Origin of the sequence: Escherichia sp. MOD1-EC6819 (assembly GCF_002965765.1) — a bacterium.
Lineage (GTDB): Bacteria > Pseudomonadota > Gammaproteobacteria > Enterobacterales > Enterobacteriaceae > Escherichia > Escherichia ruysiae.
Map to the genome: position 1 here is coordinate 1 of NZ_PTRG01000003.1, position 57,671 is coordinate 57,671.

55 protein-coding genes (1 of these 55 running past the window's edge) are annotated in these 57,671 nt (G+C 51.6%); 17 read left to right on the top strand and 38 right to left on the bottom strand.

What is annotated here, in order from left to right; all coding sequences use genetic code 11:
• Positions 1-414: 414 nt before the first annotated feature.
• Entirely contained in the window at positions 415-987 is a 573-nt protein-coding gene (gmhB, locus tag A7Z06_RS03890) for a D-glycero-beta-D-manno-heptose 1,7-bisphosphate 7-phosphatase (RefSeq protein ID WP_001140174.1), read from the bottom strand.
• A 187-nt stretch (positions 988-1,174) separates the two neighbouring features.
• Here gmhB and metN point away from each other — a divergent pair, with 187 nt between their 5' ends.
• From metN to A7Z06_RS03925, 7 genes are all read left to right on the top strand, one after another.
• The gene (gene metN / locus A7Z06_RS03895; protein ID WP_000593990.1) at positions 1,175-2,206 is read left to right on the top strand and encodes a methionine ABC transporter ATP-binding protein MetN; all 1,032 of its coding nucleotides are present in this window, start codon (positions 1,175-1,177) and stop codon (positions 2,204-2,206) included.
• Entirely contained in the window at positions 2,199-2,852 is a 654-nt protein-coding gene (locus tag A7Z06_RS03900; protein ID WP_001294600.1) for a methionine ABC transporter permease MetI, read from the top strand. Before metN ends, A7Z06_RS03900 begins: the two co-directional genes overlap by 8 nt.
• Positions 2,853-2,891: 39 nt before the next feature.
• A complete protein-coding gene (metQ, locus tag A7Z06_RS03905; protein WP_000874226.1) occupies positions 2,892-3,707 on the top strand; it encodes a methionine ABC transporter substrate-binding lipoprotein MetQ in 816 nt (271 codons plus the stop codon).
• A gap of 117 nt (positions 3,708-3,824) precedes the next feature.
• Positions 3,825-4,229: an Rcs stress response system protein RcsF gene (rcsF, locus tag A7Z06_RS03910; RefSeq protein ID WP_001202329.1), complete on the top strand. Its 405-nt coding sequence runs from the start codon at positions 3,825-3,827 to the stop codon at positions 4,227-4,229.
• Positions 4,226-4,933 (top strand): tRNA (N6-threonylcarbamoyladenosine(37)-N6)-methyltransferase TrmO, encoded by a 708-nt coding sequence (tsaA, locus tag A7Z06_RS03915; RefSeq protein ID WP_000094034.1) that lies wholly within the window; start codon positions 4,226-4,228, stop codon positions 4,931-4,933. Before rcsF ends, tsaA begins: the two co-directional genes overlap by 4 nt.
• 111 nt (positions 4,934-5,044) lie before the next feature.
• Positions 5,045-6,763 (top strand): proline--tRNA ligase, encoded by a 1,719-nt coding sequence (gene proS / locus A7Z06_RS03920; protein WP_001260712.1) that lies wholly within the window; start codon positions 5,045-5,047, stop codon positions 6,761-6,763.
• 52 nt (positions 6,764-6,815) lie between these two features.
• Positions 6,816-7,640: a YaeF family permuted papain-like enzyme gene (locus A7Z06_RS03925; RefSeq protein WP_000360454.1), complete on the top strand. Its 825-nt coding sequence runs from the start codon at positions 6,816-6,818 to the stop codon at positions 7,638-7,640.
• A 29-nt stretch (positions 7,641-7,669) separates the two neighbouring features.
• On the opposite strand, the gene nlpE is transcribed toward A7Z06_RS03925, so the two are convergent.
• The 3 genes from nlpE to A7Z06_RS03940 are packed head-to-tail and all read right to left on the bottom strand — an operon-like array spanning position 7,670 to position 9,358.
• Positions 7,670-8,380 carry an envelope stress response activation lipoprotein NlpE gene (gene nlpE / locus A7Z06_RS03930; RefSeq protein WP_000239165.1) on the bottom strand — a complete coding sequence of 237 codons (711 nt, stop codon included), beginning with the start codon at positions 8,378-8,380 and terminating at the stop codon, positions 7,670-7,672.
• Positions 8,381-8,393: 13 nt separating this feature from the next.
• Positions 8,394-8,816: an alternative ribosome rescue aminoacyl-tRNA hydrolase ArfB gene (gene arfB / locus A7Z06_RS03935; protein WP_000635553.1), complete on the bottom strand. Its 423-nt coding sequence runs from the start codon at positions 8,814-8,816 to the stop codon at positions 8,394-8,396.
• The gene (locus A7Z06_RS03940) at positions 8,813-9,358 is read right to left on the bottom strand and encodes a YaeQ family protein (RefSeq protein ID WP_001185297.1); all 546 of its coding nucleotides are present in this window, start codon (positions 9,356-9,358) and stop codon (positions 8,813-8,815) included. Before A7Z06_RS03940 ends, arfB begins: the two co-directional genes overlap by 4 nt.
• Before the next feature lie 165 nt (positions 9,359-9,523).
• Here A7Z06_RS03940 and A7Z06_RS03945 point away from each other — a divergent pair, with 165 nt between their 5' ends.
• Both A7Z06_RS03945 and rof read left to right on the top strand, forming a co-directional pair.
• Positions 9,524-9,724: a YaeP family protein gene (locus tag A7Z06_RS03945; protein ID WP_000417058.1), complete on the top strand. Its 201-nt coding sequence runs from the start codon at positions 9,524-9,526 to the stop codon at positions 9,722-9,724.
• Positions 9,711-9,971 carry a Rho-binding antiterminator gene (gene rof / locus A7Z06_RS03950; protein WP_000062320.1) on the top strand — a complete coding sequence of 87 codons (261 nt, stop codon included), beginning with the start codon at positions 9,711-9,713 and terminating at the stop codon, positions 9,969-9,971. Before A7Z06_RS03945 ends, rof begins: the two co-directional genes overlap by 14 nt.
• A 52-nt stretch (positions 9,972-10,023) precedes the next feature.
• Here rof and tilS read toward each other — a convergent pair whose 3' ends face one another.
• The 20 genes from tilS to rpsB form a co-directional block, all read right to left on the bottom strand.
• Positions 10,024-11,319 (bottom strand): tRNA lysidine(34) synthetase TilS, encoded by a 1,296-nt coding sequence (gene tilS, locus A7Z06_RS03955; protein ID WP_000176530.1) that lies wholly within the window; start codon positions 11,317-11,319, stop codon positions 10,024-10,026.
• Positions 11,320-11,383: 64 nt separating this feature from the next.
• Positions 11,384-11,773, bottom strand: a complete 390-nt coding sequence (locus A7Z06_RS03960; protein WP_000901103.1) for a VOC family protein — start codon at positions 11,771-11,773, stop codon at positions 11,384-11,386.
• Positions 11,774-11,937: 164 nt separating this feature from the next.
• On the bottom strand, positions 11,938-12,192 hold the full coding sequence (locus A7Z06_RS03965; protein ID WP_000644313.1) for a DUF4282 domain-containing protein: 255 nt from the start codon (positions 12,190-12,192) through the stop codon (positions 11,938-11,940).
• A gap of 221 nt (positions 12,193-12,413) precedes the next feature.
• Complete coding sequence (accA, locus tag A7Z06_RS03970) at positions 12,414-13,373, bottom strand: acetyl-CoA carboxylase carboxyl transferase subunit alpha (RefSeq protein WP_000055746.1); 960 nt, start codon at positions 13,371-13,373, stop codon at positions 12,414-12,416.
• A 12-nt stretch (positions 13,374-13,385) separates the two neighbouring features.
• On the bottom strand, positions 13,386-16,868 hold the full coding sequence (gene dnaE / locus A7Z06_RS03975) for a DNA polymerase III subunit alpha (RefSeq protein WP_001294794.1): 3,483 nt from the start codon (positions 16,866-16,868) through the stop codon (positions 13,386-13,388).
• A gap of 36 nt (positions 16,869-16,904) precedes the next feature.
• Complete coding sequence (gene rnhB, locus A7Z06_RS03980) at positions 16,905-17,501, bottom strand: ribonuclease HII (RefSeq protein WP_000569438.1); 597 nt, start codon at positions 17,499-17,501, stop codon at positions 16,905-16,907.
• Positions 17,498-18,646, bottom strand: a complete 1,149-nt coding sequence (gene lpxB, locus A7Z06_RS03985) for a lipid-A-disaccharide synthase (RefSeq protein ID WP_000840598.1) — start codon at positions 18,644-18,646, stop codon at positions 17,498-17,500. Before lpxB ends, rnhB begins: the two co-directional genes overlap by 4 nt.
• Positions 18,646-19,434, bottom strand: coding sequence for an acyl-ACP--UDP-N-acetylglucosamine O-acyltransferase (gene lpxA / locus A7Z06_RS03990; protein WP_000565979.1), 789 nt, complete (start codon positions 19,432-19,434; stop codon positions 18,646-18,648). Before lpxA ends, lpxB begins: the two co-directional genes overlap by 1 nt.
• A 3-nt stretch (positions 19,435-19,437) precedes the next feature.
• Positions 19,438-19,893, bottom strand: coding sequence for a 3-hydroxyacyl-ACP dehydratase FabZ (gene fabZ / locus A7Z06_RS03995; protein ID WP_000210739.1), 456 nt, complete (start codon positions 19,891-19,893; stop codon positions 19,438-19,440).
• A gap of 104 nt (positions 19,894-19,997) precedes the next feature.
• Entirely contained in the window at positions 19,998-21,023 is a 1,026-nt protein-coding gene (lpxD, locus tag A7Z06_RS04000; protein WP_001139279.1) for a UDP-3-O-(3-hydroxymyristoyl)glucosamine N-acyltransferase, read from the bottom strand.
• A gap of 3 nt (positions 21,024-21,026) precedes the next feature.
• Complete coding sequence (gene skp / locus A7Z06_RS04005) at positions 21,027-21,512, bottom strand: molecular chaperone Skp (protein WP_000758956.1); 486 nt, start codon at positions 21,510-21,512, stop codon at positions 21,027-21,029.
• A gap of 121 nt (positions 21,513-21,633) precedes the next feature.
• Complete coding sequence (gene bamA / locus A7Z06_RS04010) at positions 21,634-24,066, bottom strand: outer membrane protein assembly factor BamA (protein WP_001240898.1); 2,433 nt, start codon at positions 24,064-24,066, stop codon at positions 21,634-21,636.
• 29 nt (positions 24,067-24,095) lie between these two features.
• Positions 24,096-25,448, bottom strand: a complete 1,353-nt coding sequence (gene rseP / locus A7Z06_RS04015) for a sigma E protease regulator RseP (protein ID WP_000948224.1) — start codon at positions 25,446-25,448, stop codon at positions 24,096-24,098.
• Between the two features lie 11 nt (positions 25,449-25,459).
• A complete protein-coding gene (gene cdsA / locus A7Z06_RS04020) occupies positions 25,460-26,317 on the bottom strand; it encodes a phosphatidate cytidylyltransferase (protein WP_000922432.1) in 858 nt (285 codons plus the stop codon).
• Positions 26,318-26,329: 12 nt separating this feature from the next.
• A complete protein-coding gene (gene ispU, locus A7Z06_RS04025; RefSeq protein WP_001517776.1) occupies positions 26,330-27,088 on the bottom strand; it encodes a (2E,6E)-farnesyl-diphosphate-specific ditrans,polycis-undecaprenyl-diphosphate synthase in 759 nt (252 codons plus the stop codon).
• A 188-nt stretch (positions 27,089-27,276) separates the two neighbouring features.
• On the bottom strand, positions 27,277-28,473 hold the full coding sequence (gene ispC, locus A7Z06_RS04030; protein ID WP_000811945.1) for a 1-deoxy-D-xylulose-5-phosphate reductoisomerase: 1,197 nt from the start codon (positions 28,471-28,473) through the stop codon (positions 27,277-27,279).
• Between the two features lie 92 nt (positions 28,474-28,565).
• Positions 28,566-29,123 carry a ribosome recycling factor gene (gene frr / locus A7Z06_RS04035; protein WP_000622418.1) on the bottom strand — a complete coding sequence of 186 codons (558 nt, stop codon included), beginning with the start codon at positions 29,121-29,123 and terminating at the stop codon, positions 28,566-28,568.
• Positions 29,124-29,414: 291 nt separating this feature from the next.
• Positions 29,415-30,140, bottom strand: coding sequence for a UMP kinase (pyrH, locus tag A7Z06_RS04040; protein WP_000224573.1), 726 nt, complete (start codon positions 30,138-30,140; stop codon positions 29,415-29,417).
• 146 nt (positions 30,141-30,286) lie between these two features.
• Positions 30,287-31,138: a translation elongation factor Ts gene (gene tsf, locus A7Z06_RS04045; protein WP_000818112.1), complete on the bottom strand. Its 852-nt coding sequence runs from the start codon at positions 31,136-31,138 to the stop codon at positions 30,287-30,289.
• Between the two features lie 258 nt (positions 31,139-31,396).
• On the bottom strand, positions 31,397-32,122 hold the full coding sequence (rpsB, locus tag A7Z06_RS04055) for a 30S ribosomal protein S2 (RefSeq protein ID WP_000246882.1): 726 nt from the start codon (positions 32,120-32,122) through the stop codon (positions 31,397-31,399).
• A 367-nt stretch (positions 32,123-32,489) separates the two neighbouring features.
• On the opposite strand from rpsB, the gene map reads away from it, so the two are divergent.
• The 4 genes from map to A7Z06_RS04080 all read left to right on the top strand — a co-directional run bounded on the left by map (position 32,490) and on the right by A7Z06_RS04080 (position 37,713).
• A complete protein-coding gene (gene map, locus A7Z06_RS04065) occupies positions 32,490-33,284 on the top strand; it encodes a type I methionyl aminopeptidase (protein ID WP_001018194.1) in 795 nt (264 codons plus the stop codon).
• A 204-nt stretch (positions 33,285-33,488) separates the two neighbouring features.
• A complete protein-coding gene (gene glnD, locus A7Z06_RS04070) occupies positions 33,489-36,161 on the top strand; it encodes a bifunctional uridylyltransferase/uridylyl-removing protein GlnD (protein ID WP_001094592.1) in 2,673 nt (890 codons plus the stop codon).
• A 30-nt stretch (positions 36,162-36,191) separates the two neighbouring features.
• Positions 36,192-37,016: a 2,3,4,5-tetrahydropyridine-2,6-dicarboxylate N-succinyltransferase gene (dapD, locus tag A7Z06_RS04075; protein WP_001186663.1), complete on the top strand. Its 825-nt coding sequence runs from the start codon at positions 36,192-36,194 to the stop codon at positions 37,014-37,016.
• Positions 37,017-37,326: 310 nt separating this feature from the next.
• Positions 37,327-37,713, top strand: coding sequence for a DUF3461 family protein (locus tag A7Z06_RS04080; RefSeq protein ID WP_000272188.1), 387 nt, complete (start codon positions 37,327-37,329; stop codon positions 37,711-37,713).
• A 63-nt stretch (positions 37,714-37,776) separates the two neighbouring features.
• Here the strand turns inward: A7Z06_RS04080 and cdaR are convergent, their stop codons facing one another.
• The 3 genes from cdaR to dgt all read right to left on the bottom strand — a co-directional run bounded on the left by cdaR (position 37,777) and on the right by dgt (position 42,159).
• The gene (cdaR, locus tag A7Z06_RS04085; protein ID WP_000929427.1) at positions 37,777-38,934 is read right to left on the bottom strand and encodes a DNA-binding transcriptional regulator CdaR; all 1,158 of its coding nucleotides are present in this window, start codon (positions 38,932-38,934) and stop codon (positions 37,777-37,779) included.
• A 153-nt stretch (positions 38,935-39,087) separates the two neighbouring features.
• Entirely contained in the window at positions 39,088-40,512 is a 1,425-nt protein-coding gene (gene degP / locus A7Z06_RS04090) for a serine endoprotease DegP (protein WP_000753934.1), read from the bottom strand.
• 129 nt (positions 40,513-40,641) lie between these two features.
• Positions 40,642-42,159 carry a dGTPase gene (dgt, locus tag A7Z06_RS04100; RefSeq protein WP_000057114.1) on the bottom strand — a complete coding sequence of 506 codons (1,518 nt, stop codon included), beginning with the start codon at positions 42,157-42,159 and terminating at the stop codon, positions 40,642-40,644.
• 83 nt (positions 42,160-42,242) lie between these two features.
• Between dgt and mtnN the strand changes: the two genes are divergently transcribed.
• The 3 genes from mtnN to A7Z06_RS04115 are packed head-to-tail and all read left to right on the top strand — an operon-like array spanning position 42,243 to position 44,394.
• Entirely contained in the window at positions 42,243-42,941 is a 699-nt protein-coding gene (gene mtnN / locus A7Z06_RS04105) for a 5'-methylthioadenosine/S-adenosylhomocysteine nucleosidase (RefSeq protein WP_000689855.1), read from the top strand.
• Positions 42,934-43,734, top strand: coding sequence for a vitamin B12 ABC transporter substrate-binding protein BtuF (btuF, locus tag A7Z06_RS04110; protein WP_010345996.1), 801 nt, complete (start codon positions 42,934-42,936; stop codon positions 43,732-43,734). Before mtnN ends, btuF begins: the two co-directional genes overlap by 8 nt.
• 36 nt (positions 43,735-43,770) lie before the next feature.
• The gene (locus A7Z06_RS04115) at positions 43,771-44,394 is read left to right on the top strand and encodes a TRIC cation channel family protein (protein ID WP_000964226.1); all 624 of its coding nucleotides are present in this window, start codon (positions 43,771-43,773) and stop codon (positions 44,392-44,394) included.
• A gap of 46 nt (positions 44,395-44,440) precedes the next feature.
• On the opposite strand, the gene erpA is transcribed toward A7Z06_RS04115, so the two are convergent.
• Genes erpA through A7Z06_RS21955 form a run of 4 tightly spaced genes read right to left on the bottom strand, consistent with a single transcriptional unit; the run spans position 44,441 to position 46,347 of the window.
• Complete coding sequence (erpA, locus tag A7Z06_RS04120; RefSeq protein WP_001295564.1) at positions 44,441-44,785, bottom strand: iron-sulfur cluster insertion protein ErpA; 345 nt, start codon at positions 44,783-44,785, stop codon at positions 44,441-44,443.
• The gene (gene yadW / locus A7Z06_RS21620) at positions 44,778-44,843 is read right to left on the bottom strand and encodes a small protein YadW (RefSeq protein WP_122998795.1); all 66 of its coding nucleotides are present in this window, start codon (positions 44,841-44,843) and stop codon (positions 44,778-44,780) included. The genes erpA and yadW overlap by 8 nt, the downstream gene beginning before the upstream one ends.
• A gap of 23 nt (positions 44,844-44,866) precedes the next feature.
• Positions 44,867-46,288 (bottom strand): H(+)/Cl(-) exchange transporter ClcA, encoded by a 1,422-nt coding sequence (gene clcA, locus A7Z06_RS04125; protein WP_000846361.1) that lies wholly within the window; start codon positions 46,286-46,288, stop codon positions 44,867-44,869.
• Positions 46,285-46,347 (bottom strand): hypothetical protein, encoded by a 63-nt coding sequence (locus A7Z06_RS21955; protein WP_212741837.1) that lies wholly within the window; start codon positions 46,345-46,347, stop codon positions 46,285-46,287. The genes clcA and A7Z06_RS21955 overlap by 4 nt, the downstream gene beginning before the upstream one ends.
• 165 nt (positions 46,348-46,512) lie before the next feature.
• On the opposite strand from A7Z06_RS21955, the gene hemL reads away from it, so the two are divergent.
• Positions 46,513-47,793, top strand: coding sequence for a glutamate-1-semialdehyde 2,1-aminomutase (gene hemL, locus A7Z06_RS04130; RefSeq protein WP_000045244.1), 1,281 nt, complete (start codon positions 46,513-46,515; stop codon positions 47,791-47,793).
• A gap of 34 nt (positions 47,794-47,827) precedes the next feature.
• Here the strand turns inward: hemL and fhuB are convergent, their stop codons facing one another.
• The 7 genes from fhuB to mrcB all read right to left on the bottom strand — a co-directional run.
• Entirely contained in the window at positions 47,828-49,810 is a 1,983-nt protein-coding gene (gene fhuB, locus A7Z06_RS04135) for a Fe(3+)-hydroxamate ABC transporter permease FhuB (protein ID WP_000044016.1), read from the bottom strand.
• A complete protein-coding gene (gene fhuD / locus A7Z06_RS04140; RefSeq protein WP_000016200.1) occupies positions 49,807-50,697 on the bottom strand; it encodes a Fe(3+)-hydroxamate ABC transporter substrate-binding protein FhuD in 891 nt (296 codons plus the stop codon). The genes fhuB and fhuD overlap by 4 nt, the downstream gene beginning before the upstream one ends.
• Complete coding sequence (gene fhuC, locus A7Z06_RS04145) at positions 50,697-51,494, bottom strand: Fe3+-hydroxamate ABC transporter ATP-binding protein FhuC (protein ID WP_010346004.1); 798 nt, start codon at positions 51,492-51,494, stop codon at positions 50,697-50,699. The genes fhuD and fhuC overlap by 1 nt, the downstream gene beginning before the upstream one ends.
• A 50-nt stretch (positions 51,495-51,544) precedes the next feature.
• Positions 51,545-53,788 (bottom strand): ferrichrome porin FhuA, encoded by a 2,244-nt coding sequence (gene fhuA, locus A7Z06_RS04150; RefSeq protein ID WP_000135208.1) that lies wholly within the window; start codon positions 53,786-53,788, stop codon positions 51,545-51,547.
• A 254-nt stretch (positions 53,789-54,042) separates the two neighbouring features.
• Entirely contained in the window at positions 54,043-55,008 is a 966-nt protein-coding gene (locus tag A7Z06_RS04155; RefSeq protein WP_000323819.1) for a hypothetical protein, read from the bottom strand.
• On the bottom strand, positions 55,008-57,164 hold the full coding sequence (locus A7Z06_RS04160; protein WP_000986363.1) for a DNA methyltransferase: 2,157 nt from the start codon (positions 57,162-57,164) through the stop codon (positions 55,008-55,010). Before A7Z06_RS04160 ends, A7Z06_RS04155 begins: the two co-directional genes overlap by 1 nt.
• Positions 57,165-57,490: 326 nt before the next feature.
• Positions 57,491-57,671: the final stretch of a bifunctional glycosyl transferase/transpeptidase gene (gene mrcB, locus A7Z06_RS04165; RefSeq protein WP_000918200.1), read on the bottom strand. Its footprint extends 2,324 nt past the window's final position; the window shows 181 of its 2,505 coding nt (coding positions 2,325-2,505); the start codon falls outside the window, past its right edge; the stop codon is at positions 57,491-57,493.

Consider the following 57,671-nt stretch of genomic DNA (forward strand, 5'->3'; position numbering starts at 1 on the left):
AGGCCTGCCGCCAGCGTTCAATCTGAGCCATGATCAAACTCTTCAATTTAAAAGTTTGATGCTCAAAGAATTAAACTTCGTAATGAATTACGTGTTCACTCTTGAGACTTGGTATTCATTTATCGTCCGAGGACGTTAAGAATCCGTATCTTCGAGTGCCCACACAGATTGTCTGATAAATTGTTAAAGAGCAGTTGCGACGCGGCTTTCAGCTCACTGTCGCGAGGTGGCGTATATTACGCTTTCCTCTTTCAGAGTCAACCCTGAATTTCAGAATTTTTCTCTTCAACCGAACCGGCTGTTTGTGTGAAGTGATTCACATCCGCCGTGTCGATGGAGGCGCATTATAGGGAGTCGTTTCAGGAAGACAAGCGGAAAAATGCATTTTTATTTCAACCGCTCATCTTTTAATCATTACGCCGGTTTTTGCTGCTTTTTTATCGCTTGCGGCAGGTCTGCCAGGCTATTTAACACCCAATCCGCCGCGTTTTCTGCTTCAGGCGTAATAGGTTTACCCGTACGCACCAGCACTTTTGTTCCGACGTTCGCCGCAGCCGCTGCCTGCATATCTTCTAATTTATCGCCCACCATATAAGAAGCGGCCATATCAATATGCAAATAATCGCGTGCCGACAACAGCATCCCTGGATGCGGTTTACGGCAATCGCAGACCTGGCGAAACTCTTCAACACTACCCTGCGGATGATGCGGGCAATAATAGATGCCATCCAGATCGACATCGCGGTCTGCCAGCGACCAGTCCATCCACTCGGTCAGCGTTTCAAACTGTGCTTCAGTAAATTTACCGCGAGCAATGCCAGACTGGTTGGTTACTACCACCAGCGCAAAGCCCATTTTTTTTAGCTCGCGCATGGCGTCAATAACACCATCGATAAATTCAAAGTTGTCGATCTCATGGACATAGCCGTGATCGACATTAATGGTGCCATCACGGTCAAGAAAAATTGCGGGTACGCTCTTCGCCACCTTTTATAGCTCCTTAATAAGGCATGTGACGCTAGTATCGCATGTTTCGACCAGCAAGAAAGTGCTCTTCGCATAAACCTGATTGATTTAGACGTCTGGATGCCTTAACATCCATTTCATTGACGGCGTTGCCCGTTCCAGGCATTCGAAATGCCACGACTAACTTAATGACGATAATAAATAATCAATGATAAAACTTTCGAATATCACCAAAGTGTTCCACCAGGGCACCCGCACCATCCAGGCGTTGAACAACGTCAGCCTGCATGTGCCAGCTGGACAAATTTATGGCGTTATCGGTGCCTCAGGCGCGGGTAAGAGTACGCTTATACGTTGTGTAAACCTGCTGGAGCGCCCAACCGAGGGTAGCGTGCTGGTCGATGGCCAGGAACTGACTACGTTGTCAGAATCCGAGCTGACTAAAGCTCGCCGCCAGATTGGTATGATTTTCCAGCATTTTAACCTGCTCTCTTCGCGTACTGTTTTTGGCAACGTGGCTCTGCCGCTGGAGCTGGACAATACACCGAAAGACGAGATCAAACGTCGCGTGACGGAATTGCTGTCATTGGTTGGTCTTGGCGATAAGCATGATAGCTACCCGTCGAATCTTTCCGGTGGGCAGAAACAGCGTGTGGCGATTGCCCGTGCGTTAGCCAGCAATCCCAAAGTATTGCTGTGTGATGAAGCCACCAGCGCGCTGGATCCGGCAACCACACGTTCTATTCTCGAACTGCTGAAAGACATCAACCGCCGTCTGGGTTTGACGATTCTGTTGATAACCCACGAAATGGACGTTGTGAAGCGAATTTGTGATTGCGTGGCGGTCATCAGCAATGGCGAACTGATCGAGCAGGACAAGGTAAGTGAAGTGTTCTCGCATCCGAAAACGCCGCTGGCGCAAAAATTTATTCAGTCGACTCTGCATCTGGATATCCCAGAAGATTATCAGGAACGTCTGCAAGCGGAGCCATTCACTGACTGCGTACCGATGCTGCGCCTGGAGTTTACCGGTCAGTCGGTAGATGCCCCACTGCTTTCTGAAACTGCGCGTCGTTTCAACGTTAATAACAACATTATTAGCGCGCAGATGGATTACGCCGGTGGCGTTAAGTTCGGCATCATGTTGACTGAAATGCACGGCACACAACAAGATACGCAAGCCGCCATTGCCTGGCTGCAGGAACACCATGTAAAAGTAGAGGTACTGGGTTATGTCTGAGCCGATGATGTGGCTGCTGGTTCGTGGCGTATGGGAAACGCTGGCAATGACCTTCGTATCCGGTTTTTTTGGGTTTGTGATTGGTCTGCCGGTTGGCGTCCTGCTTTATGTTACTCGTCCGGGGCAAATTATTGCTAACGCGAAGCTGTACCGTACCGTTTCAGCGATTGTGAACATTTTCCGTTCCATCCCGTTCATTATCTTGCTGGTATGGATGATTCCGTTTACTCGCGTTATTGTCGGTACATCGATTGGTTTGCAGGCAGCGATTGTTCCGTTAACTGTTGGTGCAGCACCGTTTATTGCCCGTATGGTCGAGAACGCCCTGCTGGAAATCCCAACCGGGTTAATTGAAGCCTCTCGCGCAATGGGTGCCACACCAATGCAGATCGTGCGCAAAGTGCTGTTACCGGAAGCGTTACCAGGTCTGGTTAACGCCGCAACTATCACCCTGATTACCCTGGTCGGTTATTCCGCTATGGGCGGCGCAGTCGGTGCCGGTGGTTTGGGTCAGATTGGCTATCAGTATGGCTACATCGGCTATAACGCGACGGTGATGAATACGGTACTGGTATTGCTGGTCATTCTGGTTTATTTAATTCAGTTCGCAGGCGACCGCATCGTCCGGGCTGTCACTCGCAAGTAACGTTCAACACAACATAAATAATTGAAGAAGGAATAAGGTATGGCGTTCAAATTCAAAACCTTTGCGGCAGTGGGAGCCCTGATTGGATCACTGGCACTGGTAGGGTGCGGCCAGGATGAAAAAGATCCAAACCACATCAAAGTCGGCGTGATTGTCGGTGCCGAACAGCAGGTTGCAGAAGTCGCGCAGAAAGTTGCGAAAGACAAATATGGCCTGGACGTTGAGCTGGTAACCTTCAACGACTATGTTCTGCCAAACGAAGCATTGAGCAAAGGCGATATCGACGCCAACGCCTTCCAGCATAAACCGTACCTTGATCAGCAACTGAAAGATCGTGGCTACAAACTGGTCGCAGTAGGCAACACTTTTGTTTATCCGATTGCTGGTTACTCCAAGAAAATAAAATCACTGGATGAACTGCAGGATGGTTCGCAGGTTGCCGTGCCAAACGATCCAACTAACCTTGGTCGTTCACTGCTGCTGCTGCAAAAAGTGGGCTTGATCAAACTGAAAGATGGCGTTGGCCTGCTGCCGACTGTTCTTGATGTTGTTGAGAACCCAAAAAACCTGAAAATTGTTGAACTGGAAGCACCGCAACTGCCGCGTTCTCTGGACGACGCGCAAATCGCTCTGGCAGTTATCAACACCACCTATGCCAGCCAGATTGGCCTGACTCCGGCGAAAGACGGCATCTTTGTAGAAGACAAAGAGTCCCCGTATGTTAACCTGATCGTAACTCGTGAAGACAACAAAGACGCAGAGAACGTGAAGAAATTCGTGCAGGCTTATCAATCTGATGAAGTGTACGAAGCGGCAAACAAAGTGTTTAACGGCGGCGCTGTTAAAGGCTGGTAATATTTAGGCTGTTTCCACAATTTGTAATATCATTCAGGACGGGCGCTTGCCCGTCTTGTCATTTTTACAAGCGCCTGATTCAATATTGACGTTTTGATCATACATTGAGGAAATACTATGCGTGCTTTACCGATCTGTTTAGTAGCACTCATGCTAAGCGGTTGTTCCATGTTAAGCAGATCCCCTGTCGAACCCGTTCAAAGCACTGCACCCCAGCCGAAAGCGGAGCCTGCAAAACCGAAAGCACCGCGCGCCACGCCGGTCCGAATTTATACCAATGCAGAAGAATTAGTCGGCAAACCGTTCCGCGATCTCGGTGAAGTCAGTGGCGACTCTTGCCAGGCCTCTAATCAGGACTCTCCACCGAGCATTCCAACCGCGCGTAAGCGGATGCAAATCAACGCCTCTAAAATGAAAGCCAATGCTGTTTTACTGCATAGCTGTGAAGTCACCAGCGGTACGCCAGGCTGCTACCGTCAGGCTGTATGTATCGGTTCTGCGCTTAACATTACGGCGAAATGAGCAGTTTCCAGTTCGAGCAAATAGGCGTTATTCGCTCGCCCTATAAAGAAAAATTCGCCGTTCCGCGCCAGCCTGGTCTGGTAAAAAGCGCCAACGGTGAACTGCATCTCACTGCTCCCTACAACCAGGCCGATGCCGTGCGCGGCCTGGAAGCGTTCAGCCATTTATGGATCCTTTTCGTCTTTCATCAAACGATGGAAGGCGGCTGGCGTCCGACTGTGCGCCCACCGCGCCTCGGCGGTAACGCCAGAATGGGCGTTTTCGCCACACGCTCTACTTTCCGCCCTAACCCGATTGGTATGTCGCTGGTAGAACTGAAAGAGGTTGTTTGCCATAAAGACAGCGTGATTCTGAAGCTCGGTAGCCTGGATCTGGTTGATGGTACGCCAGTGGTGGATATCAAACCGTATCTCCCCTTTGCCGAATCGCTTCCCGATGCCAGTGCCAGCTATGCGCAAAGTGCGCCAGTGGCAGAGATGGCAGTGAGCTTTACCGCAGATGTTGAAAAGCAACTATTGATGCTGGAGAAGCGTTATCCGCAGTTAACGCTGTTTATCCGCGAAGTACTGGCGCAGGATCCGCGTCCGGCCTATCGTAAAGGTGAGGAAACGGGCAAAACCTATGCCGTCTGGCTGCATGATTTTAATGTTCGCTGGCGCGTCACCGACGCAGGTTTTGAAGTCTTTGCGCTGGAACCGCGTTAAATTCACGCCCTTCTCTTTTGACATTTCTCCTGCACTGGTAAACTAAATCACTTTTTTTTGTCCCAGGCTCACCTTGAGCCTGTTCTACCTTCCAACTGGAACCGTAACAACATGCGTACTAGCCAATACCTGCTCTCCACTCTCAAGGAGACACCTGCCGACGCCGAGGTGATCAGCCATCAGCTGATGCTACGCGCCGGGATGATCCGCAAGCTGGCCTCCGGGTTATATACCTGGCTGCCGACCGGCGTGCGCGTTCTGAAAAAAGTCGAAAACATCGTGCGTGAAGAGATGAACAACGCCGGTGCGATCGAGGTGTCGATGCCGGTGGTTCAGCCAGCCGATTTGTGGCAAGAGAGTGGTCGTTGGGAACAGTACGGTCCGGAACTGCTGCGTTTTGTTGACCGTGGCGAGCGTCCGTTCGTACTCGGCCCAACTCATGAAGAAGTTATCACTGACCTGATTCGTAACGAGCTTAGCTCTTACAAACAGCTGCCGCTGAACTTCTATCAGATCCAGACCAAGTTCCGCGACGAAGTGCGTCCGCGTTTCGGCGTCATGCGCTCCCGCGAATTCCTGATGAAAGATGCTTACTCTTTCCATACTTCTCAGGAATCCCTGCAGGAAACCTACGATGCAATGTATGCGGCCTACAGCAAAATCTTCAGCCGCATGGGGCTGGATTTCCGCGCCGTACAGGCCGACACTGGTTCTATCGGCGGCAGCGCCTCTCACGAATTCCAGGTGCTGGCGCAGAGCGGTGAAGACGATGTGGTCTTCTCCGATACCTCTGACTATGCAGCGAACATTGAACTGGCAGAAGCTATCGCGCCGAAAGAACCGCGCGCTGCTGCTACCCAGGAAATGACGCTGGTTGATACGCCTAACGCGAAAACCATCGCTGAACTGGTTGAACAGTTCAATCTGCCGATTGAGAAAACGGTTAAGACTCTGTTGGTTAAAGCGGTTGAAGGCAGTAGCTTCCCGCTGGTTGCGCTGCTGGTGCGTGGTGACCACGAGCTGAACGAAGTTAAAGCAGAAAAACTGCCACAGGTTGCCAGCCCGCTGACTTTCGCGACCGAAGAAGAAATTCGTGCCGTGGTTAAAGCCGGTCCGGGTTCACTGGGTCCGGTAAACATGCCGATTCCGGTGGTGATTGACCGTACCGTTGCGGCGATGAGTGATTTTGCTGCCGGTGCTAACATTGATGGCAAACACTACTTCGGTATCAACTGGGATCGCGATGTTGCTACCCCGGAAGTTGCTGATATTCGTAATGTAGTGGCTGGCGATCCAAGCCCGGATGGTCAGGGTACGCTGCTGATCAAACGTGGTATCGAAGTCGGTCACATCTTCCAGCTGGGTACCAAGTACTCCGAAGCACTGAAAGCCTCCGTACAGGGCGAAGATGGGCGTAACCAAATTCTAACTATGGGTTGCTACGGTATCGGGGTAACACGCGTAGTCGCTGCGGCAATTGAGCAGAACTACGACGAACGCGGCATCGTATGGCCTGACGCTATCGCGCCGTTCCAGGTCGCAATTCTGCCGATGAACATGCACAAATCCTTCCGCGTACAGGAGCTTGCTGAGAAACTGTACAGCGAACTGCGCGCGCAGGGCATCGAAGTGCTGCTGGATGACCGTAAAGAGCGTCCGGGCGTGATGTTTGCTGATATGGAACTGATCGGTATTCCGCACACTATTGTGCTTGGCGACCGTAACCTCGACAACGACGATATCGAATACAAATATCGTCGTAACGGCGAGAAACAGTTAATTAAGACTGGTGACATCGTCGAATATCTGGTGAAACAGATTAAAGGCTGATGCCAGAAAGGGTCCTGAATTTCAGGGCCCTTTTTTACATGGATTGTATAAAATGGATAAACCAAAGGCGTACTGCCGCCTGCTTCTCCCCTGCTTTCTTTTACTTTCGGCCTGTACCGTTGATATCAGCCAGCCAGACTCATCAGCCACAGCGGTAGATGTCGAGGCAAAAACATGGGCAGTCAAATTCCAGCATCAAAGCTCTTTCACCGAACGATCAATAAAAGAAATAACCGAACCTGATCTCAAACCCGGCGATTTGCTGTTCTCCTCAAGCCTTGGGGTAACCTCATTTGGTATCCGCGTCTTCAGCACTTCCTCTGTAAGTCACGTTGCAATCTATTTGGGTGAAAATAACGTTGCAGAAGCGACTGGAGATGGCGTCCAGATTGTTCCCCTTAAAAAAGCCATGAAGCACAGTGATAAGCTTTTCGTCTTACGAGTCCCGGATCTTACCCCGCAACAAGCCACAGAAATCACCGCTTTCGCCAATAAAATCAAAGACAGCGGTTACAACTATCGTGGCATTGTCGAGTTCATTCCGTTTATGGTGACCCGCCAGATGTGCTCACTGAATCCGTTCTCCGAGGATTTTCGCCAACAGTGCGTCAGCGGGCTGGCGAAAGCGCAGTTAAGCAGTGTGGGCGAAGGAGACAAAAAGTCGTGGTTTTGTTCGGAATTTGTCACTGATGCATTTGCCAAAGCTGGGCATCCGCTTACGCTGGCGCAATCGGGCTGGATTAGCCCTGCCGATCTGATGCATATGCGTACTGGCGATGTCTCTGCGTTTAAGCCAGAAACGCAGTTACAGTATGTTGGGCACCTGAAGCCAGGGATTTATATCAAGGCGGGTCGCTTTGTTGGGCTGACTCAGTGATGAAAGCCGGAGAATGCTCCGGCTTTCAATTACTGCCCCAAACTACTGCAATCCTGGTTTGGGTAAAATTTCCCTGCCGTATCGGGCGCTAATACTTTGGTCGGCGCACCGGTATCCGGGTTAGCCTCAAGCGTAAAGTGACCTTCTACAGACAGTAACACGGGTTTTTCACTGTTACCGCGAGCAGCCAGGTAGCCACGTTCCAGCTCTGCGTTATTCGCCACCATGAAACGTTTTCCAGTCGCGCAATCAGTAAAGGTCGCCGCATCAGCCATATAAAAATACATGCCACGCAGAGTCATCGGTGTCATGGGGAGGCTGGACTTTGCAGGTTCCAGCGTGTAGTTGAACTGCGACTCAATTGGATTACCTTCACGATCGAGCATCTCCAGCGCATCCCCTTTCGCCCGATAATATGACTTTTCACCTTTGCTGTCGGTTAATACCAGCTTGTCAGCGGTTCGCGCCCATGTACCGTAGGAAGCGAAGGAGGAAGGTTCTTCACGAGCACCGAGATAACGCTCATTCATCACCCAGGTTCCATCTTTTTCGAGGAACAGAGAGGTTTCGATTCCTTCGCAATCGGCACACGGCAGCACGCCGCGCCAACTTTGCGGCATCGGTTTCAGTTCGGCAGCCTGCGCCGGGGAAAGCGTATCGACTTCGGCCCGATTATTACATCCCATCAGTGTAAAGAGGCTGATTACAGCCATCGCTGTCACAATCGCTTTTTTCACCATCCATTCCTTCTTTTTATTCCCGACCGCTGCGCACTTTGCCACGCATCGCCTTCACGCTTGATTTTTGTGCTTTCGATGCCAGCCTGCGCTCTTTCGATGCGCGGGTAGGTCGTGTCGGTCGCCGGGCTTTTTGTTCTGTTGTTAATTCTTTAATCACTGTCACCAGCCGGGCCAGCGCCGCTTCGCGGTTCAGCTCCTGGCTGCGGTATTCCTGTGCCTTAATGACTATCACCCCATCGCTGCTAATCAGATGATGGCTGGCGGCGAGCAGGCGCTCTTTGTAATACTCTGGCAGGCTGGACGCCCGAATGTCAAAACGCAGATGAATAGCCGTTGAGGTCTTATTAACATGCTGCCCGCCCGCGCCCTGCGCACGAATGGCGGTGATCTCAAGCTCACCATCGGGAATAGCAACATGTCGGGAAATCACAATCATGAAGGTTGTTGCCAGGCGGTTAAGTTCACTTCCAGATTATTCTTATCATCCGATAACCAGATCACGCCATCCTGAATTGTTGCCTGCAGCGTCATGGTACGATCGGCAAAGGCGCTTACTTTCGCCAGTTGCTCGTCATCCAGATACCAGACGGAAAGATTGGCAAACTGCGCGCATTTGCTCTGATTTTGCTGCCACCAGATTTGCGCCGCCCGACTATTATAGGCAAACAGCGCCACTTCTGCGGCCTGGGTGCAGGCTTTCTTAACCCGCCGCTCATCCGGCAGCCCCAGCTCAATCCACAAATCAATGCCCAGGTGATCGTTACGCAGCCACGCTTCCGGCTCATCATCGGCACACAAGCCACGGGTAAATTGCAGACGTTCATCGGCATATTTCAGCCACGCCAGCAGGCGCAGCATCATACGCTCCTGGGTTTCTGAAGGATGGCGCGCCAGCGTCAGAGAGGCATCGAGAAACTGGTTGCGGTCGAGATCGGCCACATTAACCGTCGCTTTATAAATTGTCGCTTTAAGCGCCATAAGAAAACTCCTTTCGAATCAGGAGGCCATTGTAACGGAATACGTGCAGTTGCGGCGCTGATATTGCAGAAATGAGTGTGGTATAGTCACCTTGCGAAACAGAGTTTATCTTCGTAGGCTTAGACTTGCATCCACGGTTAAGTCAGAGTGCTGACAGGAGGGCATGTGGAAAAATATTGTGAGTTAATACGCAAGCGGTACGCGGAAATCGCCAGCGGAGACTTAGGATACGTTCCGGACGCGCTGGGCTGCGTTTTGAAAGTGCTGAATGAAATGGCTGCCGACGACGCCCTTTCTGAGGCTGTCAGGGAAAAAGCAGCATACGCTGCGGCAAACTTACTGGTGAGCGATTATGTCAATGAATGATACGTATCAACCAATCAATTGTGATGATTACGATAATCTTGAGCTCGCCTGCCAGCATCATTTAATGCTGACACTTGAGATGAAAGATGGCGAAAAATTGCAGGGGAAGGCCAGCGATTTAGTCTCCCGCAAAAATGTGGAGTATCTGGTCGTCGAAGCCGCTGGCGAAACCCGCGAGCTGCGTCTGGATAAAATTACCAGCTTTAGCCATCCGGAAATCGGTACGGTGGTGGTGAGCGAGTCCTGATTCACTTTTGCCGGATGCGACGTTTGATACGTCTTATCCGGCTTTCACTTAACTAAGCGTTTCTCTGCCAGACAAAACTTACGCCATTCTCATCTTCAGCCACACCGTCTTGCGTCACAAAAATCCCCGCCGCCGCAATCAGCGTTTCGCCATAAAACAGTAGTGGCGTGGTGTCACGTAGCCACGGCGGCACGCCCAGCTCCTGCCAGATTTTCTTTAGCTTGCGCCCACCGTTGCGCCCGACAATATGCAGCAATCCTGGCGCTTTAAAACGCACGCTGACCGCTTCGTCTGCACGCGGAGGGCGAATATCTCCACCCGCAATAAGTTGCACACTTCCCAGACTTGCCGGTAATTCCAGCGGCTGTTGCCACGCCTGCCACGACACAACCGTTTCGCTTTGTCCGGCAACGGATTTAATCCACCACAATTGCGACTGATAGCGACGTATTTCAAACGCACCAAATCGCAAGCAAGGAGAAGCATCTTCCCGCGCCAGCGCCACTTCTTGCCAGATGCGCACCATCGCATCTCGGGAAGGCATCGGAGCATTCTGCCCTGCCAGCCAGCGGCGGATAATCGCCGCGCGACGGGCGTCGCTCATCGTCATCATTGGCGCAATCTGCAACGTCCCCTGCGGCGTTTGACAGTGCGCTAAATCATCCGCCAGCAGTTCATCTAACAGGCTCTCTTGTTCAGCGCAAAGCGCGGCGCTGCGAGCCGTTGCTTCGGTAAAATGCGGCCAACGCTGCTGCAATAACGGCACCACGCGCAGACGCAGGAAGTTACGATCGTATGAGTCGTCCTGATTACTTTCGTCTTCAATCCAGCGTAAATCATGCTCACGCGCCCACAGCTCCAGTTCTCCCCGCGTGCGAGCGAGCAACGGGCGGATAAGCCGCGTTCCGGCAAAATCGGAGACTTCCGCCATAGCCGAAAGCCCGGCAGGGCCGCTACCGCGTTTTAGCGCCAGCAGAAAGGTTTCACATTGATCGTCAAGATGCTGCGCGGTAACCAGCACTTCGCCAGGCAGAAGTGTACGGGCAAATGCCTGATAACGCGCCTGCCGCGCCTGGGCCTCAATGCCTAGCCCCTCTTGCGCAAGTTGTACGCGCTCGACCACCAGCGGCACCTGCCAATGCTGGCAGATGTTCTCGCAATGCGTAACCCAGGCATCGGCATTGGCACTTAAACCGTGATGCACATGGATAGCGCGTAGAGTGACGCCTGGATTTTCCGCCCGCCACTGCACCAACTGATGCAGCAGAACGGTGGAGTCAAGCCCGCCGCTAAAGGCCACCAAAATCTGGCGGGAGGTGAGAAGTTGTCTATTGAGCGTGAGTGTCATGATGGTGGAAATCTACAAGGTCGTTGCCCGGCACGTTACCGGGCAAATGCGGCAATGACAAGCCTTACTGCTCATACAGTTCCAGCGGCAGCCCGTCAGGATCGTTAAAGAAGGTGAACCGTTTTTGCGTGTATGGATCGACACGTATGGCTTCACACTTCACGTTATGGCTTTCAAGGTGCGCCACTGCCGCATCGATATCATCAACGCTAAACGCCAGATGCCGCAGGCCGCAGGCTTCCGGTCGGCTGGGGCGCTCCGGCGGGAACGGAAATGAGAAAAGTTCAATCACATATTGCCCATTAAGCGCCAAATCCCCTTTCCACGAATCGCGCTCTTCACGATAGACTTCGCTTTGCAGCGTGAAGCCGAGAATATCGCAGTAGAAAGCTTTGCTCACCGCATAATCCGTCGCAATAATCGCAATATGGTGAACCTGTTTTAAACCCAACATAGAATCTCCTGCATTGATATGATACGCACGTGCATCGCGATATATTGATAATACGCATAAATTGCAGGAAAGATGAATCAGACATTTACACTGACTTTAAAACAACATCTCAAACGCCTGTAATAGCGGTTGAGATGCGGTTTGGTGAAGCGTTTTACGGGAGATTACTCTGCGCTATTCTTGCTAACACTCTCAGCAATGCGGCGCAAATATTCGTTATTCTTAAACGCTATCATAATTAATTCGAAAGTCATACGACAGCTTATAAGACCAATGACGGTATAAGCTAACCCTAAGAGAAAGTTTCCGCTAAATATGGAGAAGACACCGCCTATCAGTGTCAGCACCATAGCCAGCCAGTAAAAAAACACCAGTACACGCGGCATAAGAAGACGATCAAATCCTAAAATTGCTTTCATATTTTATCCTTAAAAATTCTATGAGCCTGATAAATTTATATTATTTTTAACCACTGTGTATATTGGTATATGCCTCCGAAATCGGAGTTATCAACATGAGTTCAAGAATTTTTGGGATGGGGAAAATGAAAGTGAGATTATCTAAATGTATTTATAATATGACTAAATAAACTACATACAAAAAAGGTCACCGAAGTGACCCTTTTCAGAACATTTGCTGATTACGCGTAGCCGTAGCTCATCAGGCGCTGATAACGACGATTTTTTAAATCTTCAGTGCTTAACACGTCGAGATCGGCCAGATCCGCCAGCAGTTGCGCTTTCAAAGACGCCGCCATCGCTTCCGGGTTACGGTGAGCGCCGCCCAGCGGTTCCGGGATGATGGAGTCGATCAATTTCAGTTCTTTCAGACGCGGAGCGATGATGCCCATCGCTTCAGCCGCCAGCGGCGCTTTATCGGCGCTCTTCCACAGAATGGACGCACAACCTTCCGGCGAGATAACAGAATAGGTGCTGTATTGCAGCATATTCACTTTATCGCCCACGCCAATCGCCAGCGCGCCACCAGAACCACCTTCACCAATAACGGTACAAATAGTCGGTACGCTAAGGCGAGACATCTCACGCAGGTTGCGTGCGATGGCTTCTGACTGACCACGCTCTTCTGCGCCCACGCCCGGATATGCCCCCGGTGTGTCGATAAAGGTGATGATTGGCATCTTAAAGCGTTCAGCCATTTGCATCAGACGCAGTGCTTTGCGGTAACCTTCTGGCGCTGGCATACCAAAATTACGGCGAATTTTCTCTTTGGTTTCACGACCTTTCTGGTGACCAATAATCATCACCGGACGACCATCAAGACGTGCGATGCCACCGACGATAGCTTTGTCATCTGCATACGCGCGGTCACCTGCCAGTTCGTCAAATTCATCAAATGCCAGGCGAACGTAATCCAGGGTATAAGGACGCTGTGGATGGCGAGCCAGTTGCGCAATTTGCCATGCACCGAGATCGGCGAAGATTTTACGCGTCAGTTCTACGCTTTTTTCACGCAGACGATGCACTTCTTCATCGATGTTAATATCCAGTTTCTCATCCTGGCGGCTAACCGCAGTCAGAGAATCGATTTTCGCTTCCAGCTCTGCAATCGGCTGTTCAAAATCAAGGAAATTCAGACTCATAGTATTCCTGTATTAGTCAAACTCCAGTTCCACCTGCTCCGAACCAATGAGGCCACGGAGATCGTTTAATAAACGATCGCTCGGAGAGACACGCCACGTCGCGCCAAAACGCAACCGCGCACGTGCATCCGCCCTCTGATAGTAGAGATGTACTGGAATTGTCCCAGAGCGGTGGGGTTCCAGAGACTGACGGAGTCGGTTTAAAAGCTGGTCATCAATTTGCCTGTCCGTCAGCGAGATAGCAAGCCCGCGAGCATATTTTTCCCGGGCTTCGTCAATATCCATCACTTCGCGAGCGGTCATTTTAAGCCCACCGCTGAAGTCATCAAAGCTGACCTGTCCGCTGACGATAAGTATGCGGTCTTTTTCCAGCAATTGCTGGTATTTATCCAGGGCGTCAGTAAACAACATGACTTCCAGGCGCCCGGAACGGTCATCCAGCGTGCAGATACCGATACGATTGCCGCGCTTGGTGACCATAACCCGCGCGGCAATAACGAGCCCCGCAGCCGTGGTGACTTTACCACGTTCTGTCGGGTGCATGTCTTTCAGCCTTACGCCTCCGACATAACGCTCAATCTCTTTTAAATACTGGTTGATAGGGTGTCCCGTCAGGTACAGACCTAACGTTTCACGTTCCCCATCTAATACCACCTGCTCCGGCCACGGTTGGCAGCTGGCGTAGGATTGTTCAATTTGCTCAGGCTCTTCCGCCAGTACGCCAAACATATCGGCCTGGCCGATGGCTTCTGCTTTCGCGTGTTGATCTGCCGCTTTTAACGCATCGCCCAGCGAGTTCATCAGCGCCGCACGGTGTGGCCCCAGACGGTCAAACGCCCCGGACATGATCAGTTTTTCCAGCACTCGCCGGTTCAACTTTTTCGTGTCGGTACGGGCGCAGAGATCAAAAAGCTCGCGGAAGTAACCACCTTTATTTCGGGCTTCGATGATTGCCTCAATTGGCCCCTCACCTACCCCTTTGATGGCGCCAATACCATACACGATTTCGCCGTCGTCGTTGACGTGGAAATGGTAAAGACCGGAGTTTATATCCGGCGGCAGGATTTTCAGCCCCATCCGCCAGCACTCATCCACCAGGCCAACCACCTTCTCGGTGTTGTCCATATCGGCGGTCATTACCGCCGCCATAAACTCCGCCGGATAGTGCGCCTTCAGCCATAACGTTTGATATGACACCAAAGCATAGGCTGCGGAGTGCGATTTGTTAAATCCGTAACCGGCGAATTTCTCCACCAGGTCGAAGATTTTCATCGCCAGTTCGGCGTTGATCCCGTTCTTTTCTGCACCTTCAGCAAATACAGAACGCTGCTTGGCCATCTCTTCCGGCTTTTTCTTACCCATTGCACGACGCAGCATATCCGCGCCGCCGAGAGTATAACCAGAAAGTACCTGGGCAATCTGCATGACCTGTTCCTGATACAGGATAATGCCGTAGGTTGGCTCAAGTACCGGTTTCAGGCTTTCATGCTGCCACTGCACGTCCGGATAGGAGATCTCTTCGCGACCATGTTTACGGTCGATAAAGTTATCCACCATCCCTGATTGCAACGGCCCCGGACGGAACAGTGCCACCAGTGCAATCATATCTTCGAAGCAGTCAGGTTGCAGACGCTTGATCAGGTCTTTCATGCCGCGCGATTCAAGCTGGAATACCGCCGTGGTTTCCGAGCGTTGCAGCATGTCAAAACTTTTCTTGTCATCCAGCGGGATCGCAGCGATATCCAGCGGCGGCTCGCCATTCTTCGCTCGCCGCTTGTTGATCATCTCCAGCGCCCAGTTGATGATGGTGAGCGTACGCAAACCAAGGAAGTCGAACTTCACCAGCCCGGCGTATTCAACGTCGCTTTTATCAAATTGAGTGACTGGATGTTTGCCCTCTTCATCGCAATAAAGCGGCGCAAAATCGGTAATTTTGGTCGGCGCGATAACCACCCCACCGGCGTGTTTACCAGCGTTACGGGTGACCCCTTCCAGCTTGCGCGCCATGTCGATGAGCGCCTTAACTTCTTCATCCGCTTCGTAGATTTCTGGCAGTTGCGGTTCAGCTTCAAACGCTTTCGCCAGCGTCATCCCCGGATCGGGCGGGATCAGTTTCGAGATACGATCGACAAAGCCATATGGATGCCCTAGCACGCGACCTACGTCGCGGATCACCGCTTTTGCCGCCATCGTACCGAAGGTGATGATCTGCGATACCGCATCACGACCATACATGTCCGCCACGTGTTCGATAACCTGGTCGCGTTTCTCCATACAGAAGTCAACGTCAAAGTCAGGCATGGAGACACGTTCCGGGTTAAGGAAACGTTCGAACAGCAGGTCAAATTCCAGTGGATCGAGGTCGGTGATTTTCAGCGCATAAGCCACCAGTGAACCCGCACCGGAGCCACGGCCTGGCCCTACCGGTACGCCGTTATCTTTCGACCACTGGATAAATTCCATAACGATGAGGAAGTAGCCGGGGAAGCCCATCTGGTTGATAACCTGAAGTTCAGTATCCAGACGTTCGTCATATTCCGGGCGACGCTTAAGACGCTCTTCCTCGTCAGGGAATAAAAATGCCAGGCGCTCTTCCAGCCCTTCTTTTGCGCGCTTGACCAGATAATCTTCGGTGCTCATGTCCCCGGTCGGGAACTGTGGCAGGAAGTATTCACCAAGACGCACAGTTACGTTACAGCGTTTGGCGATCTCAACGGTGTTAGCAAGGGCTTCGGGGATGTCGGCAAACAGCTCGCACATCTCCTCTTCGCTACGCATATATTGCTGCGGCGAATAGTTACGCGGGCGTTTAGGATCATCCAGGGTAAAGCCGTCGTGGATAGCGACGCGGATTTCATGCGCGTCAAAGTCGCTGCTGTCGATAAAGCGCACGTCGTTGGTCGCCACGACGGGCAAACCGCGCGCTTCCGCCAGTTCTACCGCCGCGTGCAGATAGCTTTCTTCGTCCGGCCTGCCGGTGCGGATCAGTTCGAGAAAATAGCGATCCGGGAAGTGTTCTTCATAAAACGCAACGCACTCATCTACCAGCGTGCTGTTACCACGCAAAAGGCTGCGTCCGACATCGCCCATGCGCCCACCGGAAAGGAGGATCAGCCCTTCGTTTAATTCGATTAGCCAGTCGCGATCGATGATCGGCCCGGCAGCACCGTACCCGCGCTGATACGCTTTTGAGATCAGCAACGTCAGATTCTGATAGCCGGTATTGTTCGCCGCCAGTACCGTCAGGTGGGTTAACTCATCACCCAGCAGGTCGCACTGGACATTAAAATCTGCCCCGACGATAGGCTTAATCCCCGCGCCATGTCCCGCTCCGTAGAACTTCACCAGACCGCAAAGGTTGGTGAAATCGGTGATCGCCAGTGCTGGCATACCCAACGCCGCCGCCTTTTTTACCAGCGGCGCGGTTTTTGCCAGGCCATCGATCATCGAGTAGTCGCTGTGCACCCGCAGGTGAACGAAACGTGGTTCAGACATCTTCAGATTCCGGTTTACTTAATCTCGACACAAGAATCAGGACGCAAGTCCCAGTGCGCGTTTGACAGGGCCAAAGCTGCGCCGATGGTGTTCGGTCGCGCCGTGTTCAGCCAGTTTTTCAAGATGAAAAGCTGTTGGATACCCTTTGTGTTGGGCAAAGCCATATTGTGGATAAACGATGTCCAGCGCCGCCATTTCAGCGTCACGCGTGACTTTCGCCAGAATAGACGCCGCACTGATTTCCGGCACGCGGCTGTCGCCTTTCACCACTGCCATCGAAGGCATCGGTAATTTCGGACAGCGGTTACCATCAATCAACACATATTCCGGGACGATATGCAGCCCCGCAACCGCACGCTGCATCGCCAGCATGGTCGCGTGTAGAATATTCAGTTCGTCGATTTCATGAGGTTCAGCGCGACCCAGACTCCAGCTTAACGCTTTCTCTTTAATCTCTTCATACAACGCCAGACGGCGTTTTTCGCTCAGCTTTTTGGAATCATTCAGCCCGACAATCGGGCGCGCCGGGTCGAGGATTACGGCAGCGGTGACAACCGCGCCAACCAACGGCCCACGTCCGACTTCATCCACACCCGCAACGAGCTGCGTGTGCGGATAAACAAATTCGATCATTGTGCTAACTCCAGAACGGCTTGTGCCGCCTGCTCATCGGCATTGCAGCGGATCTGCTGATGCAGTTCGCGGAAAGTGTCGTGCATCGCGTGGCTGGTTTTCCCGTTCGCCAACAGCGGTAACAACGCCTCTGCCAGTTTTTGCGGCTCACACTCTTCCTGCAATAACTCTTTGACTAACTCTCTGCCCGCCAGCAAATTGGGTAGAGAGACATAATCAGTTTTCACCAGTCGCTTCGCCAGCCAGAAGGTGAAAGGCTTCATGCGATATCCCACCACCATCGGGCATTTCGCCAGCATACACTCCAGTGCTGCCGTACCCGACGCCAGTAGCGCCGCATCGCTTGCCACCATCGCCTCACGCCCCAATCCATCTAAGAGATGAACAGCAAGGTCTGGCGCAACTTCAGCTTTGATGCGTTCAAACTGCTCGCGGCGTTTGGCATTCACCAGCGGCACCACAATCTCAAGATCGGGATATGTCTGGCGCAAAAGCTGAGCCGTTTTCAGGAAATCGGCACTAAGCATCTCAACTTCCGCACCACGACTGCCAGGCAGCAACGCCAGGCAGTGGGCATCATGGGGGATCCCCAACACATCACGGGCGGCGTTTTTATCTGGATCTAACGGCATGGCATCAGCCATGGTGTGACCGATAAAACGACACGGCACGTTGTATTTGTCATAAAACGCTTTTTCGAAAGGCAGAAATGCGAGCACCAGATCGGTGGCTCTGCCTATTTTGAAAACGCGTTTCTGTCGCCACGCCCAGACGGACGGACTGACGTAATGAATGGTTTTGATACCCTGCTTTTTGAGGTTACCTTCGAGGGTAATGTTGAAATCAGGCGCATCAATGCCGACAAAAACATCTGGCTTCAGTTCACCAAAACGCTTTGTCAAATCGGCACGAATATACAGTAAGCGACGCAAACGGCCGAGCACTTCCACAATGCCCATCACCGCCAGCTCTTCCATTTCGTACCAGGCTTCGCAGCCTTCAGCCTGCATCCGTGGCCCGGCAACACCAACAAAGCGGGCGTTGGGCACACGTTCTTTCAGAGCGCGGATTAAACCGGCTCCCAGGATATCGCCGGAGGTTTCTCCGGCGACCAGGGCAATCGTTAATGGACGCTGTTCAGCCATTAACGAATCAGACCGCGCGTTGAGCGTGCAAAGAAATCGGTAAACGCTTTCACTTCCGGATAAGTTTCCGCCAGTTCAGCAATTTCCGGTTTCACTTCATCGAGCGTTTTACCGCTGCGATAAATCAGCTTATACGCATTGCGGATAGCAGTAATCGCCTCACGGCTAAAACCGCGACGCTTCAGTCCTTCGATGTTGACACCGAACGGCGTTGCGTGGTTACCCTGCGCAATGACATAAGGAGGGACGTCCTGCGCCACACCGGAGCAACCGCCAACCATCACGTGCGCACCAATGATGCAGAACTGATGGACTGCGGTCATGCCGCCGATGATCGCGAAGTCATCTACCGATACGTGCCCCGCCAGCGTTGCGTTGTTGGCGAGAATACAGCGGTTACCTACCGTACAATCGTGCGCAATGTGCGCATTGATCATCAGTAAGTTGTCGCTGCCCACCTTCGTCAATCCACCGCCCTGGACTGTGCCACGATGAATGGTGACGCTTTCGCGAATGCGGTTACGATCGCCGATTTCCACACGGGTCGGTTCACCAGCATATTTCAGATCCTGGTTAACTTCGCCGATGGAGGCGAACTGATAAATCTCATTGTCGCGACCAATTTTAGTATGGCCATTCACGACAACGTGAGATTTCAGTACGGTCCCCTCACCAATTTCAACATGGGGTCCAACGATACAAAAAGGACCAATGTGAACGTTGGCACCAATCGACGCGCCCTCTTCCACAATGGCGGTTGGATGCACAAAGGCGGATTTATCAATCACGTATCAGGCCTCCCGGCTACGAGCACACATCATCGTTGCTTCGCAAACTACTTTACCGTCGACCAGAGCAACCCCTTTAAAGCGGGTCAGGCCACGGCGCGTTTTTTCGAAAGTGACTTCCATGATCATTTGATCGCCTGGCACGACCGGGCGCTTAAAGCGCGCTTCGTCAATACCAGCGAAGTAGTACAGCTCACCCGGTTCCAGTTTTCCTACGCTTTTAAACGCCAGAATACCTGTTGCCTGTGCCATTGCTTCCAGAATCAGCACACCCGGGAAAATCGGTTTTCCAGGGAAATGGCCCTGGAAGAATGGCTCATTGACAGAGACATTTTTTACTGCGCGCAGAAAACGACCTTCTTCAAAATCCAGCACGCGATCCACCAATAAGAACGGGAAACGGTGCGGCAGAAGTTCTAAAATCTCTTCAATCTGCAGAGTATGAGTGTTAGTAGTCAAGATACTCTTCCTGTCAAAATATAAGAAACGACAATAATAACACGGCCTGCCGCAATCGTAAGAATGAGACAGGCCGTAAAGTTTGGCGAACAAAAGATGGAACGTTAGTCTTGTTGATTAACCTTGCGCTCAAGCGATTTCAGACGCTTGCTCATATCATCAATGTTCATCACCAGTGCAGCGGTTTTGCGCCAGACTTTGTTGGGTTGCAGCGGAATGCCTGAGGAATAGACGCCAGGTTCAGTGATGGGACGCATCACCATCCCCATGCCCGTAACCGTCACTTTATCGCATATTTCCATATGCCCGTTGATTACGCTGGCACCGCCGATCATGCAGTAACGACCAATTTTCAGGCTGCCCGCCATAATGACGCCACCGGCAACCGCCGTATTGTCGCCAATCACGACGTTATGTGCAATCTGGCACTGGTTATCAATGATCACGCCATTGCCGATAATGGTGTCATCCAGCGCACCGCGATCGATGGTAGTACAGGCGCCGATCTCCACGCGATCGCCAATAATCACGCGACCAATCTGAGGGATCTTCACCCAGTTACCACGATCGTTGGCATAGCCAAAGCCGTCCGCACCTACCACCGTTCCGGATTGAATCAGGCAATTCTGACCGATCTGGATCTCGTGGTAAATGGTTACGTTCGCCCAAAGGCGCGAACCTGCGCCGATTTTGCTATTTTTACCAACGAAGCAACCGGCACCGATAATCACGTTATCGCCCAGCTCAACGCCGGACTCAATCACCGCGTTAGCACCAATTGAGACGTTGTTACCCAGCTTCGCCGTTGCATCGATCACTGCACTGGGTGCAATGTTCTGCGCGGGCTGTGGCGTGGTATCTAAAATTTGCGCCATGCGCGCGTAAGTCAGGTAGGGATTCTTCACTACCAGCGCGGCACTTTTCGCGAAAGGAAGATCGTCCTGGGTCATGACAACCGCAGACGCCTGGCACAAGCCTAAATGCTCACGGTATTTTGGGTTAACCATGAACGTGATGTGACCTGTTTGTGCAGATTGCATGGACGCAACGCCGGTGATGACGATATCGCCATCACCGTGTAGTTCTGCATCCAACTGCTGCGCTAAATCAGCCAGTCGAATTGAAGGCATTACTTATTTAACCTGTTTCAGTACGTCGGCAGTGATGTCTTTTACATCGCTGCTGTTGTAAGCAACGGCGTTTGCATCAACAACCAGGTCGATATCCTGGCTGTTGGCAACGGATTTCACAGCAGTCTGGATACGAGTAACCAGTTTGCCGCGTTCTTCGTTGGAACGACGTGCGCGATCCTGCTCAAAAGCCTGCGCTTTCTGAGCAAAAGTCTGGCGCTGAGCCATCACGTCTTTTTCCAGCTTAGTACGATCACTACCGGCTTTCATAGACTGCAGCTTTTTCATTTTAGCTTGCAGATCGGTTTCCATACGCTGCAGTTCGCTGGCACGGCCTTTGAACTCATTTTCCAGCGTGTTAGAAACACCGGTTTTCTGTGCTACCTGCTGGAACAGGCTGCCCATATTGACGATTGCAATTTTGTCAGCCGCCTGAGCAGAAGTTGCCAGTGCTAAACCGAGACCTGCAGCTAATAACCACTTTTTCACAATAAACTCCTTACCATCCCATTTGCACCGGAGGGTGCAGTTCTTTGCGTGGCCCGGCGATCTTATATTGATCGCCTAAAGTCATCGCTACACTACCACTACATTCCTTTGTGGAGAACACTTACCAGGTTTTACCAATGTTAAACTGGAACTGTTCTGCCTTGTCTCCATCGTACTTTTTGAACGGCTGGGCGTAGGAGAACACCAACGGCCCCAATGGGGACATCCATTGTAATGCGATACCCGCAGACATACGGATATTGCTTGGATCACTATAGTCCGGATATCCAGAATATTGGCTGGAATCCCAGTTTGTATCCCAAACGGTGCCCATATCCCAGAAGAAGGAAGTACGAACAGAGTTAGCATACTTGTCGCTAATGAACGGCGTCGGGGTGATGAGTTCGAGGCTGGCAACTGCCATGGCGTTACCGCCTACAGCATCATCCGATTTACACAGGTCTTTCGCTCCGTCCTGAGTCGCACATTCGTAATCATAGTCTGGGTCATAATTACTGGCCTGATGCGGGAAGTAAACCGCTTTTGGACCGATGGTGTTGGACTGGAAGCCACGCACGGTGCTGGAACCACCGGCATAGAAGTTCTCGTAGAACGGCATCTCTTTGCCGCCTAAACCATCACCATAACCCCAGCGGGTACGACCCAGAACAACCCATTTGTGATCGTCGTCGATCGGTACATAGGTCGCCGTGTCTAACGTCACTTTGTAGTATTCGTTATCCGATCCCGGAATGGTCACTTTACCGGTCAGGTTGACACGTGAACCATCTGTCGGGAAATAACCACGGTCAAGCTTGTTATAGGTCCAACCATAGTTGAACGTGAAGTCGTCCGTTTTGAAGCTGTTATCCTGATCAGAGGTGCTCGGATGTTCACCCATAGAGTACAGATAACGCCACATCGCAACCTGCGGCTGCATGTTGGACAGGGAGTTATGTACATAACCCAGACCTGCTCGCAGCGAGTTGTATTCGTTGATCGGGAAGCCCAACGTCACGTCTGTACCATAACTCTTGTTGGTATAGTCGGACAGGTCGGCGTCATCTGCCTGGAAGTCATTATAGAAGAGACGACCACCGAGGCTTACGCCATCTACGGTGAAGTACGGGTTGGTTACCGACAATTCAGCATAGGTCTGGTAATCGTTTTTGGTTCCGTTGATACCAACGGCATAACCCGTACCTAACCAGTTATCCTGTTGCACGCCAGCCTGGAAGCTCACGCCACTTTCAGTACCGTAACCAATACCGAAGTTGAAGCTACCGGTGTTACGTTCTTTCACCTTGTAGACTACATCAACCTGGTCCGGGCTACCCGGAACACGTTGGGTATCGGTATCGACCGTTTCAAAGAAGCCCAGACGATTCAGACGCTCCTTACCCTGATCGACCAGATCGCTACCCAGCCATGCACCTTCCATCTGACGCATTTCGCGACGCAGGACGGCATCTTTCGAGGTATCGTTACCTTCAAAACGGATCTTACGCACATAGAAACGGTTACCCGCATCAACGTTCACACGTAATTTAACGGTTTTGTCAGCATCGTTAATTTCAGGCATCGACTGTACGCGCGGATAGGCATAACCATAGCGACCGAGAAGCTTTTTAATGTCATCTTCCATTTTGGTCACTTTGGTGCCGTTATACAGCTCGCCCGGCTCGATCTTAGTTAGCTGCTCAATTTCAGCGGAGTGCCCGGCAAGGTTACCGCTCACTTCAACCCCAGAAAGCTTGTACTGATCGCCTTCGGTGATGTTCACCGTGACGTAAATACCTTTTTTATCTGGCGTCAGACTGACCTGGGTCGAGTCGATGTTGAAACGGGCATAACCGCGATCCAGATAATAGCTGCGCAGGGTTTCAAGGTCGCCCGCCAGTTTTTGTTTCTGGTATTTACGATCGCCTACCACGTTCCACCACGGCACTTCGTCACGCAGTTGGAAATGAGAGATCAGTTCGTCGGTGGTGAAAGCATGGTTACCAACAATGTTAATTTGCTGGATTTCAGCTGACACACCTTCCTGGAACACCAGTTTTAGGTCAACACGGTTGCGCGGCAGCGGGGTCACGACAGCTTTAACGCTGGCGCTATATTTACCGACGCTATAGTAGAAGTCTTCCAGACCTTTTTCGATATCAGCAATGGTGGTGCGATCAAGAGATTCGCCCACACGCACGCCAGAAGCCTCGAGGTTTTGCTTCAGCATGTCATCTTTCACCGATTTGTTACCGGAGAAAGTGATGCTGGCAATGGTCGGACGTTCTTTTACCTGAACCAGAAGGGTATCACCATCACGAAGGACACGAACATCCTCAAAGTTGCCGGTAGCAAACAGAGCGCGAATGGTATTACTGATATCTTCATCATTAACCGTGTCGCCTGTGCGCACCGGCATACTGAGGAGGGCCGCACCAACGGCGACACGCTGAAGGCCTTCGAAATGAATATCTTTCACTACGAACCCTTCAGCACCGTATACGGTGGCGCTGCTAAACAGCAGCGACGCTATGAGCAACTTTTTCATCGCCATCGTTATTATGCGTTCTTCCTAACTAACTCTCATAACCGAGAGAAATCATTGAAAAGTGCAAGCCCCATTAACAGCACCAGCAGAATCGAGCCAATGCGATAACAAAAGTCTTGAACCCGCTCGGATACCGGTCCGCCCTTGATCTTTTCGATCGCAAGGAACAGCAGATGCCCCCCGTCAAGTACGGGCAACGGAAACAGGTTAATTATCCCTAAGTTCACGCTAATAAGCGCAAGAAACGGTAGATAATAAACAACCCCGAGTTCCGCTGTCATCCCAGCCCCCTTGGCGATAGAGATCGGCCCACTGAGGTTGTTCAGTTTCACATCACCGGTGATCAATTTTCCCAGCATACTGACCGTCAGCTTCATCAACTGCCACGTTTTGTCCGTAGCTTCGACGATGGCGTTGAACGGCCCATACTGGCGTACAACTTTATACTCATCTGGCAGAGGAATGACTTTCGGCTCAATACCGACAAAACCAATCGCCTTACCATTACCCGGTTTACTCTCCGGGATTAATGTCAAAGACAAGGGACTCCCCTGCCTTTCGATTTCCAACGCTAAGGATTTACCCGGATTATCCCGGACAAGCAACACAAAGGTCACCCATTGCGTTAATGGCTGACCATCGACTTTAACGATCCTGTCGCCTGCTTGCAAACCCGCCTTGTTTGCCGCCGAGTTTGGCTGCACATTTTCCACTACTGGTTCAATTTGCGGCCCACGGGGACGAATCCCCAAAGAAGATACTGGATCTTCTTTATCAGGCTCAAACGCCCACTGACGTAAATCGAGCTTTACATCCCGCCGTTGGTCGCTACCAAATGGCGCTACCGTAATGGTGGTGCTTTCATCGCCAATTTTATCGACCAACTGCAAACGCACGGCATCCCAATCAGGCGTTTCGATACCATCTACGGCTTTTAGTTCCGTTCCTGGTGCAATTTGTGCTTGCGCAGCTATCGAATTGGCTGCTATTTCGCCAACCACCGGACGTACACCAGGCACACCGATGATAAAAACCAGCCAGTAAGCAAAGATAGCAAAAATGAAGTTTGCAACCGGACCTGCGGCAATGATCGCCGCACGTTGGCCAACAGATTTATTATTGAAGGCATGGTGGCGAAGCTCCGGAACAACCGGTTCAGCACGCTCATCCAGCATTTTGACATAACCGCCCAAAGGGATCAGGGCGATGACATATTCGGTGCCTAGCTTATCAGTTCGGCGCCAGAGCGCCTTACCAAAACCTATAGAGAAACGCTCAACGCGAACACCGCAACGCCGGGCAACCCAGAAATGACCAAATTCATGCACGGTGATGAGTACACCCAATGCAACGATGAACGAAGCCAAATCCCAGAGAAAACTCAGCATAATACCTTCCGTTAAAGCGTCCTGAATACCAGCAACAGCAGGCAAGCAAAGACCGGTACAGCAGCCGTCAGGCTATCAATACGATCCAAAATACCGCCATGTCCTGGAATTAAATGACCGCTGTCCTTAATTCCTGCTTCACGCTTAAACATGCTCTCGGTCAGATCGCCGAGCACTGAAGCTAACGCTGCGACAATAGAGCAAATGAGTAAGGTGACGGGTGCAACGTCCAGATTCGCCCACATGCCATAACCCCATGAGATTACCGCTGCGGTCGCGAGTCCGCCAATAAAGCCTTGCCAGGTTTTACCTGGAGAAACCTTCGGTGCCAGCTTATGTTTGCCAAACAATTTGCCAAACATATATGCGCCAGAGTCAGCGCCCCAGACCAGGATCATGACATAGAGCAACCATATCGCGCCACTGTAATGATTCTCGTCATAGTGCCAGGCCCGTAACGCCAACATGCCCCAAAAGAAGGGAACAATGGTTAGCACGCCAAAGATAATGCGCAATGTTCTGGAGTTACGCCATATTGTCGCGGAACCGGGATAGAATAACACCAGCAATAGCGCGGCAACCCACCAGCCAAGCGAAGCCCAAAGTGAGACCTCAACCAGTGGTTGATGGATATTTCGGTGATATTCCGGCAACAGAAAAAGCATCAGCGCCAACAATAACCCGCACAGCACCGCCAGCCATACCCGCTGCGAGCGAGAGGTAAAACCGCTAAGCTGTCCCCATTCCCACGCTGCCAGCATACAGACTACCAGCGTAACAATAGCGAACCCTACCGGCGGCAATAAAAACAGCGCCGCGATGACGACAGGTATTAAAACAAAAGCAGATATCAGGCGATACTTCAGCAAAAGCGACCCCCATCAGGCTGTTTCATCACCGGGCTCGGTGCCGCCGAAACGACGCTCTCGATTAGCAAAGGCATTTAGTGCCCCTTCAAAGTCTTGTTCATCGAAATCGGGCCAGAGAACATCTGTAAAGTAAAGTTCGGCATAGGCAATTTGCCAAAGCAAAAAGTTACTAATGCGATGCTCCCCCCCAGTCCTAATTACTAAATCTACAGGGGCCAGTTCATGCATACAGACATGCTGGTTTAGCATCTCTTCATCTATCTGATCTGGTTGCAGGTTTCCTTGCTGCACCTTTTCAGCCAGTTGCCTGACACCCTGGACTATATCCCAACGTCCACCGTAGTTCGCCGCAATATTCAACGTCAGACCGGTATTCCCGGCAGTTAACGCTTCAGATTTACGAATACGCTCTTGCAAACGCGAGTTAAAACGACTGGTATCGCCAATAATACGCAGACGCACGTTATGTCGGTGCAGGCTTTTTACTTCGCTATCAAGCGCCCACACAAACAGTTCCATTAACGCACTGACTTCCTGCGCTGGTCGGTTCCAGTTTTCACTACTAAAGGCATACAGCGTTAACGCCTCAATACCGTTGTTGGCCGCAAAAGAGACCGCCCGGCGAACCGATTTAGCCCCGGCTTTATGCCCAAAGGCACGAATCTTCCCTTGCTTTTTTGCCCAGCGCCCGTTGCCATCCATAATGATCGCGACATGGCGACAGCCATGAACTGGCAATTTTTCGCTAAGTGGTTGAGTAGCAGACAACATCACGCGTTTCTTATTCCCTGACAGGGTTTACGGTACTCAGGAATACTGAAGCCTATACAAAAAAAAGCCGTGTAAAACCACGGCATACCTGATCTTAGAAAGCCAACTACTTACGATCAGATGGCGCAGACTATATCACTGAAGCCCTACGCTAACAAATAGCACGACTCTCTGTAGCCGGATTATCCTCAGCTTGCGAGACGCATCACCTCTTTTCTGGCGACGTCACGCGCACAGGCATCGACAGACAACACATCGTCCACGCATTGTGGTTCGCGCATATCCATTTTTTCCAGAACGGATAAATTCAATGCGGCGATATCCGTAAAGCGGATTTGTTGCGCAAGAAACGCAGCAACGGTGATTTCGTTTGCGGCATTCAATGCAGTCGTCGCAGCCTGGCCTTGTTCGAAAGCATCCATCGCCAGTTTCAGGCATGGATAGCGATCATAATCCGGTGCGGCAAATGTCAAAGCACTCAGTTTGCAAAAGTCGAGCGCCTTCACACCAGAGTTCACGCGATTCGGCCATGCCATGGTGTGGGCAATTGGCGTACGCATATCAGGTTCTCCCAGTTGCGCCAGAACGCTGCCGTCCTGATAACGCACCATTGAGTGAATCACTGACTGCGGGTGAATCAGCACTTCCATCTGGCTGGCACTGGCGTTAAACAACCAACGCGCTTCAATGTATTCCAGACCTTTGTTCATCATGGTAGCCGAATCGACAGAAATTTTACGTCCCATCGACCAGTTCGGATGACGGCAGGCTTGATCGGGCGTCATTGTTGCCAAATCGTGCAATGGCGTCTCACGGAAAGGGCCACCAGACCCGGTAAGTAAAATGGACACCACGCCATTTTGCTCAAGGTCAGCGTATCCCAGATTGTGCTGGATAGGTTGCGGTAAACTCTGAAAAATGGCGTTATGTTCGCTATCGACCGGTAATAACTGCGCTTTACTCTGCTTTACGGCGTCCATAAACAGACGTCCACAGGTGACCAGTGATTCTTTGTTGGCCAGCAGTATGGTTTTACCCGCGCGGATAGCAGCAAGCGTAGGTAACAGGCCTGCAGCACCGACAATCGCCGCCATCACCTGATCAACATCTTCAAGCGCCGCCATATCGCAGGCAGCCTGCTGACCGCTTAAGACTTCAGTGCAACTACCCTGTTGTTGTAGCGTCGTTTTAAGAAGTTTCGCACTCGCTTCATCGTCCATTACGGCATAGCGGGGAGAGAATTCCAGGCACTGTTCTACCATGCGAGTGACATTTTTGCCTGCCACCAGCGCAACTACGCGGAAGTGTTCGGGATTATGGCGCACCACGTCCAGCGTGCTGCAACCAATCGAGCCGGTCGAGCCCAGAATGGTGAGTTGCTTCATGAAACATCCAGAGTTGAGACAGAATAAAAAGCAAAACGCCGCCAGCCGATCCGCAAGGATCTACTGAGCGGCGTTTTTTGTCGTTCAAGAAATCAGAACTGCATCAGTTCTGCTTCTTTGTCTGCCAGCGCCGCTTCAATTTTCTTGATTGCAGCATCAGTCAGTTTCTGTACATCGTCCTGAGAACGGCGATCGTCGTCTTCGCTGATCTCTTTATCTTTCAACAGTGCTTTCACTTTGTCGTTCGCATCACGACGCACGTTACGTACTGCAACACGCGCCTGTTCAGCTTCACCACGAACGATTTTAGTCAGATCTTTACGACGTTCTTCCGTCAGCGGCGGCAGCGGAACGCGGATGTCGCTACCTGCAGAGTTCGGGTTCAGGCCGAGATCGGACGCCATAATCGCTTTTTCAACGGCCGGAGACATTGAACGATCAAACACGTTGATTTTCAGAGTGCGGGAATCTTCTACCGTTACGCTTGCCAGCTGACGCAGCGGCGTCGGCGTGCCGTAATATTCCACGACAATGCCATCCAGCAGGCTGGGAGAAGCACGACCCGTGCGTATTTTGCTGATTTGGGTTTTGAACGCTTCGACGCATTTGTCCATGCGTACTTCAGCATCTTTTCTGATATCGCTAATCACGTTACGAATCCTTGAAAACTTGTCTCAGTCAGACCAGACAGTCACACACAGTGGAAGTGTGCTAAGTATAGCCCTGATTAAACATATTACGGGTAATCGTCTGGATTATTAGGCTATTTTATTTGCCATTTTGACCCCGGGCAGTGCTCGCTATCCTCACGTACTTATGTACGCTCCGGTTGCTGCGCGCTGGCCGTGACCAAACTGCCTGCAACAATAACGCCTTATAACCAGACTTACGCCCCCGCGATACTTATGCGGAATCTTACCCTTATTTATCCATCACGGGAATTATTCCGTGATTAAAGTCCCTTCTTTTTCACCCATTACCACACGGCGCAGCGCACCCGGTTTGTTCATGTTGAAAACACGAATCGGTAATTTGTGGTCACGAGCCAGCGTAAAGGCCGCCAGATCCATTACTTTCAACTCTTTTTCCAGCACTTCACTGTAGGTCAGCTGCTCGTACATAGTTGCAGTTGGATCTTTCGCCGGGTCAGCGGTAAACACACCGTCAACTTTGGTTGCTTTCAGCACCACATCGGCTTCAATTTCGATACCACGCAGACAAGCTGCGGAGTCAGTGGTAAAGAATGGATTACCAGTACCGGCGGAGAGGATCACCACACGGTTGTTGCGCAACAGACTGATAGCTTCTGCCCAGCTGTAGCTGTCGCATACGCCATTCAATGGAATAGCGGACATCAGACGAGCGTTCACATAGGCGCGGTGCAGTGCATCACGCATTGCCAGACCGTTCATTACGGTAGCCAGCATCCCCATGTGGTCGCCCACAACGCGGTTCATACCCGCTTTCGCCAGACCAGCGCCACGGAACAGGTTACCCCCACCAATCACCACACCAACCTGAATACCCAGTTCAACCAGTTCTTTGATTTCCTGAGCCATGCGATCCAGTATGCTTGCATCAATACCGAAGCCTTCAGTGCCCTGCAGAGCTTCGCCACTCAACTTAAGCAGAATGCGTTTATAGACGGGTTTTGCATTGGTAGCCATGTTTCTTTCCTGAGACTGTCAACGATTGAAATGAATTAATACTAGCGACATTGTACGTCGCTTTTCAGCGCAGCCCCATAAGGGTTAGCTGAATTTACAAGATGGGCGCAAAAAGAAGCCGCCCTCAGGCGGCTCCTTTTCGATAATTAAGACTGCTTGGACATCGCAGCAACTTCTGCTGCAAAGTCAGTCTCAACTTTCTCGATACCTTCACCCACTTCGAAGCGGATGAAGCCAGTCACTTCAGCGTTATGCTCTTTCAGCAGCTGACCAACAGTTTTTGCCGGTTCCATAACGAACGGCTGACCGGTCAGAGAAACTTCGCCGGTGAATTTCTTCATGCGGCCTTCAACCATTTTCTCTGCGATTTCTTTCGGCTTACCAGACTGCATCGCGATATCCAGCTGTACCTGGTATTCTTTCTCTACCACTTCAGCAGATACGTCTTCCGGCTTGATGAATTCCGGCTTGCTTGCAGCAACGTGCATAGCGATGTGTTTAACCAGCTCTTCGTCAGCGCCTTTAGCAGCAACCAGAACGCCGATACGCGCACCGTGCTGATAAGAACCCAGAACGTCGCCTTCCAGCGCAGCAACGCGGCGAATGTTGATGTTTTCACCAATTTTCGCTACCAGCGCAACGCGTTCTTCTTCGAACTGTGCTTTCAGAACTTCAACGTCAGTGATTTTGCCAGCAACAGCTGCGTCCAGAACTTTGTCTGCGAACGCCTGGAAACCAGCGTCTTTTGCTACGAAGTCAGTCTGGCAGTTAACTTCCAGAATGATGCCGTAGTTGCCGTCGATTTTGGTTTTGATCACGCCATCAGCAGCAACGTTGCCTGCTTTTTTCGCTGCTTTGATAGCACCGGACTTACGCATGTTTTCGATTGCCAGCTCGATGTCGCCGTTAGCTTCAGTCAGTGCTTTTTTGCAATCCATCATGCCTGCGCCAGTACGCTCACGCAGCTCTTTTACCAGGGATGCGGTAATTTCAGCCATTCTAAAATCCTCGGAGATGTGATCTGCCCGGAATTAAACCGCACAGATATAAAAGTGAAAAAGGGGGCCATATGCAGGCCCCCTAACCAAACGTGTACTACCTGGTCTATAAGGGCTCTCCCCCCTTCATATTTCGCGCCGCAGATGCGTTGTCTTCGCTCGCTCATCCCGGTCACTTACTGATGTAAGCTCCCAAGAATTATCGAGCTTGCCGCCTTTCTGCAACTCGAACTATTTTGGGGGAGTTATCAAGCCTTATTACTCAGCTTCTACGAAGCTTTCTTCCGCCTGGGAAGCCAGATCCTGAGAACGGCCTTCACGTACGGTTGCAGCTACAGCGCCCAGGTACAGGGTCACAGCACGGATTGCGTCGTCGTTACCCGGGATAACGAAGTCAACACCGTCCGGATCAGAGTTGGTATCAACGATAGCAAATACCGGAATACCCAGGTTGTTTGCTTCTTTGATAGCAATGTGTTCGTGGTCAGCATCGATTACAAACAGAGCGTCCGGCAGACCGCCCATGTCTTTGATACCGCCCAGGCTGTTTTCCAGTTTCTCCAGCTCACGAGTGCGCATCAGCGCTTCTTTCTTGGTCAGCTTGTCGAAAGTACCGTCCTGAGACTGAGTTTCCAGGTCTTTCAGACGTTTGATGGACTGACGAACGGTTTTCCAGTTAGTCAGCATACCGCCCAGCCAGCGATGGTTCACGAAGAACTGGTCGCAGCTCAGAGCAGCGTCTTTCACCGCTTCGCTTGCAGCGCGTTTAGTACCAACGAAAAGGATTTTACCTTTGCGAGAAGCAATCTTGTTCAGTTCAGCCAGAGCTTCGTTGAACATCGGTACAGTTTTCTCAAGGTTGATGATGTGAACTTTGTTACGCGCACCGAAGATGAACGGCTTCATTTTCGGGTTCCAGTAACGGGTCTGGTGACCGAAGTGAACACCAGCCTTGAGCATGTCGCGCATGGAAACAGTTGCCATGATTAAAACCTCTATATAAAAGTTGGGGTTATGCCTCCACGTATCCCATATTACCGACCCCAAAGGGCACCCCGGAATATGTGCCGATACGTGTGTGTTGTTACACAAAGTGAGATTGTCGCTCCCGTCCAGTCTGTGTATACGAAATGGATCGGAAGTCCGGCGCGCTTTATACCACAAATACGCCGTGGACTCCAATAATTGTTGGCGCTGTGTACAGCATCAGGCGCTGAATTTTCTATTATAGAAAACCCTCGGTGGCACGTTTCGCGAAGTTCAGAATGATTCTCAATTTGACAGGGTGTGATACCATTGACAGCACTTACATATATATTGTCGGTATCACCGACGCTGATGGACAGAATTAATGGCTATCTCAATCAAGACCCCTGAAGATATCGAAAAAATGCGCGTCGCTGGCCGCCTGGCTGCCGAAGTGCTGGAGATGATCGAACCCTATGTTAAACCGGGCGTCAGCACCGGCGAGCTGGATCGCATCTGTAATGATTATATTGTTAATGAACAACACGCGGTTTCGGCCTGCCTCGGCTATCACGGTTATCCGAAATCCGTTTGCATCTCTATTAATGAAGTGGTGTGCCACGGTATCCCGGACGACGCCAAACTGCTGAAAGACGGTGACATTGTTAACATTGATGTCACTGTAATCAAAGATGGTTTCCACGGCGATACCTCGAAAATGTTTATCGTCGGTAAGCCGACCATCATGGGCGAACGTCTGTGCCGCATCACGCAAGAAAGCCTGTACCTGGCGCTACGCATGGTAAAACCAGGCATTAATCTGCGCGAAATCGGTGCGGCGATTCAGAAATTTGTCGAAGCAGAAGGCTTCTCCGTCGTTCGTGAATATTGCGGACACGGTATTGGTCGCGGCTTCCACGAAGAGCCGCAGGTGCTGCACTATGACTCCCGTGAAACCAACGTCGTGCTGAAACCGGGGATGACCTTCACCATTGAGCCAATGGTCAACGCGGGTAAAAAAGAGATCCGCACCATGAAAGATGGCTGGACGGTAAAAACCAAAGATCGCAGCTTGTCTGCACAATACGAGCATACTATTGTGGTGACTGATAACGGCTGCGAAATTCTGACGCTACGCAAGGATGACACCATCCCGGCGATAATCTCGCACGACGAATAAGAGGCAGACAAACGCAAAAATGCCTGATGCGCTACGCTTATCAGGCCTACTTTCTCCTGCAATATATTGAATTTGCAAGGAGTTGTAGGCCGGATAAGGCCTTCACGCCGCATCCGGCATGAACACGTGCACTTTGTCAACAATCTGAAGCCGGCGAATGCCGGCTTTTTTAATGCGATAATTTAATCTTATGGGTGGCGCACAATGAATACCCTTCCAGAACAGTACGCAAATACCGCTCTCCCCACCCTGCCCGGTCAACCGCAAAATCCATGCGTCTGGCCCCGTGACGAATTAACCGTCTCTGGGATAAAAGCCCATATTGATACCTTTCAGCGTTGGCTGGGCGATGCCTTTGATAGTGGGATCTCCGCAGAACAGTTGATTGAAGCCCGCACCGAGTTTATCGACCAACTCCTGCAACGCTTGTGGATTGAAGCCGGTTTCAGTCAGATTGCCGACCTGGCGCTGGTCGCTGTCGGTGGCTATGGTCGTGGCGAGCTGCATCCACTTTCGGACGTCGATTTACTGATCTTAAGCCGCAAGAAACTGCCGGACGACCAGGCACAAAAAGTAGGCGAGTTGTTAACGCTGCTCTGGGATGTGAAGCTGGAAGTCGGTCATAGCGTGCGGACACTTGAAGAATGCATCCTGGAAGGGTTATCGGATTTAACCGTAGCCACCAATTTAATTGAATCACGCTTGTTGATTGGCGATGTTGCGCTATTTCTCGAACTGCAAAAACACATTTTCAGCGAAGGATTCTGGCCTTCCGACAAGTTCTACGCGGCGAAAGTTGAAGAACAGAACCAGCGCCACCAGCGTTACCACGGCACCAGCTACAACCTTGAGCCAGACATCAAAAGCAGCCCCGGGGGCTTGCGTGATATTCACACTTTACAGTGGGTGGCCCGCCGTCATTTTGGCGCAACATCGTTGGATGAAATGGTCGGGTTTGGCTTCTTAACCTCAGCGGAGCGAGCAGAATTAAACGAGTGCCTGCATATTTTGTGGCGTATTCGCTTTGCCCTGCATCTGGTCGTCAGCCGTTACGATAACCGCCTGTTGTTTGATCGCCAGCTTAGCGTCGCCCAGCGTCTGAATTACAGTGGTGAAGGTAACGAACCGGTCGAGCGGATGATGAAGGATTACTTCCGCGTCACGCGCCGCGTCAGCGAACTCAACCAGATGCTGCTACAACTGTTTGATGAAGCCATCCTCGCCCTGCCCGCCGATGAAAAGCCGCGTCCGATTGACGATGAGTTTCAGCTACGCGGTACGCTTATCGACCTGCGTGATGAAACACTATTTATGCGCCAGCCGGAAGCCATCTTGCGTATGTTCTACACTATGGTACGCAACAGTGCGATCACCGGCATTTACTCCACCACGCTGCGCCAGTTACGTCACGCCCGCCGTCATCTGCAACAACCACTGTGCAACATTCCGGAAGCGCGAAAGCTATTTTTGAGCATTCTGCGTCACCCCGGCGCAATGCGTCGCGGGTTACTGCCAATGCATCGCCATAGCGTGCTGGGCGCCTATATGCCCCAATGGTCGCATATCGTCGGGCAGATGCAGTTTGACCTGTTCCACGCTTACACAGTGGATGAACATACCATTCGCGTGATGTTGAAACTGGAGAGTTTTGCCAGTGAAGAAACGCGCCAGCGCCATCCGTTGTGTGTGGACGTCTGGCCGCGCCTGCCATCACCAGAGCTGATTTTTATCGCCGCACTGTTTCACGATATCGCCAAAGGGCGCGGCGGTGACCACTCCATACTCGGCGCACAAGACGTGGTGCATTTTGCCGAACTGCACGGCCTGAACTCGCGCGAAACGCAACTGGTCGCCTGGCTGGTTCGCCAGCACTTGCTGATGTCGGTCACCGCCCAGCGCCGCGATATTCAGGATCCGGAAGTCATCAAACAATTCGCCGAAGAAGTACAAACGGAAAATCGACTGCGTTTTCTGGTCTGTCTGACGGTAGCCGATATTTGCGCCACTAACGAAACGCTGTGGAATAGCTGGAAGCAGAGTCTGTTGCGCGAACTCTATTTTGCCACCGAAAAACAGCTACGACGCGGAATGCAAAACACGCCAGATATGCGCGAACGAGTTCGCCATCACCAGCTTCAGGCACTGGCGCTGCTGCGTATGGACAATATCGACGAAGAGGCGCTACACCAGATCTGGTCACGCTGTCGCGCTAACTATTTTGTCCGCCATAGCCCAAATCAACTGGCCTGGCACGCTCGCCATTTATTACAACATGATTTAAGCAAGCCGCTGGTATTACTTAGCCCACAGGCTACGCGCGGCGGTACGGAGATATTTATCTGGAGTCCTGATCGGCCGTATCTGTTTGCTGCCGTGTGTGCCGAATTAGACCGCCGCAATTTAAGCGTTCATGACGCGCAAATTTTCACGACCCGCGACGGTATGGCGATGGATACCTTCATTGTGCTGGAGCCGGATGGCAGCCCGCTATCCGCAGATCGCCATGAGGTTATTCGCTTTGGCCTGGAGCAAGTACTGACACAAAGTAGCTGGCAGCCACCGCAGCCGCGTCGTCAACCCGCCAAATTACGTCACTTTACTGTTGAAACCGAAGTGACGTTTTTGCCGACCCATACCGACCGAAAATCATTCCTCGAACTGATCGCCCTCGACCAACCAGGACTGCTGGCACGGGTGGGGAAAATTTTTGCCGATCTGGGAATTTCGCTTCATGGCGCCCGAATTACAACCATTGGTGAGCGAGTAGAAGATTTATTCATAATCGCCACCGCCGACCGACGTGCGCTTAATAATGAGTTGCAGCAGGAAGTGCATCAGCGGTTGACAGAGGCCCTCAATCCAAACGATAAAGGGTGATGTGTTTACTGATATGAAAAGAGTTTAACAATGCAGCAGTTACAGAACATTATTGAAACCGCTTTTGAACGCCGTGCCGAAATCACGCCAGCCAATGCAGACACTGTTACCCGCGAAGCGGTAAATCAGGTGATCTCGCTGCTGGACTCCGGCGCGCTGCGTGTTGCGGAAAAAATTGACGGTCAGTGGGTGACGCATCAGTGGTTGAAAAAAGCGGTGCTGCTCTCTTTCCGTATTAATGATAATCAGGTGATCGAAGGGGCAGAAAGCCGCTACTTCGATAAAGTGCCGATGAAATTCGCCAACTACGACGAAGCACGTTTCCAGAAAGAAGGCTTCCGTGTTGTACCACCAGCGGCGGTACGTCAGGGTGCGTTTATTGCCCGTAACACCGTGCTGATGCCGTCTTACGTCAACATCGGCGCATATGTTGATGAAGGCACCATGGTTGATACCTGGGCGACCGTCGGTTCCTGTGCGCAGATTGGTAAAAACGTGCACCTGTCTGGCGGTGTAGGCATTGGCGGCGTGCTGGAGCCGCTGCAGGCTAACCCGACCATCATTGAAGACAACTGCTTCATCGGCGCGCGCTCTGAAGTGGTTGAAGGGGTGATTGTCGAAGAAGGTTCCGTTATTTCCATGGGCGTATACATCGGTCAGAGCACCCGTATTTACGACCGTGAAACCGGCGAAATCCACTACGGTCGCGTTCCGGCAGGCTCTGTGGTTGTTTCTGGCAACCTGCCGTCGAAAGATGGCAAATACAGCCTTTATTGTGCCGTTATCGTTAAGAAAGTTGACGCGAAAACTCGCGGTAAAGTCGGTATCAACGAACTGCTGCGTACCATCGACTAAAAGTATGCAAACGGGCAGCACGATGCTGCCCGTGTGCTTTCTGACTCAGATTAATTCGCCCTACTCATTCTTGTCCCTTCTTTTAAATACTTTTTCATCTTTTTTGGACTGTCATGTAATTCGCAAAACGAAGATAAATGTGCTAATCCATCCTCTGGAATATCGCCAGAATAAAGCAGGTAATTTTTTAAATTTTACGCCATGATAGAAGTCTGGAAGAAAAAGGCTTTCTGCGATCACAGTCGAGCCGGGCGGGCCAGGCCAAATGCTAAGATAAGCACAATTTACTGACTCATTTTGAGGTAACGCTATGTACGACAATCTGAAAAGTCTGGGTATTACCAATCCTGAAGAAATTGATCGTTACAGCCTCCGGCAGGAAGCCAACAACGATATTCTGAAAATCTATTTTCAGAAAGACAAAGGTGAGTTTTTCGCCAAGAGCGTGAAGTTTAAATATCCGCGTCAGCGCAAAACGGTGGTCGCCGATGGTGTGGGTCAGGGTTATAAAGAAGTGCAGGAAATCAGCCCAAATCTTCGTTATATCATTGATGAGCTTGATCAAATCTGCCAGCGTGACCGTAGCGAAGTTGATCTTAAGCGTAAGATCCTCGATGACTTGCGTCACCTGGAGTCAGTGGTAACCAATAAGATCAGTGAGATTGAAGCGGATCTGGAAAAGCTGACACGCAAATAATAGTAACTGATGTCATTCTGCGAGCCGGGTAAAGTATCACCCGGCTTTAATTTTGTTATGAACCTACCGCTCTTCATCCAGTTGCAGCGCCACATACAGCAGCAACCTGTCATCAAAATTGCCCAAATCCAGGCCGGTCAGTTCTGATATACGATTAAGTCGATACTCCAGCGTATTTCGATGGATAAACAGCGCCTTTGACGTTGCCAGCGGTTGCACATTGTGGCGAAACCACGCCGCCAGTGTTCGCCGCAGCAATCCGTTATTGTCCATCGCTTTCAATCGCGCCAGCGGTCGCGCCAGTTCGTTGGCTTGCCAGTCGCCGCGCAAACTATCCAGTAAAACTGGTAGCATCAGATCCTGATAAAAATAGCAGCGATTTTCGGGCATTCGCTGTTTACCGACTACCATCGTTGTTTTCGCCGTGCGGTAAGAGCGGGCAATACTGCCAGGTCCAGTAAAATAATTACCCAGCGAAACGCGAAACCGCAGCTGACCGTACTCTTTCATACGAGTAATGAGCTGCTCAACTCGCTTACAATGATCTTCTGCATCCCAGCGCCCAAACGGATTCAACGCCGGTTTCAACACCACCATTTCGGTCAGCGAGACAATCGCCACCAGATTATTACGCTCCGGCGTAATCAGCGCGTTTTGCAATTGCTGTAACTCTGCCATTGCGCTGTCCACGCCAAGCTGACCGCTGTCGACCTCGACAATAGCCACCACTCGCGGTTGATTGAGATCTATCCCTAACCGTTGCGCCCATTCAGTGAGTGCGGGTGTATTCTCCTCGGCCTGAATCAGGTTCATCACCAGTTCTTCCCGCAAACGGCTATCCTGCGCCAACAGGTGCATCAACCGCGACTGTTCCAGCATCATTTCAGCCGTCATGCAGACCAGTTCGCCATATTTGCGCAGATTCTCTGGTTCACCAGTCAGGCCAATTACGCCGACAATCTCACCTTCCAGCCGTAACGGTAGATTAATCCCTTGCCGCACACCGTGCAGATGACGTGCTACCGCGTCATCGATATCGACAACTCGCCCCTGCGAGAGTACCAGCAATGCACCTTCGTGCAATTCACCAATACGTTCACGATCGCCGCTGCCGATAATGCGCCCGCGAGCATCCATTACATTGATATTGGTATCGATAATGCGCATGGTGCGCGCCACGATATCCTGCGCCATTTTGGTATCAAGATGCCAGCCAGCCATAAGCCCTCCATTGTGCACGGCTTAGCATAAGGAAGTACGGAACGCACGGCATTGTGCAAATGCCCAAAGGAACGAAGATATATATGGAGTTGTGGGGAAGTTCACAGATTGCATGAAGACCCCCTTCCCTGAACGGGAAGGGGTTGAGGAAGATTACTGCATTAACAGGTAGATGGTGCTGTCGCCGCGCTGAATGTTCAGTGCCAGCACGGATGGTTTGCTGTCGAGAACTTTACGCAGTTCAGCGATGTTTTTCACTGCCTGCTGGTTCGCGCCAATAATCACATCACCTTTTTTCAGGCCAATCTGTGCAGCCGGAGTGCCCGTTTTCACGTTGTTCACGACGACGCCCTGATCTTTGCCTTTGTTGCTCATCTCAGCGCCTTCAATGCCGTTGAAGATGGAGCTGGAGTCAACCTGATTCTGGCTGCTCTGCTGCAGTTCCAGGTTCACGTTAACCTGCTTACCGTCGCGCAGTAAGCCCAGAGTCAGTTTGCTGCCCACCGGCATGGTGCCTACCTGGGCACGCAGCGCGGCAAAGCTGCTGATTGGCTTACCGTTCAGTGAGGTGATCACATCACCCGCTTTAATACCTGCTTTCGCGGCAGAAGAATTCGGCAGAACCTGACTTACAAATGCACCGCGCTGGGCGTCAACTTTCATCGCTTTCGCCAGTTCGGAGTTCAGTTCGGTTCCCATAATACCCAGCTCGCCGCGTTTCACCTGCCCGTATTCCACCATCTGCGAAGTCAGGTTTTTCACCATGTTGCTCGGGATAGCAAAACCGATGCCGATGTTGCCGCCGTCCGGTGCGAGGATTGCGGTGTTGATACCAATCAGTTCGCCGTTCAGGTTAACCAGCGCACCACCGGAGTTACCACGGTTGATTGCCGCATCGGTCTGGATGAAGTTTTCGTAGTTTTCGGCATTCAGGCCGCTACGCCCCAACGCAGAGACGATACCGGAAGTTACCGTCTCGCCCAGACCAAACGGGTTACCGATAGCGACGGTGTAATCACCCACGCGCAGCGCGTCGGAATCCGCCATCTTAATTGCAGTCAGGTTTTTCGGGTTCTGGATCTGGATCAGCGCGATATCAGAGCGCGGATCTTTGCCAACCATCTTCGCGTCGAACTTACGGCCATCGCTCAGTTGGACTTTAATTACCGTCGCATTATCAACAACGTGGTTGTTGGTGACGACATAGCCTTTATCGGCATCAATAATAACGCCGGAACCCAGCGCCATGAATTTTTGTTGCTGGCCGCCGCCATTGCCGCCCTGGCCCCCCTGGCAGAACGGAGAGCTCTGGAACGGAGAACCGTCCTGGCAGAACGGAGAATCATCGCCGAAGAACTGCTGGAAATTACGCGGCATACGCGGCGTATTGACGGTTGTGCTACCTTCTACGTTAATACTGACCACCGAAGGCATCACCTTTTCGAGCATCGGTGCAAGGCTTGGCATCTGCTGTGCTGTCGTTGCTGAAGATGTCTCAGCCGCCGTCGCAGAGAGCGGAGATAACGCCAAACCTAAACTCAGAGCCAATGCACTCAGTGCTAATGTGGTTTTTTTCATGTATTTCAGTCTCGATTAACAGATAACGCAAAATTGCTGTGTTCTTCAGATTCGTTTTATAGCGCGAAGTTCCGAACTAAAGTTTCTGCAAAAAGTAAAAATTTATTGTCCGTCTTTACAAAAGCCTGGTTATTGTTCTACCGCCATCAGCCGCCGATATTCATCCCACGCATAAAGGTCCGTCATGCCGCTGATATAATCCTGTAACAGCCGACAACGATAATAATATTCCCATAACGGGAACTCAGGAGAATCTGACGGTAATTTACTGACAGCCTCGACATAGGCCAGCCGATGGCGCGTTGAGAGCTTGTGGAATAAGCGTGATTCAATGGGGAAACGTTTTACTCGCTCTTTTTCTACCAGTTCAGTAAAGTCTGATAATGACATGCTTAATAAAGGACGATAAATCTCTAATAACCCGCTAATCACCCGATACCCCTGCAACTCAAGCTGCTCGACATCTGGATGGCTAAACACATGTTTTACGGCGACATTTTTATATAATTTTAAAAGTTCACTACATTCACTGGCATCTTCTAACAGGGCATGATTAAACGTTCCGGCAAAAATCGTCGGCAAATTATCAATAAATCGTTGTGCCGCATAGGGCACCAGCTTATTGAGGGTGTTCACCCGTAAATACATAAAAAACTGATCTTCCGTACTGCGGCTTAAACTATTTGAGCGCGATTTTTCCCAGGCATTTTCTACCACTTGTGCAAACAGAGAACCTTTCTCATGCTGACCCCACGCATCATGCAAATGATGATAAAGCTGCTCAACGGTAAATATTCTTTTCTCTACCGCATCTTCAAGATCAGCCACACAATAAGAGATATCGTCAGCTGCTTCCATAATCCACGTTAATGGAAAACGACTGTAAAGCGCCAAATTAAGTTCTTTACGCAAACGGGCAATATAGGCTTCTTCAGAAAGATAATAGCCCGGTTTTTTCATTAAATAGTGGTGAGTCTCAGGCGTTTCACCACGCCACCACGCCGGACGAGTATATTTTAAAATACCGCCAACCTGCGCCCAGGTGAGATTCATCCGCATCAATGTATGCACCAGACGAATACCTTGTGCATTACCTTCAAAATGACATAAGTCCTGACGAATTTTGCGCCGCAGCTCGTTGAGTTGTTCCTCTCCTTCCCGCAATCGCAACGCTGTCACGCTACAGCGATCGTCGGTCAGCGGCTGACTTTCGGCATCCGCTGGGTACAAACGCTGGCGAAACCAGTCATTTATAGCCGCTTCGCCAAAATGACCAAACGGTGGATTACCGATATCGTGCATCAGGCATGACATCTCGACAATGCTTTCAAACGGCCCGGTCAGTTCATCCAGGCCGTATGCTTCCAGCAATTTAAGCTCTTTCAGACGGCTTAAAATTTCTTTGGCGATGTAGCGCCCCACCTGCTGGACTTCCATCGAGTGGGTAAGACGCGTGCGCACGGCGGCATTGCGCTCCAGTGGAAAAACCTGGGTCTTTTGTTGCAGACGACGAATCGCCGGAGAGTTAATAATACGCCCGCGATCGCTTTCAAAGATCCGCAAGATCTCATGTTCGGTTTTAACGCCCTGCGGTGAACGATAACGACGATGCCAGTTTATTTTGTTTCGGAAATCAATCTGTGCCATGTCCTCTCCCGCGTGAGAAATACGCTTCCTCTTAAGCGCATGATAAACTATGCCCTCAAATCAGGCTTATCGCGAGTAAATCTATGAAAATCGGCATCATTGGTGCAATGGAAGAAGAAGTTACGCTACTGCGTGACAAAATCGAAAACCGTCAAACTCTCCGTCTGGGTGGCTGTGAAATCTACACAGGTCAACTGAACGGAACCGAGGTTGCGCTTCTGAAATCGGGCATCGGTAAAGTCGCTGCGGCGCTGGGTGCGACTCTGCTGCTGGAACACTGCAAACCAGATGTGATTATTAACACCGGTTCTGCAGGGGGCCTGGCGCCAACGCTGAAAGTGGGCGATATCGTTGTCTCTGACGAAGCACGTTATCACGACGCGGATGTCACGGCATTTGGTTATGAATATGGTCAGTTACCTGGCTGTCCGGCAGGCTTCAAAGCTGATGATAAACTGATCGCTGCCGCCGAGTCCTGCATTGCCGAACTGAATCTTAACGCTGTACGAGGCCTGATTGTCAGCGGCGACGCGTTCATCAACGGCTCTGTTGGTCTGGCGAAAATCCGCCACAATTTCCCGCAGGCCATTGCGGTAGAGATGGAAGCGACAGCTATCGCTCATGTCTGCCACAATTTTAATGTACCGTTTGTGGTGGTACGCGCCATCTCCGACGTGGCCGATCAACAGTCTCATCTCAGCTTCGACGAATTTCTGGCCGTTGCAGCCAAACAGTCCAGCCTGATGGTTGAGTCACTGGTGCAGAAACTGGCGCATGGCTAAGTCACTGTTCAGGGCGCTGGTCGCCCTGTCTTTTCTCGCACCGCTGTGGCTCAACGCCGCGCCGCGCGTTATCACACTTTCTCCCGCCAACACTGAACTTGCCTTTGCCGCCGGGATCACGCCGGTAGGGGTCAGCAGTTATTCCGACTATCCGCCAGAAGCGCAGAATATTGAGCAGGTTTCCACCTGGCAAGGGATGAATCTGGAACGCATCGTGGCGCTGAAACCCGATTTGGTGGTTGCCTGGCGCGGAGGGAACGCCGAGCGGCAGGTTGACCAACTTGCTTCGCTGGGAATAAAAGTCATGTGGGTCGATGCGACAAGCATTGAACAAATTGCCGATGCGTTACGCCAACTGGCTCCCTGGAGTCCGCAACCTGACAAGGCCGGAAAAGCCGCGCAAACCTTACTGGAACAGTATGCGCAACTGAAAGCGCAATATGCTGATAAACCGAAAAAACGTGTTTTCTTACAATTCGGCATTAATCCGCCATTCACCAGCGGAAAAGAGTCGATTCAGAACCAGATACTGGAAGTTTGCGGCGGAGAAAACATCTTTAAAGACAGTCGAGTTCCCTGGCCGCAGGTTAGCCGTGAACAAGTATTAGCACGCGCACCGCAGGCCATTGTCATCACTGGCGGAGCGGATAAAATTCCTAAAATAAAGCAATACTGGGGCGAACAACTCAAAATTCCCGTTATTCCTCTCACAAGTGACTGGTTTGAACGCGCAAGCCCACGTATTATCCTCGCTGCACAACAACTCTGTAATGCGCTTTCACAAGTGGATTAGCGCCTGACCTTTCAGGTGCTCAGTGGGGATTGAAAAATGCTCGTCTATTGGCTGGATATAGTCGGTACAGCGGTATTTGCCATCTCCGGCGTTTTGCTGGCCGGAAAATTGCGTATGGACCCTTTTGGCGTCCTGGTTCTGGGCGTGGTTACCGCAGTAGGTGGCGGGACAATTCGCGACATGGCGCTGGATCACGGTCCGGTATTTTGGGTGAAAGATCCCACCGATCTGGTCGTCGCGATGGTGACCAGTATGCTGACTATCGTTCTGGTACGCCAGCCAAGGCGCTTACCCAAATGGATGCTGCCGGTGCTGGATGCTGTTGGTCTGGCAGTGTTTGTTGGCATTGGTGTCAACAAAGCCTTTAATGCGGAAGCCGGTCCGTTAATCGCGGTTTGTATGGGTGTGATCACCGGCGTTGGCGGCGGGATCATCCGCGATGTACTGGCGCGCGAAGTTCCGATGATATTACGCACAGAAATCTACGCGACGGCCTGTATTATCGGCGGTATTGTCCACGCTACAGCTCATTACACCTTCTCCGTACCGCTGGAAACAGCCAGTATGATGGGAATGGTTGTAACGCTATTGATACGGCTGGCGGCTATTCGGTGGCATCTGAAATTGCCGACGTTTGCGCTGGATGAGAATGGGCGTTGAAGAGAGAAGGTGTGCCGGATAGTTTATCCGGCACATTAACAGCAGATTAGATGCTGAAGGAAGAACCGCAACCGCAGGTGCTTTTCGCATTCGGGTTGGTTACGATGAAGCGTGAACCTTCCAGACCTTCGGTATAATCAACGGAACCGCCGACCAGATATTGCAGGCTCATCGGATCAACCACCAGGCCAACGCCCTGTTTTTCGATGGTCATATCGCCTTCGTTCACCTGATCATCAAAGGTGAAACCATACTGGAAGCCGCTGCAACCGCCACCGGTGATATACACGCGTAATTTCAGATTCGGGTTATCTTCGTCAGCGATCAGGCTTTTAACTTTGTTGGCTGCTGCGTCGGTAAACTCCAGCGGCAGTGCTACGTCATCACTCATATTTTGCTCCAAACGACATCGGCAATTGGGCAAATTCTAACCCAATAATAACTGCCATTATCTAATACCCTGGTATTTCGTTCAAGTATTCTCGCTGGCAGCCACGGCCTTGCTTCTCGCCAGCTGCTCCGCTTCCTGTTTTGCCAGCGTGCGGGCAAGAATCGCCGAGTATAACGGTTTTCCACCAGTAAATTGTGCTAATAGTGTTGCGCCAAGACCGGTAATAATCATTGGCAAAATGAGCTGATAGTTATCTGTCATCTCAAGCACCAGGATGATCCCGGTCAACGGCGCACGAACAGAGGCCGCCAGTAACGCCCCCATTCCAGCTATAGCAAATGTCCCTGCTTCAAGGTGGTATTGCGGAAATATCTCCGTGGCAGCCATGCCAAATGCCGTTCCCAAAACCGTACCGAGCGCCAGCATCGGAGCGAAAATACCGCCCGGCGCGCCAGAAGAGAAGCAGAGCAGCGTAGTGATCACTCGCGCGACAAAAATAAATATCAGCATTCCCATGCTGAAATTCCCCGCCGTAGCGATAGGAATCAGGTTAAAACCGCCGCCCGAAGTTTCTGGTGCAACGAAACCCAACAACCCGCACAGACCGCCAATCGCACCGCCCATCAACACCCATTTAGTGATATTGCCGCCGTGCACACGGTGCAGCAAATCCTGCATCCCCAGAACCCATTTATTAAAAACAGGGCCGAAGATACCAAAAATAATGCCGAGGATCAGATAAAGCCACAGGGTATTGAGCGGCGCGTCAGAAAGTTTACCGACGTCAATCAGCGCAACTTCATGATTAAAAATCCGATACATAATGGTCGACATAATGACGCCAATAAATACCGCTTTAATCGAAATTAACGTATAGCGAAACTGCGGACGCATCTCTTCGATAATAAATAGAATACCCGCGAGCGGCGCGTTAAAGGCCGCCGCCAGCCCCGCCGCTGCACCGGTTGCCAGCAACGTGTGGCGAGCTTCATCACCTTTCATGCGGAAAATATCAAGCACCATACGGCCAATGTTACCGCCGATCTGCACGGTTGGTCCTTCACGCCCCAGAACCATACCACCACCGAGTGTCCCCAACCCGCCAAAGAATTTCACCGGCAAAACACGCCACCAGCGAACGGGACGTTGATCTTCCAGCGCCCCTTCAATTTCCGGAATCCCTGAACCACCTGCTTCTGGCGCGTATTTACGCACCAGAAAGTAGCCGAACATTGCCAGCACCGCCGAACAAAGAAAAGCGACGGTTAACAGAAGTGGGTAATTATCAGCAGTATGTACCAGCGCCCCCATACGTTGGTTTTGCAACCAGGCGACGCCTTTGTCAAAAGCAACTGCAGCCAGCCCGACAAGGGTGCCGACGACCGCCGCCATAAACAAAATGGCTAACGGGGTTTTGTCGCGCTCAAGAAGTTGGCGAATCAGTTGTCTGCGTCGCAGACGCGCGGCCTGCGGTATTTCATAAGAAGGAGTTTCAGTTTTCATCCAATGATCACATATTGGTCATACAAATAAGATGACGGCATTTTACTCGCTCGTTCCATGAAAATCCTTTGCAAAGCGTAATGTTTCAAATACCCAAAACTTTTATACTCTTAGAAATCCAGGTTGCAGCAGTATAAGCAACCTGATGTTTGACGAGTATTTAACTTGTTATGAATAACATAGAATAGCAGCCATTCACTTTTTCTACGAATCAGGAACCCTCCATGAGTAAGTCTGAAAACCTATACAGCGCAGCGCGCGAGCTGATCCCTGGCGGTGTGAACTCTCCTGTTCGCGCCTTTACCGGCGTGGGCGGTACTCCACTGTTTATCGAAAAAGCGGACGGCGCTTATCTGTACGACGTTGATGGCAAAGCCTATATCGATTATGTCGGTTCCTGGGGGCCGATGGTGCTGGGTCATAATCATCCGGCGATCCGCAATGCAGTGATTGAAGCCGCTGAACGTGGTCTGAGCTTTGGTGCGCCGACCGAAATGGAAGTAAAAATGGCGGAGCTGGTGACCGAACTCGTGCCGACGATGGATATGGTGCGCATGGTGAACTCTGGCACCGAAGCAACGATGAGCGCCATCCGCCTGGCGCGTGGTTTTACCGGTCGCGACAAAATCATTAAATTCGAAGGTTGTTACCACGGCCACGCTGACTGCCTGCTGGTGAAAGCCGGTTCTGGCGCGCTCACGTTAGGTCAGCCAAACTCTCCGGGCGTTCCGGCAGATTTCGCCAAACATACCTTAACCTGTACCTATAACGATCTGGCGTCTGTACGCGCCGCGTTTGAACAGTATCCGCAAGAGATTGCCTGCATTATCGTCGAGCCAGTGGCAGGCAACATGAACTGTGTTCCTCCGCTGCCAGAGTTCCTGCCGGGTCTGCGCGCGCTGTGTGACGAGTTTGGCGCGTTGCTGATCATCGATGAAGTTATGACCGGTTTCCGCGTGGCGCTGGCAGGCGCACAGGATTATTACGGCGTGGTGCCGGATCTTACCTGCCTGGGCAAAATCATCGGCGGTGGGATGCCAGTAGGCGCATTCGGCGGTCGTCGTGATGTAATGGATGCACTGGCTCCGACCGGCCCGGTCTATCAGGCTGGTACGCTTTCCGGTAACCCAATTGCGATGGCAGCAGGTTTTGCCTGTCTGAATGAAGTCGCGCAGCCGGGCATTCACGAAACGCTGAATGAGTTAACCACGCGTCTGGCAGAAGGTCTGCTGGAAGCGGCAGAAGAAGCGGGAATTCCGCTGGTCGTTAACCATGTTGGCGGCATGTTCGGTATTTTCTTTACCGACGCCGAGTCCGTGACGTGCTACCAGGACGTGATGGCCTGTGACGTGGAACGCTTTAAGCGTTTCTTCCATATGATGCTGGATGAAGGTGTATATCTGGCACCGTCAGCGTTTGAAGCGGGTTTTATGTCTGTGGCGCACAGCATGGAAGATATCAACAACACCATCGATGCTGCGCGTCGGGTGTTTGCGAAGTTGTGATGATTTTGCCTCGCCCACCGGGCGAGGCATTCAATTAACGGCTCTGCTTTCTCAACAAATAGATAAAGTACGGCGCGCCAATAAACGTCGATAGCAACCCCGCTGGGATCTGGAACGGAAACAGCACCATCCGCCCACACCAGTCAGCGAACACCAGCAGTAAACCACCCACCAGCGCCGAAATTACGATATGTGGCATCGTCCGTCGAAAGCCCATCATCCGCGCAATATGCGGTGCCATCAGACCAACAAAACTCAACGGTCCAATAGTCATCGTCGCGGTCGCTGTCAGGCAAGCCGCTAACAGCAGCAACGCAATTCGCGTCGGCGTCAGCGCCATTCCCACAGCTCGTGCGGTATCGCCACCCAGCGGCAAAATGGTCAGCCAGCGGCGGCACAGCGGGGTAATCGCCAGCAAAATCACCATCACAATTCCTGTGCGCCAGACCTGTGCATCGGTCGCGTTGTAGGTCGAACCGGAAATCCAGGTCAGCACTTGCGCCATTCGCGGGTCACCACTCGCCTGCAACATCATCAAAAGCATGGTGAACGCGGTGCTTAACGCCATCCCCGCAAGCAGCATCCGGTGTGGGGAAAATCCACCTCGACCGGCGGCGATCATAATGATTAACAAGGTCACCGCCGCGCCAAGACTTCCCGCAGGCAACAGCCAGCCAAAGGCATTGCCCGGCACCAGAAACAGCATCAACACTACGCCAAACGCCGCACCGGAGCTAATCCCCAGCACTTCCGGGCTTGCCATCGGGTTTCCGGTCAACCGCTGAATAATGCAGCCCGCCACCGCCAGCATGACGCCCGCAAACAGTGCTGCCATAATTCGTGGCCAGCGCCAGGGCATTAAATCATCAAGCAGCGCCCCGCTCGCCCACGTCCAGCCGTGCGCATCACGACCAAACGACAACGCCACAACCACAGCAATCAACAGCAGCACGCCGCCAGCGAGGGCAAACGCCAGCACATGTTGGCGTTCAGTCGCGACACGATCGTTCACCTTCATATCTGGCGCGCTAATGCTGCGTAAACGCGGCAGCAGCCACAACAGCAGCGGCGCACCGATGAGCGCAGTGACCGAACCGGTGGAAACCTCCATCCACACGCGAGTCAGCCAGAGGATGATTTGATCGGAAAGCCAGAGGATCAGCGCACCAATCAGCGACGCCAGCATCAACCGTGGCAGCAAACGCCGCGCCCCCAGCATTTTCGCCAGCAGTGGTGCGAACAACCCGATAAAGCCGATAATCCCTACCGCATTCACCAGCAGAGCACTGATGACAATCGCCAGCGACAGCGCCGCCAGACGCGCCAGCGACAAGGCCAGGCCCAGATTGCGCGCCACGCCATCATCAAGCCCCATCAGGGTTAATGGACGAAGTAGCAGCAACGTCAGCATCACGCCGCCCAGCAGCTGCGGCCATAAACGCTCAACGCCGCTCCAGTCGGTTTGTGTCAGCGTTCCGGTGCTCCACAGGAACATGCTTTGTAGCTGGTCGTGATGGAAGATAACCAGTAACTGATTGATTGCCCCGCAATAAAGGCTCACCACCAGACCCGCGAGGATCAGCGTTACCGGCGAAAGGCGCTTGCCCCACGCGACGCCAAAGACAATTAAGCCAACGACACAAGCCCCTGCCAACGCGGCAAACTGGCTCGCCATCGCGCCGGGGATCGCCCAGAGCGTGGTGACGGTAATTCCCAGTTGCGCGCCCGTTGCGACGCCCAGCGTGGTCGGTTCCGCCAGCGGGTTACGCAGCACTTGCTGAAACAGCACGCCTACCAGCCCCAGACCTGCGCCAACCAGCAGTGAAATCGCCAGACGCGGCAGCAAGCTGTAGTGAAAAATCATCTGCTCAATGACGTCAATATCCGGCGACCAGGCAGCCTGCGCCCACTGGCTACGCGGCAGCGCCTGCGAGAAGTTCATCCAGGTCAACGCCGCAGCGGCAATCACCAGCAGCGCCAGTAATAACGCCGGGAAAAGCGCAATTCGTTTACTCACGCTTGACCTCCGATGGCGTTATCCAGAATACGCACAAAATGCATTGCCGAGAGCGTCGCACCATAGAACCAGACGGCGGGTACGCGCTGAAAGCGTCCGGCACGGACAAACGGCATTGCCTGCCACAGCGGCGTCGCCATTAACGCGTCCATGTCTTTGCTGTTGTCGTGATCAAAACAGAGCACATCAACGTCTTTATAGACTGCCAGACGATCGATACTGACGGCGGTACTGCCCCAAAAGTTGGTTTCCCCTTGCCAGGCATTTGGGATGCCGTACTCATCAAGAATTTCCTGGAATAAGCTGTTTGGACCGAAGACCAACATATGGCGCGAATCGATAAGCGTCGTCAGCAGTAACGGACGCGATCCTCGCTTTACAAAGCGGGGTTTCATGCTGCGGATAAAGTCTTCATATTGCGCTAAATGCATTTCCGCTGCGCTTTGCAGGTTAAGTAAATCTGCCATTTCCGTCAGCGATTTACGCGCCATCGCCAATGGCTGTTTGCCGTCGCTGAAGTTAAATCCGCGTCCCGGCGCAATACGTGCCAGCATTTCTGGTGAAGGGCCATATCCCGCCGACCAGACCATAAACGATGGTTTCATTTCGGTCAGCAGTTCGAGGTTAGGTTCTGTACGCAAACCAACATCAATCACCGACTCCGGCAATGGCGGTTCGCTGACCCACAGTCGATAGTTGATGGTATCCGCCACGCCGTAAGGCACGATGCCGAGCGCCAGCAGTAATTCCACCGGCAACCACTCCAGCGCCACAATACGATTGGGATCAATAGCCGCCGCGTGGGCGGTATTCATCTGCCATAACAACGGAGAAAGCGCCATCGCCGTTAACAGTCGGCGGCGCGAAATAAGAGATAAGCCGCTCATCAATAAACAAAACTCACAGGTGCAGCACCCGCCGGATGCGGCAAAATACCCATCGGGATGCCATAAATCATTTCGAGGGTTTCGCCGCGCATAATTTCCGCAGGCGTTCCCTGAGCAATCATTTCACCGCCGCGCAGGGCGACCAGATAATCACAGTAACGCGCAGCCATATTGATATCGTGCAGCACGGCAATGACCGTCAGGCCACGCTCCTGACTTAAACGATGCACCAGCGCCAGCACATCAACCTGGTGGGCGATATCCAGCGCCGAGGTCGGTTCGTCCAGCAACAGACAACGGCTATCCTGCGCCACCAGCATGGCGATCCACGCCCGCTGACGCTCGCCGCCAGAGAGACTATCGACCAGCCGCTGCGCCAGCGGTTTTAAGCCAACCAGCGAGATAGCTTCCTCGACCTTTTCGCGATCTGCCGCGCCAAAGCGCCCCAGCGCGCCATGCCACGGGTAACGACCAATCGCCACCAGTTCACGCACCGTCATCCCTTCTGCCGGAGGAAGCTGCTGCGGCAAATAAGCCACTTTGCGGGCGAACGCTTTGCTGCTCCAGCTTTCCAGCGGCTGGGCATCAAGAAGAATCTCACCTTCCGATGGCGGCTGATGACGACCGAGCATTTTCAGTAACGTGGATTTACCGGAACCGTTGTGACCAATCAGACCGGTCACTTTCCCGGCAGGAAAGGTTAACGACAGCGGATGCAAAAGCGTGCGCCCAGGCACACGAAAGGAGATATTACGCAGTGCAAAAGTGGTATCGGAATGATTCGTGTATTCCTGCATAACAGCCAACTTGTGAAACGGGCACGGAAATCCGTGCCCCAAAAGAGAAATTAGAAACGGAAGGTTGCGGTTGCAACGACCTGACGTTCTGCGCCCCAGAAGCAGCCATAAGTGTTAAAGCAGCTGGCGACGTATTCACGATCGAACAGGTTGTTAACATGCAGCGCCACGTTGGAGCCAGCCATACCGACTCGCGCCAGATCATAACGCACTAACGCATCCACGACCGTATAACTTCCCACTTTAAAGGAGTTAGCCGGATCACCATAGCTGGAGCCTGTATAACGACCACCGGTGCCCAGTGTCAGACCTGAAAGTGGGCCGTCAAAGAAGGTGTAGTCAGCCCACAGAGAAGCCATGTGTTTTGGCACCTGCGCAGGCGTATTGCCTTTGTAGGTAGTATCGGTGGTGTATTCCGCATCGGTGTAGGTATAAGAACCCACCACGTTAACACTCGCCGACAATGCCGCTTTTGCTTCGATTTCTACGCCACGTGCGCGGATCTCGCCACCTTCAACCGAGAAGAAGGAACCCTCAGGGTCCGCCATCAGGTTATTGGTTTTGGTGAGATTATACAGTGCACCCGTCACCACAATTGGGCGATCTTCCGGTACATATTTCACGCCGACTTCATACTGCTTACCTTTAGACGGTGCGAAAATATTACCATCCTTTCCGACCTGGGAAGAAGGTTCAAACGATTCGCTATAACTGAAGTAAGGTGTTACGCCATTATCAAACAGGTAGTTAACACCACCACGCCAGGTAAACTGTTTGTCATCACGTTTATCGGTCGTCCCGGCAACGCGGTTAAGAGATTCTTGATCCGCCCAGTCATAACGACCGCCCAGGGTGACCAGCACTTTATCCCACTGCGCCTGATCCTGAACGTAAATACCCGTTTGCTTCTGCTTATTCAGAATGCGGTAAGGGCCGGAGTTTGCCGGATCTTTCGCATTGAAATCGAAATCGGTATTCACCGGATTGTACAGATCGAGCAGCGGTACGGAGTCGTCGTAACCAAACCAGGCGTTGATGTCGTTACGCATACGCATGAAATCAACACCCGTCAGCAGGGTGTGGTCAATATCGCCAGTGGCAAATTTGCTCTGCAGCTGGGTATCAACAGAGAAGTTTTGCAGCTTCTCATCATCAACGACATATTTACGCGCCAGATAATGGCCTTTGTCCGCTGGCGCTAATGCCGCACATTGTTGGCTGTAAGCATTCGCCGGATCGGAGCAGACACCGTAACCATAAACGCTGTTTTGCGAGGTTTTGTTTTCCGCAAAGCGCAGGTTCTGACGCACGGTAAAGGTATCGTTAAATTCGTGGTCGAAGCTGTAGCCCACCATCTTCTCATTACGAGAATAGGTGTTGTTCTTCGCCCCTTCGTTAAAGTCCGTCGGCAGACGCTTACCATTCGGCAGCGGCTCAACGGTTCCCTCTTTCGGCAACCAGCCGTAATAACCGGTTTCCGGCTCGTTCTGGAAGTAAGAAAGGAAGGTGAAATTGGTTTTATCGTCCGGACGCCAGGTGAACGCCGGTGCAATAGCATAACGCTGCTCTTCTGACCCTTTCTGCTGAGCATTGGCAGAACGCGCAAGACCGGTCAGGCGATAAGAGTAAACGCCGTCATCATCCAGTGCATCGCTAAAGTCAAAACCAGTCTGGAACAGGCTGTCAGTACCGGCTTTAAATTGAACTTCTTTCAGCGGTTCGGTAGTCGGACGCTTGCTGACCATGTTCAACAGGCCGCCAGGGCTGCTTTTACCGTAAAGCACGGAAACCGGGCCACGCATAATTTCAGCGCGTTCCAGCATATACGGGTCAATGACCGCATCGTTATAGAAGTTGCCCTGCAACTTCAGGCCATTCAGATAGTTATTCTGGCTTTGGCCTTCTGCCGCAAAACCGCGAATGATCAGGTGGTCATAGGTGTTGGATGCGCCACGCGTACCAACAGAGACACCTGGCGTGTAGCTGAGCGCCTCTTTTACTGACTTAGGCTGATGCAGCGCCATCTCTTCGGCGGTCACAACAGAAATAGACTGTGGCACTTTTTGAATCGGCGTATCTGTTTTGGTGCCGGTAGCGGACTGTCGCGCCGCAATAGTTGCAGCCGGCCCCCATGCGCTTTCTTGCGGCGCAGGTGCAGCGGTAACGGTGATAGTGTCTTCTTTCGGTTCAACCGCTGCCTGTGCATAAACAGACATGCCGCTAACCGCTGTGGCTACTACAACTGCGATTTTACGCAGCGAGTGTTTTGGCTGAGCAGTTTTGTAACGCGCCATTGGTATATCTCTGATGTAAAGTGAATGATAACGTAAACGAGAATGATTATTATAAAGATAAGATAATATTCGAAAGGCTGACGGGTTCGCAAGCGGTACGCAATATGCGCGCCCCTGAAGGGTCAATAAACAATCAGATGAAAAGAAAGGGTTAATTGTTTAGGCGGGATGTTACTGATATTGACTTATCTACGCCCTGTGTTCATTCATTCCACAAGGCGTAGTGATTTATTCCCCAGTCTATACAAGCCGCGTCAGGATAACGCTTTCAGAAGAAGCTGCGCGCGATGCTCATCGCTCACGGTCTCCCAGGCTTCCGCAAGCTGAACGTGCGCTTGTTTACTGATATCTATAGAAACCGCCAGTCCTTCATCAACTTCCGGCGCCTGAGTGTTGTTCTCACTCTGTTCAATGGCACGGAAAATTGCTTCATTCATGGTGGCAGTGTCGAGCGAACCCAGACGGCTTTTTAGTGCCTGAGCGGTGGAGGCAGAAACCCACATGCGGACGATCTCTTCATTCACCGGTTCACTCTGCACACGAAAATAGCAAAGATTCTCGTCTGACGGCAGCGGCACGTCAAAATATGGCTGGATCTTGATACCCGCACTGGTCGTCACGGAATAGCGTTTCTGCTTTGTATCCCGGTCATATATCCACAAACTTTTGCTGGCCTTACGTGCCCCTTTAGCTGGAGTAACATTCCATACCGCTGTGTACTGCTCCGGATTTGGCGGGATCATCCGCTCTTCAAAATAGAGGAATTCCGTCAGACTATCCTCCCATAGTAGCCAGCCTGTACGCATATCAGGGGTCTTATGAGGTGCGGCATCTCTTACCGTTTGCGTTCGACGTTCTATAAGCTCTGCGTATTGCTGGAAGACGTCATGCATCACGTCGTTAGCATCACGAGTGGTATCATCAATACGGATCGAACGCGTTGCAGCCGGGTGCATAAGCGTAGTGCCGCAGACTGACTTGATCGGTCTGTCACGCAGGCCTGCTATGCGCAAGAGTTTCATCTCCAGCCCCAATCCCTGATAATTGACATCAATATGTAAATTGCTCCAGCCACCATCAGGAATATTTTTTGCCAGGCAGTAAACGCGACTCCAGTCACCTTCCTCCAGCTTTCTGCCCATCATGGCGGCAACCTGAGTTGCCAACCACCGTTTAGCAAATACCTTTTCAGTATCAGTAAATGCTTGTAAGTATGCCATTACAACGGATCCTTATTACCTTCCAAAAGAGCAATTGCCTGAGACCTGAAGGTCGCGAAGTCCAACATTTTCCCATGCAGTAAAAGACTTTCAGCCAGATATTCGCTGTAGAGAGTGCGATAATCAATATCAGCCTCACGTTTAACGTGCAGATAAGGAAGCACGGGGATCGTACCATTTCGCTGGCTCAGGAATTCCTTAACTGAAATGGTTTTCGCCTCCGCCGTTGACACTTCCTGCTTGTTGCCATTTTCAACTTTACGACAATGCAGCATGAGATCAGCACCTGCGGTGTTATCGCTAACAAATTGCTTAAACGTACCATGCTGCTTGTCGAAAATATCGATCCTTTCAATGGTAAAACCAGCATCCAGCACTGCATTACGCAGACGATTCCAGATGTCCTCCGAAGAGTTCATAAATACCAACACCATCCAGTGTCCTGGTCTTAGCACACGATAACTTTCAGCCAGACTCTGCGTCATTAATTCCTGATATCTGTTGGCATCCTTTTTTTGTACGCGATTAACTATGGCTTCATCCGTGGCATCCGTATAGGACATTAACCAGGACTCCCACAACATATTCATTTCGCTATAGTTAATGTTGGCTCCAAACGGCGGATCGGTGAAAATCAGATCAACACTATTATCCGGCAGAAACGAAAGATCGGTCGCAGAACCCGTTTTAACCTGACAACGACCAACGTAGGCTTTAGCCGTGGTTTCAAGGTGATCAATAATTGATCTGGCCTTGCGTTCGAAGGTCAAAAAGATATTCGCTTCATTGAAAATATACGGGACATTAAAATTTGCCGTATTACCGCTGCCGCCCCAAAAACGGTACTCAGAAAGCCGGGTCACACGCTGATAGAGCGAAGTGAAAACAAAGCCGAGAAATGCGGCAATATTGGTATCTTCAACGCGATGAATCGCTTTCCACAACTGGCTCATCGCCGCCAGATTTCTGGCAGTATAAAAATGCTTTATGTTAGTCAGGCCATGACGCTTGGGCTGTGCCAGATTCACTCCATCTGGTAGATCGAAATCCGGGATGAACCCCTCAGCAAGATATTTGCCTGCGTCAATTGCGGCAATGAGCTTGAGATCGGCCTCCACAGGCGGCACCTCGGACTGAGCTTTACCGCAGCATTTATACCCCACGAGAACCGGCACTGGCGTCGTTCGGGCAAGGCGCGATTTTTTGACCTGATGATGGCAATGAGGGCACGGGAACTCGCGCAAAAATTTATGTTCGCGCACAGTGTTACCGTAGCTACGGCATTCGTCCCAAAGCACAAACTCCTTACTACACTCACTGCAAATGACTTTGTATGACCAGACAGTAAAGAGCAACTCCGCCTCTTTTCCACAGGTGCGGCATTGCGTTGTGTAAAGGGTTTTACGCAGATCCTCCAGACTCTCAGTAACTACTTTTACCGCCGCCGCGAGCGCAGCGGGATCGCATTGCGATGTAAATCGATTAGCGATAAAACTGGCTGCAGGTGACAGTTCATTGAGAATGACATCATGACCGGTCGTCAGTGCCGCGACCCCTGTCATACCGCTTCCCGCAAAGGGATCAAGCACCAGTCCGCCTTCGGGCAAATATTTTTGCAGCACCTGGGCAATCCCTTGAGGCGGAACTTTGGTGTGATATGTATGCGCGTCATAAGTATACGTATTCTTTCCTGCTGAAACGCCCTCCGCCACAGCCTCTTTCACGGTCTGCGCAGCTTCAGAATGTGATGAAAGAATTTCAGCCAACAGGTATTCACCATTGCCCCAAAGTTCTCCTTTTTTAAGTCGGGAGAGCAGAGGCAGCCCCGGCTCATCGCGCAGCACAATCGTGCCTTCATATTTGTCGGCTGTCGTTTTTTTACGTATCCCACGAGAGGCGAATGTTCGTGTCGTATTCAGATTCGCAAGATCGATCGCCAGACCCGCATTGAGCTTCGCAAGTAGCTCATGCAATTCTTTTATCGTATCGGCACTGGGTTCAATATCCCCGCGAATCCAGCGAGCAACTGAAATGTAAGAAGTGCCGAGATACTGCGCCACGCCTTTCGGATCCAGGCCACTTAATGCCATAATTTCCTGCAATAATGCCTGATAGTAATTCTCAGGATGTGATACTTGCTGACCAGAGCGCATCATCTTTTGCCCCCCTCATTAATACCAATAACAACGTTGAGAGATACCTCATTAGCGTGCACTGCTATAGTCATTCACTATTTACCTTTTTGATTCGCTTTCTCATTAAGTCCGGCAAAGGCTGTGTCGATACGCTTTCATCGACTATTCTGAGAGGATGTCTGTTGGCATCAAAGGAAGAATGTTTCACGCAAAAAATATTTAAATTCATTGCGTTGAATATTAAACAGGTCAATTTCTTCTGATATTTGCATCCCACTAAATTTAGCAGGTTCCCTGTATCAACAGAGAACCTGCCATTAGTATCAACGCATTACTGCCTGAGAACGTTAATTACTGCCAAACATGTCCTTGATCCAGCCTGCTACGCCGTCGCTGTCTTTCTGCTCCTGTTGCGCAGGCTGCTGCGGCTGAGAAGACTGATCAAACGGATTGCCCGACGGCTGCTGTTGAATCTCGCTTTGCTGGCACAACGAATCAGGATCGCTGGTCCATACTGGCAAGGTTCTC

Coding starts and splice junctions, on each gene's coding strand:
- rcsF (WP_001202329.1), top strand. CDS start 3,825: ATGCGTGCTTTACCGATCTGTTTAGTAGCACTCATGCTAAGCGGTTGT.
- tsf (WP_000818112.1), bottom strand. CDS start 31,138: ATGGCTGAAATTACCGCATCCCTGGTAAAAGAGCTGCGTGAGCGTACT.
- ispU (WP_001517776.1), bottom strand. CDS start 27,088: ATGTTGTCTGCTACTCAACCACTTAGCGAAAAATTGCCAGTTCATGGC.
- map (WP_001018194.1), top strand. CDS start 32,490: ATGGCTATCTCAATCAAGACCCCTGAAGATATCGAAAAAATGCGCGTC.
- btuF (WP_010345996.1), top strand. CDS start 42,934: ATGGCTAAGTCACTGTTCAGGGCGCTGGTCGCCCTGTCTTTTCTCGCA.
- nlpE (WP_000239165.1), bottom strand. CDS start 8,380: ATGGTGAAAAAAGCGATTGTGACAGCGATGGCTGTAATCAGCCTCTTT.
- A7Z06_RS04115 (WP_000964226.1), top strand. CDS start 43,771: ATGCTCGTCTATTGGCTGGATATAGTCGGTACAGCGGTATTTGCCATC.
- metQ (WP_000874226.1), top strand. CDS start 2,892: ATGGCGTTCAAATTCAAAACCTTTGCGGCAGTGGGAGCCCTGATTGGA.
- pyrH (WP_000224573.1), bottom strand. CDS start 30,140: ATGGCTACCAATGCAAAACCCGTCTATAAACGCATTCTGCTTAAGTTG.
- A7Z06_RS04080 (WP_000272188.1), top strand. CDS start 37,327: ATGTACGACAATCTGAAAAGTCTGGGTATTACCAATCCTGAAGAAATT.
- tilS (WP_000176530.1), bottom strand. CDS start 11,319: ATGACACTCACGCTCAATAGACAACTTCTCACCTCCCGCCAGATTTTG.
- rseP (WP_000948224.1), bottom strand. CDS start 25,448: ATGCTGAGTTTTCTCTGGGATTTGGCTTCGTTCATCGTTGCATTGGGT.
- accA (WP_000055746.1), bottom strand. CDS start 13,373: ATGAGTCTGAATTTCCTTGATTTTGAACAGCCGATTGCAGAGCTGGAA.
- bamA (WP_001240898.1), bottom strand. CDS start 24,066: ATGGCGATGAAAAAGTTGCTCATAGCGTCGCTGCTGTTTAGCAGCGCC.
- tsaA (WP_000094034.1), top strand. CDS start 4,226: ATGAGCAGTTTCCAGTTCGAGCAAATAGGCGTTATTCGCTCGCCCTAT.
- A7Z06_RS03940 (WP_001185297.1), bottom strand. CDS start 9,358: ATGGCGCTTAAAGCGACAATTTATAAAGCGACGGTTAATGTGGCCGAT.
- fhuD (WP_000016200.1), bottom strand. CDS start 50,697: ATGAGCGGCTTATCTCTTATTTCGCGCCGCCGACTGTTAACGGCGATG.
- lpxB (WP_000840598.1), bottom strand. CDS start 18,646: ATGGCTGAACAGCGTCCATTAACGATTGCCCTGGTCGCCGGAGAAACC.
- metN (WP_000593990.1), top strand. CDS start 1,175: ATGATAAAACTTTCGAATATCACCAAAGTGTTCCACCAGGGCACCCGC.
- fhuA (WP_000135208.1), bottom strand. CDS start 53,788: ATGGCGCGTTACAAAACTGCTCAGCCAAAACACTCGCTGCGTAAAATC.
- clcA (WP_000846361.1), bottom strand. CDS start 46,288: ATGAAAACTGAAACTCCTTCTTATGAAATACCGCAGGCCGCGCGTCTG.
- rpsB (WP_000246882.1), bottom strand. CDS start 32,122: ATGGCAACTGTTTCCATGCGCGACATGCTCAAGGCTGGTGTTCACTTC.
- erpA (WP_001295564.1), bottom strand. CDS start 44,785: ATGAGTGATGACGTAGCACTGCCGCTGGAGTTTACCGACGCAGCAGCC.
- glnD (WP_001094592.1), top strand. CDS start 33,489: ATGAATACCCTTCCAGAACAGTACGCAAATACCGCTCTCCCCACCCTG.
- fhuC (WP_010346004.1), bottom strand. CDS start 51,494: ATGCAGGAATACACGAATCATTCCGATACCACTTTTGCACTGCGTAAT.
- rnhB (WP_000569438.1), bottom strand. CDS start 17,501: ATGATCGAATTTGTTTATCCGCACACGCAGCTCGTTGCGGGTGTGGAT.
- dapD (WP_001186663.1), top strand. CDS start 36,192: ATGCAGCAGTTACAGAACATTATTGAAACCGCTTTTGAACGCCGTGCC.
- ispC (WP_000811945.1), bottom strand. CDS start 28,473: ATGAAGCAACTCACCATTCTGGGCTCGACCGGCTCGATTGGTTGCAGC.
- A7Z06_RS04160 (WP_000986363.1), bottom strand. CDS start 57,164: ATGATGCGCTCTGGTCAGCAAGTATCACATCCTGAGAATTACTATCAG.
- A7Z06_RS03960 (WP_000901103.1), bottom strand. CDS start 11,773: ATGTTGGGTTTAAAACAGGTTCACCATATTGCGATTATTGCGACGGAT.
- arfB (WP_000635553.1), bottom strand. CDS start 8,816: ATGATTGTGATTTCCCGACATGTTGCTATTCCCGATGGTGAGCTTGAG.
- A7Z06_RS04155 (WP_000323819.1), bottom strand. CDS start 55,008: ATGGCATACTTACAAGCATTTACTGATACTGAAAAGGTATTTGCTAAA.
- lpxD (WP_001139279.1), bottom strand. CDS start 21,023: ATGCCTTCAATTCGACTGGCTGATTTAGCGCAGCAGTTGGATGCAGAA.
- cdaR (WP_000929427.1), bottom strand. CDS start 38,934: ATGGCTGGCTGGCATCTTGATACCAAAATGGCGCAGGATATCGTGGCG.
- hemL (WP_000045244.1), top strand. CDS start 46,513: ATGAGTAAGTCTGAAAACCTATACAGCGCAGCGCGCGAGCTGATCCCT.
- rof (WP_000062320.1), top strand. CDS start 9,711: ATGTCAATGAATGATACGTATCAACCAATCAATTGTGATGATTACGAT.
- A7Z06_RS03965 (WP_000644313.1), bottom strand. CDS start 12,192: ATGAAAGCAATTTTAGGATTTGATCGTCTTCTTATGCCGCGTGTACTG.
- degP (WP_000753934.1), bottom strand. CDS start 40,512: ATGAAAAAAACCACATTAGCACTGAGTGCATTGGCTCTGAGTTTAGGT.
- proS (WP_001260712.1), top strand. CDS start 5,045: ATGCGTACTAGCCAATACCTGCTCTCCACTCTCAAGGAGACACCTGCC.
- dnaE (WP_001294794.1), bottom strand. CDS start 16,868: ATGTCTGAACCACGTTTCGTTCACCTGCGGGTGCACAGCGACTACTCG.
- dgt (WP_000057114.1), bottom strand. CDS start 42,159: ATGGCACAGATTGATTTCCGAAACAAAATAAACTGGCATCGTCGTTAT.
- A7Z06_RS03900 (WP_001294600.1), top strand. CDS start 2,199: ATGTCTGAGCCGATGATGTGGCTGCTGGTTCGTGGCGTATGGGAAACG.
- A7Z06_RS03925 (WP_000360454.1), top strand. CDS start 6,816: ATGGATAAACCAAAGGCGTACTGCCGCCTGCTTCTCCCCTGCTTTCTT.
- mtnN (WP_000689855.1), top strand. CDS start 42,243: ATGAAAATCGGCATCATTGGTGCAATGGAAGAAGAAGTTACGCTACTG.